The organism is Streptomyces panaciradicis, assembly GCF_023516615.1.
In the GTDB taxonomy this organism is placed as follows: domain Bacteria; phylum Actinomycetota; class Actinomycetes; order Streptomycetales; family Streptomycetaceae; genus Streptomyces; species Streptomyces panaciradicis.
Window position 1 is genome coordinate 1 of record NZ_JAMGBF010000053.1, and the last position, 43,871, is coordinate 43,871.

The 43,871-nt window shown below is 73.0% G+C and carries 40 protein-coding genes; 19 read left to right on the forward strand and 21 right to left on the reverse strand.

Going from position 1 to position 43,871, the window contains the following annotated elements; all coding sequences use genetic code 11:
• The first annotated feature begins 408 nt into the window (after positions 1-408).
• The 3 genes from M8J74_RS19790 to M8J74_RS19800 all read left to right on the forward strand — a co-directional run bounded on the left by M8J74_RS19790 (position 409) and on the right by M8J74_RS19800 (position 3,299).
• Entirely contained in the window at positions 409-1,287 is an 879-nt protein-coding gene (locus M8J74_RS19790; protein ID WP_249837696.1) for a lytic transglycosylase domain-containing protein, read from the forward strand.
• Positions 1,288-1,298: 11 nt separating this feature from the next.
• The gene (locus M8J74_RS19795; RefSeq protein WP_249837697.1) at positions 1,299-2,558 is read left to right on the forward strand and encodes a hypothetical protein; all 1,260 of its coding nucleotides are present in this window, start codon (positions 1,299-1,301) and stop codon (positions 2,556-2,558) included.
• A 195-nt stretch (positions 2,559-2,753) separates the two neighbouring features.
• The gene (locus M8J74_RS19800; RefSeq protein WP_058925644.1) at positions 2,754-3,299 is read left to right on the forward strand and encodes a sigma-70 family RNA polymerase sigma factor; all 546 of its coding nucleotides are present in this window, start codon (positions 2,754-2,756) and stop codon (positions 3,297-3,299) included.
• A 10-nt stretch (positions 3,300-3,309) separates the two neighbouring features.
• Here the strand turns inward: M8J74_RS19800 and M8J74_RS19805 are convergent, their stop codons facing one another.
• The 6 genes from M8J74_RS19805 to M8J74_RS19830 all read right to left on the reverse strand — a co-directional run bounded on the left by M8J74_RS19805 (position 3,310) and on the right by M8J74_RS19830 (position 11,685).
• A complete protein-coding gene (locus M8J74_RS19805) occupies positions 3,310-6,366 on the reverse strand; it encodes an AfsR/SARP family transcriptional regulator (RefSeq protein ID WP_249837698.1) in 3,057 nt (1,018 codons plus the stop codon).
• A gap of 63 nt (positions 6,367-6,429) precedes the next feature.
• Positions 6,430-7,158: a DUF4232 domain-containing protein gene (locus tag M8J74_RS19810; protein ID WP_249837699.1), complete on the reverse strand. Its 729-nt coding sequence runs from the start codon at positions 7,156-7,158 to the stop codon at positions 6,430-6,432.
• 123 nt (positions 7,159-7,281) lie between these two features.
• On the reverse strand, positions 7,282-8,892 hold the full coding sequence (locus M8J74_RS19815) for an MFS transporter (RefSeq protein WP_249837700.1): 1,611 nt from the start codon (positions 8,890-8,892) through the stop codon (positions 7,282-7,284).
• Positions 8,893-9,063: 171 nt separating this feature from the next.
• Complete coding sequence (locus M8J74_RS19820; RefSeq protein ID WP_283948347.1) at positions 9,064-10,677, reverse strand: AMP-binding protein; 1,614 nt, start codon at positions 10,675-10,677, stop codon at positions 9,064-9,066.
• Between the two features lie 52 nt (positions 10,678-10,729).
• On the reverse strand, positions 10,730-11,083 hold the full coding sequence (locus M8J74_RS19825; protein ID WP_249837701.1) for a MazG-like family protein: 354 nt from the start codon (positions 11,081-11,083) through the stop codon (positions 10,730-10,732).
• A 35-nt stretch (positions 11,084-11,118) separates the two neighbouring features.
• Positions 11,119-11,685 (reverse strand): DoxX family protein, encoded by a 567-nt coding sequence (locus M8J74_RS19830; protein WP_249837702.1) that lies wholly within the window; start codon positions 11,683-11,685, stop codon positions 11,119-11,121.
• Positions 11,686-11,837: 152 nt separating this feature from the next.
• Between M8J74_RS19830 and M8J74_RS19835 the strand changes: the two genes are divergently transcribed.
• Positions 11,838-12,164: a sigma-70 family RNA polymerase sigma factor family protein gene (locus M8J74_RS19835; protein WP_249837703.1), complete on the forward strand. Its 327-nt coding sequence runs from the start codon at positions 11,838-11,840 to the stop codon at positions 12,162-12,164.
• 57 nt (positions 12,165-12,221) lie between these two features.
• The gene (locus tag M8J74_RS19840; protein ID WP_249837704.1) at positions 12,222-13,202 is read left to right on the forward strand and encodes an aldo/keto reductase; all 981 of its coding nucleotides are present in this window, start codon (positions 12,222-12,224) and stop codon (positions 13,200-13,202) included.
• Positions 13,203-13,230: 28 nt separating this feature from the next.
• On the opposite strand, the gene M8J74_RS19845 is transcribed toward M8J74_RS19840, so the two are convergent.
• Positions 13,231-13,947, reverse strand: a complete 717-nt coding sequence (locus tag M8J74_RS19845; RefSeq protein WP_249837705.1) for an ABC transporter ATP-binding protein — start codon at positions 13,945-13,947, stop codon at positions 13,231-13,233.
• Between the two features lie 86 nt (positions 13,948-14,033).
• Positions 14,034-15,506 carry an ABC transporter permease gene (locus M8J74_RS19850; RefSeq protein WP_249837706.1) on the reverse strand — a complete coding sequence of 491 codons (1,473 nt, stop codon included), beginning with the start codon at positions 15,504-15,506 and terminating at the stop codon, positions 14,034-14,036.
• Positions 15,507-15,738: 232 nt separating this feature from the next.
• Here M8J74_RS19850 and M8J74_RS19855 point away from each other — a divergent pair, with 232 nt between their 5' ends.
• Positions 15,739-16,875 (forward strand): D-alanyl-D-alanine carboxypeptidase family protein, encoded by a 1,137-nt coding sequence (locus M8J74_RS19855; protein ID WP_372500216.1) that lies wholly within the window; start codon positions 15,739-15,741, stop codon positions 16,873-16,875.
• Between the two features lie 302 nt (positions 16,876-17,177).
• Here M8J74_RS19855 and M8J74_RS19860 read toward each other — a convergent pair whose 3' ends face one another.
• The gene (locus tag M8J74_RS19860) at positions 17,178-17,936 is read right to left on the reverse strand and encodes an SDR family oxidoreductase (RefSeq protein ID WP_249837708.1); all 759 of its coding nucleotides are present in this window, start codon (positions 17,934-17,936) and stop codon (positions 17,178-17,180) included.
• 131 nt (positions 17,937-18,067) lie between these two features.
• On the opposite strand from M8J74_RS19860, the gene M8J74_RS19865 reads away from it, so the two are divergent.
• Complete coding sequence (locus M8J74_RS19865; protein ID WP_249837709.1) at positions 18,068-19,711, forward strand: alkaline phosphatase D family protein; 1,644 nt, start codon at positions 18,068-18,070, stop codon at positions 19,709-19,711.
• Here M8J74_RS19865 and M8J74_RS19870 read toward each other — a convergent pair.
• Entirely contained in the window at positions 19,698-20,744 is a 1,047-nt protein-coding gene (locus tag M8J74_RS19870) for a Gfo/Idh/MocA family protein (RefSeq protein ID WP_249837710.1), read from the reverse strand. The genes M8J74_RS19865 and M8J74_RS19870 overlap by 14 nt on opposite strands.
• A gap of 81 nt (positions 20,745-20,825) precedes the next feature.
• On the opposite strand from M8J74_RS19870, the gene M8J74_RS19875 reads away from it, so the two are divergent.
• The 5 genes from M8J74_RS19875 to M8J74_RS19895 all read left to right on the forward strand — a co-directional run bounded on the left by M8J74_RS19875 (position 20,826) and on the right by M8J74_RS19895 (position 25,844).
• Positions 20,826-22,124: a multidrug effflux MFS transporter gene (locus tag M8J74_RS19875; RefSeq protein ID WP_249837711.1), complete on the forward strand. Its 1,299-nt coding sequence runs from the start codon at positions 20,826-20,828 to the stop codon at positions 22,122-22,124.
• Positions 22,076-23,275, forward strand: a complete 1,200-nt coding sequence (locus M8J74_RS19880; protein ID WP_249837712.1) for a serine hydrolase domain-containing protein — start codon at positions 22,076-22,078, stop codon at positions 23,273-23,275. The genes M8J74_RS19875 and M8J74_RS19880 overlap by 49 nt, the downstream gene beginning before the upstream one ends.
• A 77-nt stretch (positions 23,276-23,352) precedes the next feature.
• Entirely contained in the window at positions 23,353-24,348 is a 996-nt protein-coding gene (locus M8J74_RS19885; RefSeq protein WP_249837713.1) for a small ribosomal subunit Rsm22 family protein, read from the forward strand.
• Between the two features lie 24 nt (positions 24,349-24,372).
• Positions 24,373-24,987, forward strand: a complete 615-nt coding sequence (locus tag M8J74_RS19890) for a TetR/AcrR family transcriptional regulator (protein WP_249837714.1) — start codon at positions 24,373-24,375, stop codon at positions 24,985-24,987.
• 122 nt (positions 24,988-25,109) lie between these two features.
• Complete coding sequence (locus tag M8J74_RS19895; RefSeq protein ID WP_249837715.1) at positions 25,110-25,844, forward strand: bifunctional DNA primase/polymerase; 735 nt, start codon at positions 25,110-25,112, stop codon at positions 25,842-25,844.
• Between the two features lie 39 nt (positions 25,845-25,883).
• Here the strand turns inward: M8J74_RS19895 and M8J74_RS19900 are convergent, their stop codons facing one another.
• From M8J74_RS19900 to efeO, 4 genes are read right to left on the reverse strand one after another with little or no spacing between them, the layout of a single operon-like run.
• Complete coding sequence (locus M8J74_RS19900; RefSeq protein WP_249837716.1) at positions 25,884-26,876, reverse strand: SCO2278 family lipoprotein; 993 nt, start codon at positions 26,874-26,876, stop codon at positions 25,884-25,886.
• Complete coding sequence (efeU, locus tag M8J74_RS19905) at positions 26,836-27,708, reverse strand: iron uptake transporter permease EfeU (protein WP_249837717.1); 873 nt, start codon at positions 27,706-27,708, stop codon at positions 26,836-26,838. The genes M8J74_RS19900 and efeU overlap by 41 nt, the downstream gene beginning before the upstream one ends.
• Positions 27,709-27,711: 3 nt before the next feature.
• A complete protein-coding gene (efeB, locus tag M8J74_RS19910) occupies positions 27,712-29,004 on the reverse strand; it encodes an iron uptake transporter deferrochelatase/peroxidase subunit (RefSeq protein ID WP_249837718.1) in 1,293 nt (430 codons plus the stop codon).
• Between the two features lie 13 nt (positions 29,005-29,017).
• Positions 29,018-30,157 (reverse strand): iron uptake system protein EfeO, encoded by a 1,140-nt coding sequence (gene efeO / locus M8J74_RS19915; protein WP_249837719.1) that lies wholly within the window; start codon positions 30,155-30,157, stop codon positions 29,018-29,020.
• 221 nt (positions 30,158-30,378) lie between these two features.
• Here efeO and M8J74_RS19920 point away from each other — a divergent pair, with 221 nt between their 5' ends.
• Positions 30,379-31,245: a hypothetical protein gene (locus M8J74_RS19920; RefSeq protein ID WP_249837720.1), complete on the forward strand. Its 867-nt coding sequence runs from the start codon at positions 30,379-30,381 to the stop codon at positions 31,243-31,245.
• On the forward strand, positions 31,242-31,898 hold the full coding sequence (locus M8J74_RS19925; RefSeq protein WP_249837721.1) for a PhzF family phenazine biosynthesis protein: 657 nt from the start codon (positions 31,242-31,244) through the stop codon (positions 31,896-31,898). Before M8J74_RS19920 ends, M8J74_RS19925 begins: the two co-directional genes overlap by 4 nt.
• A gap of 12 nt (positions 31,899-31,910) precedes the next feature.
• Here M8J74_RS19925 and M8J74_RS19930 read toward each other — a convergent pair whose 3' ends face one another.
• Together M8J74_RS19930 and map are read right to left on the reverse strand one after the other, a co-directional pair.
• Positions 31,911-32,558 (reverse strand): biliverdin-producing heme oxygenase, encoded by a 648-nt coding sequence (locus M8J74_RS19930; protein ID WP_249837722.1) that lies wholly within the window; start codon positions 32,556-32,558, stop codon positions 31,911-31,913.
• Positions 32,559-32,565: 7 nt separating this feature from the next.
• Positions 32,566-33,423, reverse strand: a complete 858-nt coding sequence (gene map, locus M8J74_RS19935; RefSeq protein ID WP_249837723.1) for a type I methionyl aminopeptidase — start codon at positions 33,421-33,423, stop codon at positions 32,566-32,568.
• Between the two features lie 58 nt (positions 33,424-33,481).
• Between map and M8J74_RS19940 the strand changes: the two genes are divergently transcribed.
• A complete protein-coding gene (locus M8J74_RS19940) occupies positions 33,482-33,712 on the forward strand; it encodes a hypothetical protein (RefSeq protein WP_142151561.1) in 231 nt (76 codons plus the stop codon).
• Here M8J74_RS19940 and M8J74_RS19945 read toward each other — a convergent pair whose 3' ends face one another.
• On the reverse strand, positions 33,713-35,026 hold the full coding sequence (locus M8J74_RS19945; RefSeq protein ID WP_058925671.1) for an MFS transporter: 1,314 nt from the start codon (positions 35,024-35,026) through the stop codon (positions 33,713-33,715).
• Between the two features lie 107 nt (positions 35,027-35,133).
• On the reverse strand, positions 35,134-35,757 hold the full coding sequence (locus M8J74_RS19950) for a hypothetical protein (protein ID WP_249837724.1): 624 nt from the start codon (positions 35,755-35,757) through the stop codon (positions 35,134-35,136).
• Between the two features lie 79 nt (positions 35,758-35,836).
• On the opposite strand from M8J74_RS19950, the gene M8J74_RS19955 reads away from it, so the two are divergent.
• Genes M8J74_RS19955 through M8J74_RS19965 form a run of 3 tightly spaced genes read left to right on the forward strand, consistent with a single transcriptional unit; the run spans position 35,837 to position 37,898 of the window.
• Complete coding sequence (locus M8J74_RS19955) at positions 35,837-36,910, forward strand: sialidase family protein (protein ID WP_249837725.1); 1,074 nt, start codon at positions 35,837-35,839, stop codon at positions 36,908-36,910.
• Positions 36,911-36,947: 37 nt separating this feature from the next.
• Positions 36,948-37,664 (forward strand): NADPH-dependent F420 reductase, encoded by a 717-nt coding sequence (npdG, locus tag M8J74_RS19960; RefSeq protein WP_058925674.1) that lies wholly within the window; start codon positions 36,948-36,950, stop codon positions 37,662-37,664.
• Positions 37,665-37,718: 54 nt separating this feature from the next.
• A complete protein-coding gene (locus tag M8J74_RS19965) occupies positions 37,719-37,898 on the forward strand; it encodes a hypothetical protein (RefSeq protein WP_249837726.1) in 180 nt (59 codons plus the stop codon).
• Here M8J74_RS19965 and M8J74_RS19970 read toward each other — a convergent pair.
• Positions 37,880-38,650: a site-2 protease family protein gene (locus M8J74_RS19970; RefSeq protein ID WP_249837727.1), complete on the reverse strand. Its 771-nt coding sequence runs from the start codon at positions 38,648-38,650 to the stop codon at positions 37,880-37,882. The two genes, M8J74_RS19965 and M8J74_RS19970, sit on opposite strands and share 19 nt — an antisense overlap.
• A gap of 200 nt (positions 38,651-38,850) precedes the next feature.
• Here M8J74_RS19970 and M8J74_RS19975 point away from each other — a divergent pair, with 200 nt between their 5' ends.
• Positions 38,851-42,381 (forward strand): AfsR/SARP family transcriptional regulator, encoded by a 3,531-nt coding sequence (locus M8J74_RS19975; protein WP_249837728.1) that lies wholly within the window; start codon positions 38,851-38,853, stop codon positions 42,379-42,381.
• A gap of 11 nt (positions 42,382-42,392) precedes the next feature.
• Here M8J74_RS19975 and M8J74_RS19980 read toward each other — a convergent pair whose 3' ends face one another.
• Both M8J74_RS19980 and M8J74_RS19985 read right to left on the reverse strand, forming a co-directional pair.
• A complete protein-coding gene (locus tag M8J74_RS19980; RefSeq protein WP_249837729.1) occupies positions 42,393-43,220 on the reverse strand; it encodes an ABC transporter permease in 828 nt (275 codons plus the stop codon).
• Positions 43,217-43,871, reverse strand: a 655-nt coding sequence (locus M8J74_RS19985; protein ID WP_249837730.1) for an ATP-binding cassette domain-containing protein, incomplete at its 5' end; no start/stop codon positions are given. The genes M8J74_RS19985 and M8J74_RS19980, both read right to left, overlap by 4 nt.

Here is a 43,871-nt window from a genome sequence, read left to right on the forward strand (position 1 = left end):
GGCCGCGGTGTGGACGGGGGCCGCGGACACGGCGGCCGGTGCGGGAGCGGGCACCGGTGCGGAGGCGGGCACCGGTGCGGGAGCGGGCGCGGGTGCGCCGCTGGCTCCGTGGCCGGCGGGGGCCGGTCCCGTCGGCGTACCGGCGCCCTCGCTCCCGGGGGCGGGGTGCGGGGAAGCGGGTTTCGGCCCTCGCACCCAACCTCCCCGGCCCGACGGCGTCGCCGAAGGTGTGCCCATGTGTGCCCCGCCCCCCTCTTGCCTCGTACGTCCGCTGCTCTGACTCATTTGGTTTCCACCGTTTTGAACTTATTTGTTCTGAGGCCCGTTTCGATCTGCCGAGCCCGACGGACAGCACAACGGGCCGTTGCGGCACAGCGGTTCAAGGCGAGGGGAAGAAGGCGGACACCCATGGGCGTGGACACGGACGAGCAGGGCGGCGCTCCGGCGCAGGCACCGGCTCAGCCGGACGGGGAGGGCGGGTCGAACGCCGTCAGGAACACGGCGATCGCCGCCGGCGGCGCGGGCTGCCTGCTGTTCCCGGTCGGCCTGGCCGGCGGGACGGTCATCGTCATCGTGTTCTGCGGTTTCGGTGTCCTGCTGGCCCCGCTGATCGCCATCTACCTGCTCTTCCACAGCATCTTCGGCGGCGGTGGCGGGGGCGGTGACCTGCCCGGCCCGAGCGACGCGAGCTCCGTGCTGGCCGTCTTCCAGGGGGACGGCCACGGCGACCTGGACACCTCCACGGTCCCCGAGGACCTGGTCGACCCCATTCAGAAGGCCGGCCAACTGTGCGGCGCCATCGGGCCGATCGTGATCGCCTCCCAGATCGAGAGGGCGTCCGGCTTCAACGCCTCCCTGGTCGGCCCGGACGGCAGGCAGGGCATCTCGCAGCTGCCGCCCGACATCTTCACCAAGTACGGCAAGGACGACGACGACAACGGCAAGACCTCCGCGCTGGACGCGAAGGACTCGATCATGGCGCAGGGCCGCTACATCTGCGCCATGGCCGACGAGGCCCAGAAGATGATCGACGCCAACGAGGCCACCGGCAGCGTCCTGGACCTCGCCCTCGCCGGCTACGACGTCGGCATGGACGCCGTCCGCGCGGCGAAGGGCGTGCCCAGGACCGCGGAGGCCCAGGGCTATGTAGCCGCCGTACGCGCCCAGTTCGCCAAGTACGCGGGGGTCGCCGCCATCCCGTCCGGCACGTCCACCCCCACCGGCATCCAGACCTCGCTGCCCACCCCCGTCCCCACCGAGTCCCTCACCCCCACCCCCACTCCCTGAGGAGGAACGCCATGGACCGCTACGAGGTGTACATCTCCGACGAGGGGCTCGCCGCGATCGACGGTGAACCCCTCCTCCCCGCGCCGGGCCAGTCCCTGCACGAGGCCGTCCTGGACCGGCTGCAGCGGTACGCCGCCGAACGCGGCGAGGCCGTCGAGGCGACGGTGAACGACAGCCCCGACACCGGCCACTTCGTCCTGGAGGTCGCCCCGGACGGCTCCAGCCGCGTCCTGGACCCCACGGGAGCGGAGGATCTCGAAGGGGAGGGCGGGCCCGAGGCCGGCCCGGCGGCCGAGGCGGAATCCCCGGCCGCGGCCGCGTACGGATCGCTTGCCGAGCCGGAACCCGAAGTCGCGCCTCAGGCCGGCCTCGAGCCCGAGCCGGAGGCGGATGCCGAGGCCGAGGCGGAGACCAGCCTCCCCGTGTCGGAGCCGGGCCTCTCCACGCCGGAGCCGGGCCTCCCCGTGCCGGAGACGGGCCTTCCCGTGTCGGAGATGGGCCTTCCCGTGTCGGAGCTGGGCCTTCCCGTTTCGGAGACGGGCCTCCCTGTGTCGGAGACGGGCCTCTCCATGCCGGAGGCCGGCCTTCCCGTGTCGGAGACGGGGGTCGGCGCCGAGGCCGTAGCCGTTCCCGGGCTGATGCCCGAGGGCGCACCCCGGGATGGGGCCGCAGCCCCCGGCCCCGGCCGCCCGGCCACGCCCCCCACCGCCCTGGGCTCGGCGGTCGCCACCGCCGTCGCCCGTGCCACCGCCGTCGCCCGGGCCGCCGCCGAGCGCCAGGTGGTCGCCCCGAGCCGCGCCACCGGTTCCGTCCCCGTCGTCGCGCCGCCCGCCGAACTCGCCGGGCCCGTCGGCCGGATCAACGCCCTCGTGACCGTCGGACGGCTGGAGGAGGCCCACCTCCTCGCGAGCCGGCTGCGCGAGAACCTCACCGAGGAGGCGGGGGCCGAGGATCCGCGCGCGGTGGAGGCGCGGGCGGTGGAGGCCTACATCGCCCACCTGCGCGGCGACCACCGGGAGGCCACCGTGCTGGCCCTGGCCGTGGCGAGGATCCGGTGCCGGGCCGGGGACCTGCGGGCGTCCGAGGAGGTGGCCCGGGCGGCGGCCGCCTGGCAGGGCATCGACGACGACCGCGCGGCCGTGGCCCACGGCCGCGAACTGCTGCACATGTGGGACCGGTTGCACCGGCGCGGCCTGCTGGCGTCGGCCGACGCGGAGCTCGCCGACCGGGTCCGCAGACGCGTCGACGCTCTGGAGGCCGCCTACGTCTGACCGCGGCCCCGCTCTCCTTTGACGCCGCGACCTGCGCGTATATCGATCCGTCCACCGCGTGGACCGATCGTCAACCGGCTCGTGGCCCGCTCGTCGAACGAATGTGCATCGCCCGTCGCAACACTCCGAGCTCCAGGCGGCCCCGCCCCCGTCCGCGGACCGGGGCAGGCCGCCCCGAAGGAGCAGGAGCACACCATGAACGTGACGGTCATCGGATCCGCGAGCGCGGTCTCGCCCGAGGAACGGGCGCTGCGGGACCTCTACCTGGAACACGGTCCGGCGCTCTACTCGTACGTCCTGCGCATGCTGGGCGGAGACACCCACCGCACGGAGGACATCCTCCAGGAGACCCTGCTGCGCTGCTGGAACAAGCAGACCCTCGCCGACGGCGAGGGCATGGCGGTACGGCCGTGGATGTTCCGGGTCGCCCGCAACCTCGTCATCGACGCGCACCGGACCCGGACGGCGCGGCCGACGGAGATCAGCGGCAACTCCTGGCTGAGCGACATGTGCGCCGAGGCCGACGACATCGAGCGGATGCTGTCGTCGATCGTGGTGCAGGACGCCCTGCGGTCGCTGACGCCGGCCCACCGCGAGGCCCTGCGCGCCACGATCTTCGCCGACCGCACCACGCAGCAGGCGGCCGAGGTGCTGGGCGTCCCGCAGGGCACGGTGAAGTCGCGGGTCTACTACGCCCTGCGCAGCCTGAAGGCGGCCCTGGAGGACAGCGGGGTCAGGTGAGCGCCGTGCCTCAGGCCGCCGGTTGCCCCGGGGGCCGTTCGGCCGGCTCGCTCAGCTCGCGCAGTTCCCGCCGTGCCTCGTCCGCCTGCGCGTGGCCGAGTTCCTCCAGCAGGGCCAGCGCGGCCCGCCGTGCCGCGCGGGCGGCGTCGCGGTCGCCGGTGGCGAGATGGGCGTCGCCGAGGTGCCGCAGCACCTCGGACTCGAGATAGCGGTCGCCGATCCCGTGGAACAGCCGCGCCGAGCGCTCGAAGTGCCCGATGGCCTCCGCGTGGAGCGCGAGATGATGCAGGGCGTAGCCGAGTGTGTCCTGCGTCGACGCCTCGCCGTAGGGGTCGCCGAGCTCCTGGTAGGACAGGACGGCCTCCTCGCAGTGTTCGAGGGCCTTCTCGTGCTCTCCCAGCAGGATGTACGTCCACGCGACCTGGTTGAGCACACCGGCCTCGCCACTGCGGTCGTCCTCGCACCGGTACAGCTCGATCGCCCGCGCGTAGTGGTCGAGCGCGGCGTGGCGGCGGTCCGTGCGGTTGCACAGATAAGCGAGACCGCGATGCACCCGGGCCTGCCCGCCGGCGTGGTCCGCCGACCGGAACAGCTCCAGCGCCTCCTCCAGAAACCGCTGCGCCTGCGCCGCGTGGTCGAGCTGGGAGTGCGCGACGCCGAGCCCGCACAGCGAGTACGCCTCACCCGTCACGGAGCCGGCCGCCCGGGCGGAGCGCAGCGCCGCGCCGTTGATCTCGAGGAGATCGTGCCAGTAGCCGAGCCGGTTGAAGTAGACGTCCAGGGCCGCCGCCGTACGCCACGCGTGCGTGTCGAAGCCGTGCGCGGCGGCGTGCGTGACGATCTCGCGCAGCACGTACCGCTCCGTGCGCAGCCAGGCGGTCGCCTCCGCCCGGTCGTTGAACCGCAGGGGCGCGGACTCCGTTGTGCTCGCCGGGAGGGGGATGGCCTCCCGGAACGGGTCGAGGACCATGGAGGCGCCGTGGGCGGTGAACAGGAAGTGATCGTGCATCCGCAGCAGCGCCGCCCCGCACACCGCCTCGTCGTCCTCGGCCTCGGTGAGCTCCGCCGCGTAGGCGCGCAGCAGATCGTGGAAGACGTACCGGCCCGGAGCGCGTTCGATGAGCAGGCTCGACCCGGTCAGCTCGGTCAGCAGGGCGCGGACCGTGCGACGGGGCACGCCGGCCAGTGCGGCGGCCGCGGCGACGGTGATGTCCGGACCGGGGTGCAGGGCGAGCCGCCGGAAGAGGGCGGCCGCCTCCGGCGACAGGGCGTGGTACGACCAGGAGAAGACGGCGCGGGCGTCGGTGCCGGCGTCGCCGCCGGCGAAGGCGTCCAGGCTGCCGTGGTCCTGACGGAGTTCGGCGGCGATGCCGGCGAGCTGGAAGCCGGGGTGGAGGGCGGCCCGCGCCGCCACGATCGACAGGGCCAGCGGCAGCCCGGCGCACAGGCCGACGATGGCCCGGGCGGCCTCCGGCTCGGCGTCGACCCGGGCGTCGCCCAGCCGCCGGGCGAGCAGTTCGAGGGACTCCTCGGCGGACAGCGGGGCGAGGGCGAGGGGATGCGCGCCGTGCCGGGCGACCAGGCCGCTGAGCCGGCTGCGGCTGGTGACGATGACGAGGCAGCCGGGGGCGGCGGGCAGGAGCGGTGTCACCTGCTCGCTGTCGGCGGCGTTGTCGAGCACGATCAGCACGCGCCGGCCGGCGAGGACACCGCGGTAGAGGGCGGCCCGCGCCTCCAGTTCCTCGGGGACCGCCTGCTGGGCGACGCCGAGCGCGACGAGAAACGACTCGATCGCCTCGCCGGGGGCCATCCGCGAGCCGGACGGGTCGTAGCCGCGCAGGTTGACGTAGAGGCTGCCGTCCGGAAAGCGGTGGGCGATCCGGTGCGCCCAGTGCACCGCGAGGGTCGTCTTGCCCGAGCCGGCCATTCCGCTGATCAGCCCGATCACGCTGGTCCGCGGCTGCCCCCGGTCGGGCAGCAGCGCGACGGCATTGTCCAGTTGGGCCCTGCGCCCGGTGAACGTCGCCAGGTCGGTGGGCAGTTGGGACGGCCGTACGACACTCCCACCCGAACCGGCCCCGCCCGGACCGGGACCGTCCGAACCGGGACCGTCCGAACCGGGACCGCCCGAACCGTCGCCGGTCCCGTCCGCGCCTCCCGCGTCCGTGAGCCCGCCCCCACCGTCACCGAGGGGCACTTCCTCCGGCCCGCCCGCTTCGGCCACCGCGCCGAAGGGTGCGCCGGTCCCGGTGGTCGGGCCGGATACGTCGTCGTCGCCCGTTGCCGAACCGGAACCCCCCTCGGTGAGAAGCCCGGCACGCAGAGCCCGCAGCGACGGGCCCGGTTCGATGCCGAGTCCGTCGACGAGGGCGCGCCGGGTGCGGTCGTACACCGCGAGGGCCTCCGCCCGGCGTCCGCCGCGATACAGGGCGTGGACGAGGAGTTCGCACAGCGCCTCCCGCAGGGGGTGCGCCTCGTGCAGGGCGGTCAGTTCGGGCAGCACCCGGGCGTGCCGGCCGAGGTCCAGCTCGATGCGCAGCCGCGTCTCCAGGGCGGTCAGCCGCCGTTCCTCCAGCCGGCGCCGCTCGGTCTCGGCACCCGGTCCGGGCACCCCGGCCAGCGGGGTGCCCTGCCACAGGTCGAGCGCGGTGCGCAGCAGTTCCACGGCGGCCAGGTCGTCGCCCTCGGCCTGCCGCGCCCCGGCCCGGGCGACGAGGTCCTCGAACCGTTCGAGGTCGCTGACGACGGCGTCGGTGCGCAGGGCGTACCCGTCGCCCAGGGTCAGCAGGAGCCGCGGTGACCCGTCCGCGGGCCGGTCGGGTTCGAGGAGTCCGCGCAGCCGGGAGACGTAGGTGCGCAGCACGGAGACGGCGGCCGTCGGCGGGTCGGCGCCCCACAGCGCGTCCACGAGTTCGCCGACGCCGACCGTCCGTCCCCGGCGCAGCAGCAACAGTGCGAGTACGGCACGCTGTTGAGGGGGGCCGAGCGCCAGCTCCGCGTCCTGCCGCCAGGCGCGCAGCGGACCCAACAGAGAGAACCGGAACGACACCATTGCACTTGTGTCCACGCCGGGGACAGTAGCCGCAGAAACCGTGGCTCGTACCTTCGAACAGCTATTCCCGGACAGGGGTCAGGACAGCGCCGCCCCCGACACCGCGGTGGCCGTCACCGTGTTGTCGCACTCGGCGAACACCCCGTCGTCCAGGGCGACCTGGTGGGCACCGGCGCCCGGCAGGCCGATCACCATCGTCGGGTACGTCGTCGGTGTGGCGCCGGACTTGCAGTAGCCGTCGGCCTCGCCCTGGACCTGGACGAACGTCAGCTTGAGCCACGCCTTGCCGCCGGGAGCCAGCTTGACCGGGGTGGCGGTGCCGGTGGGTGTCACCTTCAGCGGGGCGTTGTGCTGCGGGGAGCCGTTGCCGGCACCGGCCACCGTGGGGTGGCCCTGCAGGACGCAGGTCTGCTTGGAGGTGTTGGTGAACTCGAAGACCGCGGCACCCGTCCCGGTGCCGACCGGCCGGTTGGCGGCCTGGTGGGCGGTGACGTTCAGGGCGGTCGCCGCACAGGTCTTCACCGCCGTACCCGAGGAGCCGGAGCCCGAACCGGTGCCGGTGCCGGTGCCCGTACCCGTGCCGGAGCCCGTACCCGTGCCGGAGCTGGAGTGGGAGGCGGGGGATGCGGTCGCGGGCGGCGCCGAGGAGCCCGGCGTGGAGGAGGCGGGCGCCGAGGCGCTGGGCGTCGGCGAGGAGCCTCCGGCGCCGGACGTGGAGTCGCCCGGCTGGCAGGCGGTCATCGCCAGCGTCGCGGAGAGCGCGGCCACCGCCAGCGCGGCCTTGCGGACAGTGTCGACGTGGTGCATGAGGTCCCCCGAGGTCGGTTCGCACGAGCCGGTCTCCGCCGGCTTTCGCCGAGGGAGACCGATCTCGGGTGCGACGGGTTTCCCCTGTGGGTCACCTGTGACGCAGCGGTGACACAACGCAGGTCAGGCCGTCACCACCGCCGCTTCCTCCTCCTTGGCGATGCCCACCGTCGCGTCCTCGTCGCCCTTGCCGCCCAGCGCGATCACGCTGAGCAGGCAGCAGGCCAGGGCGGCGACACCGCAGACGACGTACCCGATCGCGTAGCCGTTGCCGAGGGCCTCCAGCGCGATCGGCACCCCGCCGCCCGGCGGGGACGCCGGCGGGACCGAGTTGGAGGCGAGCGGGCCGCCCTCTGCCGCGACCTGCGCCGCCGCGGCCTTGGCCTGGGCGGACAGGTCGGAGGCGGCGAGCTTTCGGGTGAACTCGTCGGCGGCGCGGCTGAGCGCGATCGCGCCGATGACCGCCGGGCCGAGCGTGAAGCCGAAGTCGCGCAGCAGGCTGGTGGAGGCGCTGGCCATGCCCGCGTAGCGGACCTCGACCGTGTTGACGGCGGTCGCCGTGATCGAGGAGACGGTCAGCGCGAAGCCGATGCCGACCAGGCCGATGGGCAGGATCAGCGAGGTCAGGGCGCGGTCGTGGACGGAGAGGGTGGCGGCCACGAAGTCGCCCGCGGCCATCAGGCCCAGGCCGGCGCCGAGCACCCAGCGCGCGCTGACCCGCTCCAGCAGCCGGGAGATCAGCGGCATCAGCAGCAGCGTCCAGGCGTTGAGGAGGATGAACGCGAACGAGCCGCGCAGCGGGCTCTGGTGCTGGATCGGGCCGAGCCTGATGCTGGTGGCGTACGCGGTGCCGAGGTAGCTGAACATGCCGACCACCGCGACGAACGACGCCACCGCGAACGCCCTGTTGCGGAACAGGTCGAGGCGCAACAGCGGTGCCTCGGCGCGCAGTTCGGCCACCACGAACAGGCCGATGAACAGCACGGCGACGACGTACGCGATCACCACCGGTGTCGCGGTCCAGCCGTCGGCCGGGCCCTGGATCACCGCGTAGAGCAGGGCGAACATGCCGACGCCGATGGTGATCTGACCGGCGAGGTCGAGCGAACGGCCTTCCGGGGCGCTGGAGTTTTGGGCGAAGAGTTGGCTGAGCAGCGTGCTGACCACGGCGAGACCGGTGACGACGATGAAAGCCCAGCGCCAGGAACCGTAGTTGCCGGTGATGCCGCCCAGGACGGGGGCGACGAAACCGCCGCTGGACAGGGCGGCGGCCCACAGGGTGATGGTGCGGGCCCGGTCCCGGGCCGAGTGCGTGCCGGCGGCGATCATCGCGAGCGACGTCGGGAACAGCGCGGCCGCGCCCAGGCCGGCGATGGCCTGGCCCAGCCACAGGACGTGGATGCCGGTGCTGGCGGCGGCCAGCGCCTCACCGAGTACGAGCAGCGCGCCGCCGCCGACCAGCAGCCGCTTGCGGCCGAACAGGTCGCCGAGGACGCCGAACGTCAGCTCCAGCACCGAGACCGGCAGCAGGAACGCGTCCGAGATCCAGGTCAGCTGCGAGCCGACGGGGTGCAGGTCCTCCTGGAAGAGACCGTTGAGCGTGGCCGGCATGGCGAGGGCGATCTGGGCCAGGCAGACCGCGAAACAGCCGGCCACCAGCGTGCCGACGGGCAGTTTGCCGGATGCCGGTTCGGTGGCGGTGCCGTCGGCTTGGGTGCGGGTTTCGGTGGACACGTGGGGCTCCCCTTCGAGCGGAGGACGGGGACGGGGCGGCGCCGGGAAACGCTGCGAATGTAGGCAGTATTTCTGCACCGGTCAATGAGTTGCCCAATATCCGCGCACACGGCTGCCCACGGAGAACGTCCAGTACGTCCTTCAGCTGCGGAAACCCGCGTCAGAGCCCCGTCACTCGCCCCCGGCCGATTCCGGCAGGCGCCCCGCGACGTACTCCTCCCGCAGCGCGGTCTTGCGGATCTTGCCCGAGCCCGTCAGCGGGAAGGCGTCGACGAACACCCAGGTGCGGGGCGTCTTGTGCGGGGCCAGCTGCGCGCGGACGTGGTCGAAGAGCTCCTTCTCGCCGACTCGGCCGCCCGGTGTGCGGCGGACGAAGGCGGCGACCCGCTCGCCCCAGACCGGGTCCGGCAGCCCGACGACGGCGGCCTCGGCGACCGCGGGATGGGCGGCGAGGACCTGTTCGATCTCGCGCGGGTAGATGTTCTCGCCACCCCGGATGATCATGTCCTTCAGCCGGCCCTCGATGCGGCAGTACCCGCGGTCGTCCATCGAGGCCAGGTCGCCGGTGTGCAGCCAGCCGTCGGCGTCCACGGCGGCGGCCGTGTGGTCCGGGGCGTCCAGGTAGCCGGTCATGACGTGGTAGCCGCGGGTGCACAGCTCGCCGGTGACGCCGGCCGGCACGATCGCGCCCGACGCGTCCACGATCTTCACCTCGGTCCGCGGCAGGGGCCTGCCGACCGTGTGGGCGCGGTCGTACGGGGTGTCGTCGAGGCGGGTGATGGTGATGCCCGGGGAGGCCTCGGTCTGGGCGTAGACGACCGCCATCGGCACGCCGAAGGCCTGCTCGACCCGGCGGACCAGCTCGGGCGGCACGGTGGCGCCGCCCGACAGCACGAAGCGCAGCGAGGAGAGGTCGGTCTCGGGGAACGCCGGGTGCTCCAGCATGGCCAGGAGCATGGTCGGCACACCACCGGTCATGACGGGCCGTTCGGATGCGGTGAGTTCCAGCATCAGCCCCGGGTCGAAGTACGGCGGCAGCACCTGCGTGCCGAGACCGGCGATCGCCGACAGGGTGGCCAGCACGCAGCCCGCGGTGTGGAACAGCGGCATCGGGTTGAGCGCGGCCTCGCCGGGTTGCAGGCCGAAGGTGCGGACGTAGGCCAGGCGCGCGTTGTCGGTGATGCCCCGGTGGTGCAGCACCACGCCCTTGGGTACGCCGGTCGTGCCCGAGGTGTACTGGATCTGGGCCGGCGACGAGGACGCGACCTCCGGCAGCGCCAGGCCGGGGGAGCCCTCGGCGCAGAACTCCGCCCAGTCCTCGAACAGCACGCTCGTGCGCAGGCGGGGCAGGTCGGCGCGGATCTCGTCCAGCGTCGCCGCCATCGGGTTCCCGCGGTACTCCCGGCGCAGGAAGACCCCGCTCGCACGCGAGTGGCCCAGCACGTGCCGCAACTCCGCAGCCCGCAGCGCCGGGTTGACCGTGACCAGCGTGATGTCCGCGAGCGCGGCGGCGAGTTCGAGGATCACCCACTCCGGGATGTTGTTCGCCCACACCGCCACCCGCTCGCCGGGCGAGAACCGGCCGAGCAGGGCCCGGGCCGCGCGCTCGGCCTCGTCGAGGAGGGCCGCGTACGTCCATCTGCGCCGTGCGGCGGGCTCCGGTACGCCCTCGACCAGGGCGACCGTGTCCGGCGCCAGCCCCGCCGCCCGGCGCAGCAGCGCCCCCACGGTCTCGCCGAGCAGTTCCTCGTCGGATGCGCCCTGCTGGTACGACGTCGCCATCATGGCGTCAGTATCCGGCGCAAGTGGCGTGCGGCACAGACTGTTTGACGCCCCGTCACCGGGGCGCCGACGGTCCGGGGGAGCGTTCCGTGACCTTCTCCAGATGCCGGTTGAACACCTCGCGGGCGTCCGGGGTGAGCGTGCGCAGGGCCACCAGGGCCGTGATCACCACGTCGCACAGCTCGCCCTGGACGTCCTCCCAGGTGTGGGTCACGCCCTTGCGGGGGTTCTGGCCGGTCACGCCGATCACCGCCTGGGCGACCTCGCCGACCTCCTCGGAGAGCTTGAGGACGCGCAGCAGGAGACCCTCCCGGCCGCCGTGCGGTTGTTCGCCGTCCAGCCAGGTCCACAGGGCGTCGACCGAGGACCAGACGTCGGGGGAGGAGGGGCGGGAGTGCTGATCGGTCATGGGGCCCAGCCTGCCACCCGTCCGACGAAGGAGGGTCACTCCCCGGACAGCGGCTCCTGGGCGTCGAACCGCCCCGCCGCGTCGTCCTGCTCCGGCTTCCTCAGCCTGCGGTTCCGCGCGCCCACGACCATCGCCGTGACGGCCGCCGTCGCACCGAGCGCCGCCGGGACCATCCAGCCGCGGTCCAGGGCGTGGCCGAGGGCGTGGTCGAGGGAGAGCCGGCCGGGGCCGGTGACCGCGAGGCCGGTGGCGGCCAGGCCCAGGGTGGCCGCGTACTCGTAGCCGCCCTCCTGGTTGAAGAAGCCGTTCGGGGCGTGCACGGCGGCCGCTCCCGCCATCGCACCGGCCGCCGCCGCACCGGCCGCGGGCGTCGCCAGGCCCAGCGCCAGCAGCATGCCGCCACCGGCTTCCGCCAGGCCCGCCGCCGTGGCGCTCGCCCGGCCCGGCGCGTAGCCGACGGACTCCATGAACTTGCCGGTCCCCTCGATGCCGTGGCCGCCGAACCAGCCCAGCAGTTTCTGCGCGCCGTGCGCCGCCAGGACCCCTCCGGCCCCCAGCCGGAGCAGCAGCAGGCCCACATCACGTCGGTCGAAAGCGGTCACGATGACTCCCGGGAAGAACAGGAACGGACAATGGCGGCAGACGCGGGACAGTCCCCTCCGCATACTCACCGTCGCACCGCCGGCCCCCGGCGGACCGTTCCGCGCCGCCGTTCGGGTGGCGGCGGCAGGGGAGCGGTGTGAGCCTGACCGGTATGACGATTCAACCGGCCAAACTCAGCGACCCGGTCGTGCGCGCCTTCGTCACCGCCGTCAACGCCCACGACCGCGACGCGTTCATGGCCCTGCTCACCGACGACGCCACCATGTCGGACGACGGCTCAGAGCGCGACCTCGGCGACTGGATCGACCGGGAGATCTTCTCCTCCCACGGCCACCTGGACGTGGACAACGAGTCCCGGGGCGGCCGGGCGTTCGTCGCCCACTACCGCAACGACACCTGGGGCGAGATGCGCACCCGCTGGAGCTTCGACGTCACCGACGACGGCAGGATCGCCCGGTTCGAGACCGGGCAGGCGTGACACGTCCGGTGAAAGGGCTTGCCCTGGAGTGCGCTTCAACTCCTAGCGTCTGTGCCCATGGAGACCAACAGGACTTTGGGACGCAGCGGCATCGAGGTCAGCGCCCTCGGCTTCGGCTGCTGGGCGATCGGCGGTGAGTGGTCCGACCTGAGCGGGCAGCCTCTGGGCTGGGGAAAAGTCGACGACGAGGAGTCCGTACGGGCGATCCACCGCGCCCTCGACCTCGGGGTGACCTTCTTCGACACGGCCGACACCTACGGCGCCGGGCACAGCGAGCGTGTCCTCGGCCGCGCCCTCGGCAAGCGGCGCGACGAGGTCGTGATCGCCACCAAGTGGGGCAACGTCTTCGACGAGACCACCCGCACCCTGAAGGGCGCGGACGTGTCGGCCGAGTACGTCCGTGAGGCGCTCACCGCCTCGCTCGCCCGCCTCGGCACCGACCATGTGGACCTGTACCAGCTCCACATCTCCGACGCCCACCCCGAACAGGCCGCCCGACTGCGCGACGCCTGCGAGGAGTTGGTGCTGGAGGGCCTGATCCGCGCCTACGCCTGGAGCACCGACGACCCCGACCGCGCCGCCGTCTTCGCCGAAGGCGCCCACTGCGCCGCCGTCCAGCACGCGCTGAACGTCTTCCAGGACGCCCCCGCCATGCTCGCGCTGTGCGAGGAGGCGGACCTGGCGAGCATCAACCGCAGCCCCCTGGCGATGGGGCTGCTGGCGGGCCGGCGGCAGGGCGAGCTGGAGGCGGGCGACATCCGCAGCAGGCCGCCGGCCTGGCTGCCGGGCTTCGAGGAGGGCTCGGGAGCCGCCTCCGACTGGCTCTCCCGCGTCGACGCGATCAGGGAGATCCTCGGCAGCGACGGCCGCACCCTCGCCCAGGGCGCCCTCGGCTGGATCTGGGCCCGCAGCCCGCGCACGGTCCCCATCCCCGGCTTCCGGTCGGTCGCCCAGGCCGAGCAGAACGCCGGCGCCCTCGCCAAGGGGCCGCTCACCGCGGGCCAGTTGGCCGAGATCGACCGGATCCTGGGGAGGTGAGCGGCCCCGGCGGGCCCGCCGGACGGGGTCAGTGGGCGATCTGACCGTCGTACGCCCCCACGCCGTACGGCTGTTGCTCCGTCAGCGTCAGTCGCCCCGCCGCGATGGTGGCCAGACGCGGGGCGCGGCGGGCGATGGAGGAGTCGTGGGTGACCATGACGAACGTCAGCCCGTGCTCGCGCCACAGCCCCTCCAGCAGGGCCATGATGTCGTCGCGGGTGCCCTCGTCGAGGTTGCCGGTGGGCTCGTCCGCCAGCAGCACCTTCGGCTTCTTCACCAGCGCCCGCGCGATGGCGACGCGCTGCTGCTGGCCGCCGGACATCTCCGAGGGGGCGTGGCCGAGGCGCTCGCCGAGCCCGACCGAGCGCAGCGCCTCGGCGGCGCGCTCCCGGCGCTCGGCGGGCTTCACGCCCAGCGGCACCAGGGCCGTCTCGACGTTCTCCTGCGCGGTCAGGGTCGGGATGAGGTTGAACGACTGGAAGATGATGCCGATGTTCTCGGCGCGCACCCGGGTCAGCCTGGTCTCGCCGATGCGGGCCAGGTCGACGCCGTCCAGCTCGACACTGCCCTCGGTCGGCCGGTCCAGGCCGCCGATCATCTGCAGCAGGGTGGACTTGCCGCCGCCGGTGGGGCCCTGGATGACCAGCTGGTCGCCGTCGGCGATGGTGAGGTCGACGCCGCGCAGCGCCTCCACGGTCTCCTTGCCCCGCGTGTAGCGCTTGGTGACGCCGGTGAGTCGGTACATGGGCTTCTCCACAGGAAGGTAGGGGTGGGGCGCCGCCTCCCGGGGGATGTACGGAGGCGGCGCCCCGGTTCGGGGGGGCGGGGGTGCTACGAGACGCTGCGCAGGGCGTCCGCCGGGCGCATGCGGGAGGCCCGCCAGCCGCCCATCGCGCCGGCGATCAGGCCGCCGGTGACCGCCAGGCCCACCGCGAGCGCGATGGTGGTCAGGGAGACCGGGGCGGACAGGGCGATCTCCATGGAGCTGGAGGCCGACTGCTGACCGGGGCCGCCGCCGGGACCGCCGCCCGCCCCGCCCATGCCGCCACCGCTGCCGCTGCCGAGCTGCGCGGTCAGCTTCGGGCTGATCGCGGTGACCGTGTAGGCGGCCGCGAGGCCCAGCGCGATGCCGAGACCGCCGCCGATCAGGCCGTTCACCATGGACTCGCCGACGACCTGCCGGGTCACCTTGCGGCTCGGCCAGCCCAGCGCCTTCAGGGTGCCGAACTCACGCACCCTGCGGGAGACGGCGGCGGAGGTCAGCAGCGCCGCCACCAGGAACGCAGCGGCCAGCACGGCGACCGACAGCCACTTGCCGACGCTGGTCGCCAGGTCGGAGGCGGTGGACAGGGAGCCGGAGACGGTGGACGCCAGGTCGGCGGAGGTGGTGACCGTCGTCCCGGAGATGTGGGACTGGATCGCCTTCTTCACGGCCGCGATCTGCTGGGAGTCGGTCGCCTTGACGTAGATCGTGGTGACCTTGTTCTTCGCGTCGCCCAGCGTCTGCGCCTGCTTGAGCGGGACGAACACGTCGGTCGTGGAGTCGCCGCTGTCGGGCGTGGCGATGCCGATGACCGTGAACTTGGTGCCGGAGATCGTGAAGGTCGAACCGACCTTGTACTTCTTGGTCTTGGCGAAGGACTTGCCGACCACCGCGACCTTCGCGTTCGTCTGCGCGGAGGTGAAGGTCGTACCCGAGGTGATCTTGGAGGTGGCCAGCGGGCCCAGGTCCTGGTTCGTGACGTCGATGCCGGCCACGGAGTAGGAGTTGACGCTGAAGTCCGCGCCGCCGCCCTGGACCTGCGGCTGACCGCCGCCGCTGCTCGTGCCGCCGCCCGGGCCGCCCTGCTGCTGGGAGCCCGAGGAGGAGGACGTGGAGGACTTGGCCTTGCCCTGGGTGAAGGAGCCGTCGACCTTGGTGACGTTCAGCGTGAGCGCTCCGACCGCGCTCGCCACGCCCTTCTGCGCGCCCACCTTGCCGACCAGCGAGGACGACAGGGCCTGACCGCCCTGCGTCATGACGCGGTCCGAACTCTGCTTGTTGCTGCCGCTCGACTTCGCGTCGAACTTGAAGTTCGGGCCCTGCGAGCTGCCTGCCTTGGGGGCCGACCGCGCCTTGGTCACGGTCATGTCCGTGCCGAGGCCGTAGAGCGACTTGAGGACCTTGTCCTGTGCCTGCGTCATGCCGGCCGACACCGAGTCGACGGTGATGACCAGCGCGATTCCGAGCGCCAGACCCAGTGCGATGACCAGGGCCGCCTTCTTTCTGCGGCCCAGTTCGCGCTTGAGATAGATGCCAAACATCCCGTTCCTCGAAGGTTCTTGGCGCCCGCTGTGGGCGCTGCCACAAGCTAGGGAGGAACCTTTGCGCGGGACTGAGTAAAGGATGTGTCACAGCTGAGAAAGCGGGGGGCGCCCTCAGAATTTCGTCAGACAGGCGATTCCTGGGCCGCAGAGGGGCTCCTGCCAGGAAACCCCGGTCGAGTGGCCGGGGGTCCGAGGGCCGTCCCTCAGAAAGATGCAGTACGGTCCCGGGGTGCATGGTTCTTCACCCCTGTCCCGGCGTGCCGTTCTGGGCCTGGCCGCCGCCGCGCTGCCGCTCGCCGCGGCGACTCCCGCGCACGCCGCGACCGTCGTCGGCGGGGCGCGTCTGGCCCGCCCCGGAGTCCAGGGCGAAGGGCTGCCGAAGAAGCTCAGCGCCGCCGCCTGGCTCGTGGCCGACGGCGACACCGGAGAGGTCCTCGCCTCCTGCGACGCGCACAGACGGCTCGCCCCCGCCTCCACGCTGAAGATGCTCTTCGCCGACACGGTCCTGAAGAAGTTCGACCGCGCCGAGCGCTACAAGGTGACCGACGCGGACCTCGCCGACGTCCCCTCCGGATCCAGCCTGGTCGGCATCAAGCCCGGGATCACCTACACCGTCGAGCAGTTGTGGCAGGGCGTCTTCCTGCGCTCCGGCAACGACGCCGTGCACGTGCTGGCCCACATGAACGGCGGCATCGCCAAGACGGTCGCCGAGATGCAGGCCAGGGCCGAGGACCTGCAGGCCCTCGACACCCATGTCGTCAGCCCCGACGGCTTCGACCACAAGGGGCAGCTCTCCTCCGCCTACGACCTGACCCTCTTCGCCCGGCACGGCCTGAAGAACGCCGACTTCCGCGCCTACTGCCACACCAGGACCGCGGACTTCCCGGCCGGCGGGAAGAAGACCTTCCAGATCCAGAACACCGACCGCCTGCTGACCGGCGCGTGGGGCGTGAAGACGTACGACGGGCTGATCGGCGTCAAGAACGGCTACACCAGCCACGCCGGCAACACCTTCACCGGTGCCGCGACCCGCGGCGGCCGCACCCTGCTGGTGACGGTGATGCACCCCACCAGCGGCTACAACGCGGTCTACGAGGAGACGGCCGCGCTCCTCGACTGGGGATTCGGGCGCGGGAGTTCGGTGGAGGCGGTGGGCCGGCTGGTCGAGCCGCTGAGCGAGGGCGGGGCCCGGGCCACGCCGAGCCGCACGGCGGTGCAGGCGGCGGCCGGCGCTCCCGGCGCGGGCTCCGGCGCGCCCTCGGGCTGGCGGCTGCTGGAGGGCGCGGGCGGCACGGTCGCGCTGCTGGCGGGCGGGGCGTGGGCGCTGCGCCGGCGGCGCAAGGACACGGGCGAGCACGCCGGTTGATGCGGGCGGGGCCGCCGGTGGGATGCGTGCGGCAGCCGTTCCGCGCACCGGTGCGTATCCCGCGGTTTCCCGCGGAATCCACCCCCACCCGATGCGGCGGAACGACTGCCGCCTCCCCCCTCGGTTTGGCCTTGCGAGACGTGCGAGCAGCCTGGGCCTACGGAACCTCACTGCTCCAACTGTGAAGCTCTTGTGTAGGAGATTTGAGCATAGATCCACGACCGGCCGCAATGGTCCGGACGCTTCAATTCCGTTTGTGCAAGTTGAGGAGTTGACGGTTCTTCGGCGCTTCAGGAAGCCGCTCAGCCGCGACCGATGTACGGCATCGCGGTCGCCAACACCGTCGCGAACTGCACGTTCGCCTCCAGCGGCAGCTCCGCCATGTGCCGCACGGTGCGTGCCACATCGGCGACGTCCATCACCGGCTCGGGCGCAATGGAACCGTTCGCCTGCATCACGCCCGCCTGCATCCGCTGCGTCATGTCGGTGGCCGCGTTGCCGATGTCGATCTGCCCGACGGCGATCCGGTACGGCCTCCCGTCCAGGGACAGCGACTTGGTCAGGCCGGTCAGGGCGTGCTTGGTCGCCGTGTAGGCCACCGACGACGGCCGGGGCGTGTGCGCGGAGATCGACCCGTTGTTGATGATCCGCCCGCCCTGCGGCCGCTGCTCCTTCATCTGCCGGAACGCCGCCTGCGCGCACAGGAACGCCCCGTTGAGGTTGGTGTCCACCACATGCCGCCAGGCGTCGTACGACAGCTCCTCCACCGGCACCCCGCCCGGCCCGAACGTCCCCGCGTTGTTGAACAGCAGGTCCACCCGCCCGAACCGCTCCACGGCGGCGGCGAACAGCGCGGTGACGTCCTCCGGCCGCGAGACGTCGGTGCGTACGGCGACGCAGGCACTCTCGGGCACCAGCTCCGCCGTCGCCGCCAGCGTCTCGGGCCGCCGCCCCGCCAGCGCCACGGACCAGCCCGCCCGCAGCAGTTCCACGGCGACCGCCCGCCCGATCCCCGATCCGGCGCCGGTCACCACCGCGGTCCTCGATCCCGTCTCAGTCATGCCCGGCAGCGTAGGCGAGTGTCCGGCATCCGGGACCGGCACGTCCGCCATCCGGGTGTTGTGCACCCGACAAGGTGTGTCGGCCGTGGCCGGTGACATCCCCGCTCCCTCAACTGTGAGGGGAGGACTGGATGACCATCACCACACGCCGTTCGCGGTGGCACACCCCCGAGGTCCGTGCCGCCGCCCGGCAGCTCGGCCGCCGCCGCTTTCTGACCCTGACCGCGGCCGCCGCCGCGCTCGCCTTCGCCGTCGACCTGCCGGCCACCGGCACCGCGACCGCCGCCACCCTGGACGCGGCCCGCATCGACAGCGACCCCTTCACCCTGGGCGTCGCCTCCGGAGACCCGCTGCCCACCTCGGTGGTGCTGTGGACCCGGCTCGCGCCCGCCCCCTACCAGGCCGACGGCGGACTGCCCGCCCAACCCGTCGACGTCGACTGGGAGATGGCCCAGGACGAGAACTTCGTCCTGACCGCGGCCAAGGGCACCGTCATCGCGCACCCCGAGTTCAACCACAGCGTCCACGTGGAGGTCGAAGGCCTCGACCCCGACCGCGCCTACTACTACCGCTTCCGCACCGGCACCTGGCTCAGCGAGACCGGCCGCACCCGCACCGCCCCCGCGCTCGGCGCCGCCGCCTCCTCGCTCTCCTTCGCCGCCGTCTCCTGCCAGCAGTACCAGGACGGCTACTTCACCGCCCACAAGCACCTCGCCCAGGACGACGTCGCCCTCGTCTTCCACCTCGGCGACTACATGTACGAGTACCCGGTCGACGCCGCCGGCGGCGCCCGCAAGTACACCGACCGCGTGCTGCCCGACCTCTACAACCACGAGACCGTGACGCTGGAGGACTACCGGCTGCGCTACGCCCTCTACCGCTCCGACGCCGACCTGCGCGCCGCGCACGCCATGCACCCCTTCGTCGTCACCTGGGACGACCACGAGACCGACAACAACTACGCGGGCGCGATCCCCGAGGACGGCACCCCGCAGGCGGAGTTCCTGCTGCGCCGGGCCGCCGCCTACCGCGCGTACTGGGAGAACCAGCCCCTGCGCGTCCCGCAGCTCCCGGTCGGCCCCGACGCCCGGCTCTACCGGCGCCTGCGGTGGGGCGGGCTCGCCCAGTTCGACGTCCTGGACACCCGCCAGTACCGCTCCGACCAGGCCTACGGCGACGGCAAGCACGTCCCCGGCCCGGAGTCCGAGGACCCGGCGCGCACCATGACCGGCACCGCCCAGGAGCAGTGGCTGATCAGCGGCTGGCAGGCCTCGACGGCCGTGTGGAACGTCGTCCCGCAGCAGGTCTGCTTCTCCCAGCGCAAGCTGGACCTCAACGCCGTCGCCAAGGTCTCCATGGACGCCTGGGACGGCTACCCGGCCTCCCGGCGCCGCATCCTCGACGGCGCCAAGGCGGCAGGCGTCGCCAACCTGATGGTGCTCAGCGGCGACGTGCACGTCGGATACGCCTTCGACATCAAGGACGACTTCGACGACCCGTCCTCGCGCACGCTGGGCACCGAGATCGTGGCCACCTCGATCGCCAGCGGCCAGGACGGCACCGAGAAGCCGTCGAACTGGTCGACGTACATGACCGCCAACCCGCACCTGAAGTTCTACGACGGCCGGCGCGGCTACGTGAAGGTCACGCTCGACCAGGCGCAGGCGCGCGCCGACTTCAAGACCGTTCCGTACGTGACCACGACCGGCGCGCCGATCTCCACGGCCGCCTCCTTCGTGACGGAGGTCGGCGACCAGGGGCTCAAGCCGGCGTGACGGCCTCCACCGGCCGCAGCGGGCCTTCTCCTTCCGGGCCCTCGCCGGGGTAGCGGACGCCGACGCGCTCCCGGATCGCGTCCAGCGTCCGCATCACCGCGAGCGTGCCGTCGAGCGGGACGAGCGGGGACTCGGTCTCGCCGGCGCGCAGGGCCCGCATGACCTCCCTGGCCTCGTGCCGGAGGCTGTTGCGCGGGCCGTCGGCCGGGTCGGCGGTGAACTCCTCGGGGTCGCGGCCGTCCCGGTGCAGCACGAAGCGGTCCGGGAAGAAGAAGCCGTTCGGGATGTCGATGCGGCCCTGCGAGCCAGTCACCGACGCCGAGGTCGCCGTACCGCCGACTATGGAGCAGTGCACCGAGGCGAGAGCACCGCTCTCCCATGAGAGCAGTGCTCCGGTCTGCAGATCGACGCCCTCGTCGGAGAGCACCGCTCTCGCCGTGACGTCCGACGGCTCCCCCAGCAGCAGCTGCGCGAACGACACCGGATACACGCCGAGATCCAGCAGCGCCCCGCCGCCCTGCAGCGGGTCGCGCAGCCGGTGCGAAGGAGGGAACGGCCCGGCCAGCCCGAAGTCCGCCTGCACATGCCGCACCTCGCCGACCGCGCCGTCGTCGACCAGCGCCTTCAGCCGCCGCACCAGCGGATTGCAGTACATCCACATCGCTTCCATCAGGAAGCTCCCGCGCCCCCGCGCCAGCGCGACCAGTTCCTCCGCCTCGCGCGCGTTCAGGGTGAACGCCTTCTCGCACAGCACGTTCCGCCCGGCCTCCAGGCACAGGCCGGCCGCCGCCCGGTGCGCCGCGTGCGGGGTGGCGACGTACACGACATCGATGTCCGCGTCCTCGGCCAGCGCGCCCCACTCGCCGTAGGCCCGCTCGATCCCGAACCGTTCCGCGAACGCCTCCGCCGACGCCCGGGACCGCGAGGCCACCGCGACGACCTCCGCGTCCGGCAGATCCACCAGGTCCGCCGTGAACGCGGCGGCGATCCCGCCGGTCGCCAGAATCCCCCACCGCACGCTTTCCGCCGTCATGCCACCCTCGCTCAACTGACGCCCGGCACCCTGTACGAGCTGAGAGCATAGGTGCCGGACCACTCGGAAAGGGAGGGGCGCATGCCCGAGCAGGGCGCACCGACACCCCCCATACAGCGGGCGGCCGGTCCGGGCACGGAACCGGCCGCCGGTGCCGCCGCGCGCCGCACCGGGCTTCTGGTCACCCTCGTCCTGGGCGGCCTCACCGCCACGCCCCCGCTGGCGATGGACATGTACCTGCCCTCCCTGCCCGAGGTCACCCGCTCCCTGCACGCCCCCGCCGCCACCGTCCAGCTCACCCTCACCGCCTGCCTGCTCGGCATGGCCCTCGGGCAGCTGGTGGTCGGCCCGATGAGCGACAAGTGGGGGCGCAGACGGCCCCTGCTGACCGGCCTCGCCGTGTACGTCGTCGCCACCGCCCTGTGCGCCCTCGCGCCGACCGTCGAGGCCCTGGTCGCCTTCCGGCTGGCGCAGGGTCTGGCCGGCGCGGCCGGGATCGTCATCGCCCGGGCCGTCGTACGCGACCTGTACGACGGGGTGGCGATGGCCCGCTTCTTCTCCACCCTGATGCTGGTCTCGGGCGTCGCGCCGATCGTCGCGCCGCTGATCGGCGGGCAGATCCTGCGGGTGACGGACTGGCGGGGCGTGTTCCTGGTCCTCACCGTCGTCGGGCTGCTGCTGGGCGGCCTGGTGTGGGCGCGGCTGCCCGAGACGCTGCCGGCCGGCGAGCGGCACGGCGGGGGAGTGGCCGACGCGCTGCACTCCATGCGGCGGCTGCTGGCCGACCTGCCGTTCAGCGGGTTCATGCTGGCCGGCGGGTTCGCCTTCGCGGCGCTGTTCGCCTACATCGCCGCCTCGCCGTTCGTGATCCAGGAGATCTACGGCGCCTCCCCGCAGACCTTCAGCCTGCTGTTCGGCCTGAACTCCGTCGGGCTGGTCGCGGTCGGCCAGATCAACGGCAAGGTCCTGGTGGGACGGGTCAGCCTGGAGAAGGTCCTCGGGATCGGCCTCGCGGTCGTCATCGCGGCCGCCACCGCCCTGCTGCTGATGGCGACGGGCGTCTTCGGCGAAACCGGGCTCGTGCCGGTCGCCGCCGCGCTGTTCGTGCTGATGTCGGCCATGGGCGTCACCCTCCCCAACGCCCAGGCCCTCGCCCTGATGCGCACCCGGCACGCCGCCGGGTCCGCGTCCGCGCTGCTCGGCACGACCTCCTTCCTCATCGGCGCCGTCGCCTCCCCGCTGGTCGGCATCGCCGGCGAGCACTCCGCCGTCCCGATGGCCGTCGTCCAACTGGTGGGCGCACTGGTGGCGCTGGCCTGCTTCGTGGGAATGTGCCGTCCCTGGAACAGCTGTGCGACGGCGGAGGGAGCGGAGAGCTGAGCGCGCCGAGACTGCGGGTCGACACCCCGGAACGGGCCGGCCTGGACCCCGGGGAGCTGCGCCTCCTCGCCCGGGAGGCCCACGCCCTCACCGCCGGGGAGCGCCCCTGGGCCGCCGGGGTCGTGGTGGTCGCCGGGCGCGGACCGGTGATCGCCGTCGAGGAGGCGGCGGGCTTCGCCGTGCGCTACTCCGCCTACGACCCCGACACCGACACCGGCGTGGAGCTGCCCGCGCGGGACCGGGTGCCGATGACCGTCGACACCCCCTTCGACCTGGCCTCCCTCACCAAACTGTTCACCTCCGTCGCCGCCGTGCAGCAGATCGAGCGCGGCACCCTCGGCATCGACGCGCGGGTCGGCGCCTACCTGCCGGAGTTCCGCGCGGCGGCCCGGCACGGCATCACCGTGCGGGAACTGCTCACGCACACCTCGGGGCTGCGGCCCGAACTCCCCCTGTACGACTGCGCCGACGACGCCGAACGGATGGCGATGCTGCGCGCCGAGGCCCCCATCGGGGTGCCCGGCACCTACACCTACTCCGACCTCAACATGCTGCTCCTGCAGCACCTCCTGGAGCGCATCACCGGCCGGACCCTGGACGTCCTGATCCACGAGGGCATCACCCGCCCCCTCGGCATGACCGCCACCGACTTCGGGCCCTGCCCCGGCGCGGCGGCGACCGAGGACCAGCGGCGGCCCTGGGCCAAGGCGGACCGGGGGATGCTGCGGGGGATCGTCCACGACGAGAACGCCTGGGCGCTGGGCGGGGTCGCCGGACACGCCGGACTGTTCTCCACGGGACGGGACCTGGCGGTCTTCTGCCGGACCCTGCTCGCCGGGGGGTCGTACGGGCCCGCGCGCATCCTCGGCCCCGACTTCGTGGAGCTCCTGCTGAACCCTCCCGGGCTGGGGTTCGCGGTGGACCAGGCGTGGTTCATGGGGGAGTTGGCCGGGCGGGGGGCCGCGGGGCACACCGGGTTCACGGGGACGTCGCTGGTGCTGGACCCGGCCACGGACACGTTCGTGGTGCTGCTGGGGAACACGGTGCATCCGAGGAGGCGGCGGGCCGACAGCGGGCCGCGGGCGGCCGCGGCGACGCGGGTGGCGCGGGCCGTCCTGGGGGCGCTGCCCCCAGACCCCCGTCGGCCCTGAACGGGCCTTGTCCTCGAACGCCGGACGGGCTGAGGACGCCTGACCGGGGTCACCGCGGGACGCCTTAGAATCGCCCAGTGAACGCCCCCGTATCCCCGGCCGAGACCCTGCGCGGCACCCTCGCCGACCTGCTCGACGGTCTGCCGCCCAGGCAGGCCGCGCAGGCCGTCGAGCGGCTGATCGCCACCTACCGGGGCGCCACCCCGACCGACGCCCCCATCCTGCGCGACCGGGCCGACGTCGCCGCCTACGCCGCGTACCGGATGCCGGCCACCTTCGAGGCCGTGCGGTCGGCCCTCGCCGCCTTCGCCGCGGCCGTGCCCGGCTGGGTGCCCGGCAGCCAGGTGGACGTCGGGGGCGGCACCGGCGCCGCCACCTGGGCCGTGACCGACGTCTGGCCCGGCGCGCGCGAGGTGACCGTGCTCGACTGGGCCGAACCCGCCCTCGCCCTCGGCAAGGAGCTCGCGGCCGCCCACCCCGACCTGCGCGACGCCCGTTGGCAGCGCTCTCGGATCGGAGCGGCGCTCACCGTCGAGAGCACTGATCTCGTCACGGTCTCCTACGTCCTCAACGAGCTGACGGAGACCGACCGCGCCGCCCTCGTCGACGCCGCCGCCTCCGCCGCCCAGGCCGTCGTGATCGTCGAGGCCGGCACACCCGCCGGCTACGCCCGCGTCATCGAGGCCCGCGACCGGCTGATCGGCGCCGGCTTCCGGATCGCCGCCCCCTGCCCGCACAGCGCCGCCTGCCCGATCGTCCCCGGCCAGGACTGGTGCCACTTCTCCGCCCGGGTCAGCCGCTCCTCGCTGCACCGCAGGGTCAAGGGCGGATCACTGCCCTACGAGGACGAGAAGTTCAGCTACGTCGCCGCCGCCCGCTTCCCCGTCGCCCCCGCCCCCTCCCGCGTCGTACGCCGACCCCAGATCCGCAAGGGGCAGGTCCTGCTCGACCTGTGCGAGACCGAGGAGCGCCTGAGCCGCACGACCGTCACCAAGCGGCACGGCGACCTGTACAAGGCCGCCCGGGACGCCGACTGGGGCGACTCCTGGCCGCCACGCGCGGCACGGCCGTAGCCGCCGAGCCGATACCGTCGACCCATGGTCAAGAAGCCGGCCCCGGACGCCACCCGCCGCAGCGAGAGCTCCCGTCGCGCGATCCACGACGCCGCCCTCGCGCTGGTCGGCGAGGTCGGCTACCCCAGGACGACCATCGAGGCCATCGCCGCCCGGGCCGGCGTCGGCAAGCAGACCATCTACCGCTGGTGGGGGTCGAAGGCGGACGTGCTCCTGGAGGCGTTCCTCGACCTCAGCGCGCAGGCCGCGCGGGAGGCCGGCGGGGAGCCCTACGTCATCCCGGACACCGGCGACCTAGCCGCCGACCTCAAGACCGTGCTGCGGGCCACCGTCGACCAGCTCACCGACCCCCGCTTCGAGGTGCCCTCCCGGGCCCTGGCCGCCGAGGGCCTGGTCAACGAGCAGGTCGGCCGGGTGTTCGTCGCCAGGCTCCTCGAGCCCAGCCTCCAGCTGTACGTCGACCGGCTGCGCGCCGCCCAGGAGGCGGGCCAGGTGCGCCCGGAGATCGACCCGCGCATCGCCCTCGAACTGTTCGTCTCCCCGCTCGCCCAGCGCTGGCTGCAGCACACGGGCCCGATCTCCCACGACTACACCGACACCCTCGTCGACTACGCCCTGAACGGCCTCGCACCCCGCTGACCCGGTGGTCGCCTCGTACCGCTCGTCCCCCCTGCCCCGATTCATGGCTCCCGGCCCCCGATGCGCCGGATGGTGGGACCATGAGGCATGCTGGAGCGCACGACGGCGAGGCGAGGGGATAGATGAGCGGGGACGCAGGCGGCCGGACGGGCCGGCAGGGCAAACTCTCCCAGTGGCTGCGCGGACGCCGCCCGAAGGAGGCCGCCGCGCAGGACCGCGGCCGCGAGGCCCTGCTGCTCGCCGCCGCCGAAGCGGGCCTGCCGCTCGCACCCGCCGCCCACCCGGGACCCGACTACCGCTGCTCCTGCGACCGCGTGGGCTGCCCCACCCCGGCCCGGCACCCGGTGTCCTTCGCCTGGCAGACGCAGTCCACCACCGACCGCGCGCAGATCGAGCGCTGGGCCCGGCACCAGCCGCAGGCCAACTTCATCACCGCGACCGGCATGGTCCACGACGTCCTCGACGTACCCCTGGAGGCGGGCCGGGAGGCGCTGGAGCGGCTGCTCTCCGCCGGGATCGAGGTCGGTCCGGTCGCCGAGAGCGACGACGGCCGCATGCTGTTCTTCACCCTCACCCGCGGCACCCCCGAGGACGAGGACGAGTGGTGGCCCTGCGAACTGGACTGCCACCCCGAGACCATGGACGAGCACCCCGGCCTGCGCTGGCACTGCCGCGGCTCCTACGTCCTGGTGCCGCCCGCCCGGCTCCCCGGCGACCAGAGCGTGCACTGGGTGCGCGGCCCGGAGCACCCGCTGCCCGACCCGCTCACCCTGCTCGAGGTCCTCACCGACGCCGGCGCCCGCCACGTCGGCGAGGAGGCCGACCACACGGGCGCGGCCTGGCCCCTGCGCCGCTGACGGAACCGACGGGCCCGGGGCCCGTCGGTCGGACAGGCCCTAGCTGCCCTCGGCCGAGGTCATGCCCTCCAGCCGGGACAGGACGGTGACCTGGCCGTCGCCCGCCGGGACCTGGGCCACCTCGTTCGACATGAACTGCATGGTGAGCGACTGCTTGACCTCACCCGTCGTCAGCGCCCGCACGGCCGGGTTCTGCGGGGGGATCGAGGAGTTCGGGGCCGCGGTCATCTTCGCGAAGCGGCGGTGGGCGAAGAACACCAGCGCGCCGCCGTCCTGCGTGCGCAGCGCCAGCGGGGCGTAGGCGCCGCCGCTCAGCGGCTGGTCGAGGAACTGCGTGGCCAGGCCCGGCTTCTTCTCGTTCTTGGCGCGGGCCGCCCGCCACTCGCTGGTGTGCGGGCCGTCGGCGAAGGTCTTGCCGCCGTTCTCGAGGTAGGCGGTGTAGTCCTTGCTCAGGTCCTCGGGCGCGACGGCGAGATCGGTGGAGTCGGCGGGCACGGCCTCGGCCCTGCCGTCCGCGTCCGTCTTGATCTGCGGCAGCGCACCCGGCTTGACGAGCGTCAGGTACGCCACCTGCCAGGGCCGGCCCAGCCCGTCCCGGGTGAACACCAGCAGCCAGCGCAGACTGCCGCCCTTGTTGCCCCGCGCCTCGGCCACGAACCAGCGCGGCCAGCCGGCCTTCTTCGGGATCGTGAACCGCGCGTCGGTCAGCTTCAGCGGCGAGTACGCCGGATTGCCGGCCGGGTTCGTCGTGTGCCCGGCCTTCAGCCTGGCCGCGTCGATGTCACCGAGGGCGCCGGTGACATGGTCGGCGTCGAGCGAACTGTCGTACGCCTTGTCCGCCTTGTTGTACGCGGTGGTGAACGCCGTCAGCGCCTTGGCGGCCTCGGCACGGGTTGCGGAGGGGAGCACCTCGCGCTCCCCGTGCACCACCACGCAACCGCTCGCCGTCAACGACAAAGCGGTCAGCGAGGCCGCTATCAGTACGCGCCGGTCAAGCCTTGGACGCCTCGGACGGCTGCGATCCCTGCTCATCGCGATCCTTCACCTTCCCCTTCCCGGAGGCGAACCCTACCGGGGCGAGGAACAGCGCGAGCGTCGGGACCAAGTACAGCAGCCACACCGTGACCTGAAGGACCGTCGGGTCGGGCTGGAAGTTGAACACGCCCTTCAGCAGCGTGCCGTACCAGCTGTCCGGCGGGATCGTGCCGGAGATGTCGAAGGCCAGATGCGTCAGACCGGGGACGATGTCGGCCTCCTGCAGGTCGTGGAAGCCGTACGCCAGCACGCCCGCCGCGACCACCACCAGCATCCCGCCGGTCCAGGTGAAGAACTTGGCCAGGTTGATCTTCAGGGCGCCGCGGTAGAACAGCCAGCCCAGCAGCACGGCCGTCGCCAGGCCCAGGGCCACGCCGATCAGGGGGCGCGGGGTGCCGTCGCTGGCCGCGTGGACGGACGCCCACACGAACAGGGCGGTCTCCAGGCCCTCGCGGCCCACGGCGAGGAACGCGGTGGCGACCAGTGCGCCGGTGCCCATCGCGAGGGCCGCGTCCAGCTTGCCGTGCAGTTCGGACTTCAGATGCCGGGCCGTGCGCCGCATCCAGAAGACCATCCACGTCACGAGGCCCACCGCGACGATCGACAGGGAGCCGCCGAGGCCCTCCTGGGCCTGGAAGGTCAGCTCCTGGGAGCCGAACTCCAGGACGCAGCCGAAGCCCATGGCGATCAGGACGGCGATGGCGATGCCGATCCAGATGGGCCGGATGGCGTCCCGGCGCCCGGTCTTGACCAGGTAGGCGATCAGGATGCAGACGACGAGGCTGGCTTCCAGGCCCTCGCGCAGGCCGATCAGGTAGTTGGAGAACACGGGCTACGCCTCCTTGGAGAACAGCGTGCTGCCCCACCAGTCGTCCTTGCCGCGGACGCCCGGCGGGACGGCGAAGACCGCCGAACCCACGTGCTGGATGTACTCGTTGAGCGCGTCCTGCGCCGACAGCCTGCGCTGCAGCGGGATGAACCCCTTGCGCACGTCGCGCTGGTAGGCCAGGAAGAACAGGCCCGCGTCGAGACGGCCGAGGCCGTCGGTGCCGTCGGTGAAGGAGTAGCCCCGGCGCAGGATCGTGATCCCGCCGTTGGAGTCGGGGTGCGCGAGGCGCACGTGCGCGGTGGGCTTCATCGCCTTCAGGAACGGCTCGTCGTGCTCCTTGGCCTTGCCGACCGGGGCGCCCTCGCCCTTGTCGCGGCCGAAGACGTCCTCCTGCTCCTGCAGGGAGGTGCGGTCCCAGGTCTCGATGTGCATCCGGATGCGGCGGGCGACCAGGTAGGAGCCGCCGGTCATCCAGTCCGGGCCGTCCTTCTCGCCGACCCACACGAACTTCTTCAGCCGGTCCGTCTCGGTGCCCGCGATGTTGCGGGTGCCGTCCTTGAAGCCCATCAGGTTGCGCGGGGTCTGCGCGTCGGGCGTTGTGGAGGAGGTCTTGCCGAAGCCGAGCTGGGACCAGCGGATGTTGACCGTGCCCATGCCGATGCGGGCCAGGTTGCGGATCGCGTGCACCGCGACCTGCGGGTCGTCCGCGCAGGCCTGGATGCACAGATCGCCGCCGGTGCGGGTCTTGTCGAGGTTGTCGCCCGCGAACTGCGGGAGGTCGACCAGGGCCTCGGGCCGCTTGTCCTTGATCCCGAACGCGTCGCCGAACTTCTCGAACAGCGACGGGCCGAAGCCGATGGTGAGCGTCAGCCGGGAGGGCTTGAGGCCCAGTGCCTCGCCGGTGTCGTCCGGCGGGGCCTCGGCCAGACCGCCGTACGCGCCCTCGCCGACCGCCTTGCCCGCCGTCATCCGGCGCGCGGCCTCGGTCCAGTCCTTGAGCATCCGCACGAACTCGGCGCGGTCGTCGGTCTGCACGTCGAACGCGGCGAAGTGCAGCCTGTCCTGCACCGGGGTGGCGATGCCTGCCTGGTTCGCGCCGTGGAAGGCGACGGCGGCGCCCGTCTCGGCGGCGGCCGGGTCCACGTCGTTGCCGACGCGGGTCATCGCGACCGCGCCGCCGGCCGCGGCGGCCCCGAGCGCGAGCCCGGCCCCGCCCCAGCCGATCAGCGAGCGCCGGCTGGGCGCGGCCTTCCGGTCGTCCGCGTCGGCGGCGGTGGCTTCCTGCGTGTCCGTCATGGTCAGTCGTCCCCTACTTCACGACGGCGGCGGCGAGCTTGGACAGCGGCTCCGCGAGCGCGTTCACCGCGTCCGAGAGCTCCTTGCGCTGGGCCTCGGTCACGGTGTCGTACGAGACGAAACCGTCCGAGGTCTTGGTGGAGCGGTACTTGTCGAGCGTGGTGTCGAGCGCGGCGAACCGCTTGTCCAGTTCGGCGGTCAGCGCCTTGTCGTTCTTCTGGGCGACCGGCTTGAGCAGCTCGTACGCCTGCTGCGCGCCCTCGACGTTGGCCTTGAAGTCGCTGAGGTCGGTGTGCGAGTAGCGGTCCTCCTCGCCGGTGACCTTGCCGGTGGCGACCTCGTCCAGCAGCTCCTTGGCGCCGTTGGCCATGGAGGTCGGGGTGATCTCGGCCTTGCCGATCCGCTCCTGCCAGTCCTTGAGGTCGGTGACCAGCTGGTCGGCGAGGGCCTTCTGGTCGGCGCCGATCTTCTTGTCCTGCCACAGCGCCTTCTCCAGCGCGTGCCAGCCGGTCCACTTCTGGCCCTTCTCCAGGCCGTCGGCGCGGGTGTCGGTCTTGGGGTCGATGTCGCCGAAGGACTCGGCGATCGGCTCGGTGCGCTCCCAGCCGACGCGGGAGGGGGCGTAGGCGTTCTGGGCGGCCTTCAGGTCGCCGGCCTTGATCGCCTTGGCGAAGACCTCGACCTTCGGGATGGTCGCGTCGGCCTGCTCCTGCGCGTACTCGCGGTAGGAGGCGACGGCCTTGTCCAGCCGCGGGTCGCGCTGGGCGGCGGCGCCGGAGCCGGTCACGGTGAGCTTCTGCCGGACGCCGTGGCCCTTCATGCCCGGACGGCACGCGATCTCGTAGTCGCCCGCCTTCACCTCGGCGGTCAGCGTGTACTTGGTGCCCGGACCGATGTTCTCCTTCTCCGACACGATCCGGTCGTCGGGGAAGAGGATCTCGACCTCGGTCGCCTGGGAGCCGGTGTTGTGGATGCTGAGCGTGACCTGGCCGGCCGGTATGGACTTCGCGGAGGTGTCGCACGTGGAGTCGGCGGCGGTCACCTTGATCGCACCGTCGCCCTCGGCCTTGCTCTTCTGCGTGCAGCCGGTGACGGCGGTCAGCGCCGCGACCGTGGCTACGGCGGTGACGACGGAGAGTCTGGCGGCTCGCATGCAGGCTCCAAGTGCTGGCGAAAAATCGCGTGTCCGGACCCACCAAGGGATGGTGAGGCTCGCCTAACTTATCTAAGCCTTGCCTGCGTGATACCCACCCATGCGGTGATTCAGCTCTCATGGACGCTGTATGAGCACGACCCGATCACGGTGACCAAAAGCAGCCCCCAAGGAATGGTCAAGAAATATTCAAGCGCGCTGGTGTCGCCGAGACTGGGGAGGTGAAGAGAACGATCAGGGAGCCGCTGCCCGGAGGCGGGCTCGTGCTGGCCGTGTCGGACCGGCCGGGTCCGCCTCCGCTGCGCTTCGAGGCCGACGGCAGACGCAGACTCCTACGCCAGGGCGGACGGCCGCTGCTGCTGGGCCGGCTGGAGGGTGAGGGCTGCTGCTATCAGCTGCGGGTGCGCCGCCTCGACGGCCATCGCTCCCCGCTGCCGCCGGTGCGGGCGGAGACGATGCGGGCGCCGGGCGCCTGGCCGCACCGGTACGCGCGGTGGCTGGAGGACGCCGACGAGGGCCCGCTGCACGACGGACGGTGGCTGCTGGGGGAGCGGAACTCGTTCGCGCCCGGTATCTGGACCGAGGACTTCATCGCCGGGTGGCCGGACGGCCGCCTCGACCTGTTCTGCGGCGGCGGCTGGCACGGTGTCCTGCCGCTGCGGCGGCTGTCGTCGCCCGATGCCCCCCGGGTGAAGGCGTACCGCAAGCACGCCCGCGAGGGCACGCTCGCCCCCGTCCTGCTGTGGTGGGTGTCGTTCCTGGACGGATGGCTGCTCCTCGACGGCCACGACCGGGCCGTGGCCGCACTGGAGGAAGGCGGCGTCCCGCCCTGCGTCGTCCTCACGCGCGTGGAGGACGACGAGCGGTGGCGGCGCACCGCGGCCGAGATGACCGAGCAGTGGCGGCGGGAGACGGCCGAGCCGGCCCCGGCCGGCGGAGAGCGCCTGCGTGCGGCCCGGGAGGAGGGCCACGCGCTCGCCCTCGCCTCGCTGCCCTACGACGAGGCGCCGACCGAGGTCTGGCCCTTCGCCGGCACCCTCGCCGACTGGGACGACCTCCCCGCGGACGGTGCTTCAATTTGGGCGTGACTGACTACGACGTGCTGCGCGTCTTCTGTGCGGCCAACGGTGGCTACGGCAACGAGCTCGGTGTCGTGCGGGAGGGCTCGGTGATGGCCGAGCGGGCGGAGCGGCAGGTGTTCGCCGGGAAGCTGGGGTTCAGCGAGACCGTCTTCGTCGACGACCCCGAGCGCGGTGCGATCGACATCTACACACCGACCCTGCGGCTGCCCTTCGCCGGTCACCCCTGTGTCGGCGTGGCCTGGCTGCTCGACGTGGAGGAGCTCGTGACGCCGGCCGGGGTGGTCGGGGCCCGCCAGGACGGGGAGTTCAGCTGGATCGAGGCGCGGGCGGAGTGGGCACCGCCGCGCACGCTGCGCCAGTACGCCACGGCCGCCGAGGTCGACGCGCTGCCCGTGCCGCCCAAGGGCGAGTGGGTCTACGCCTGGGCCTGGGAGGACGAGGCCGCCGGACGGGTGCGGGCCCGGGCCTTCCCCGGCCGGGACGACGGCATCGACGAGGACGAGGCGACCGGCGCGGCGGCGCTGCTGCTGACCGACCGGCTGGGGCGGGCGCTCAACATCACCCAGGGCGCCGGGTCGCAGATCCTCACCGCCCCGCAGCCGTACGGATGGGTGGAGATCGGCGGGCGCGTGGTCCTGGAGCGCCAGCCGGAGCGCTGAGGGCCGCCCTGGTCAGGCGCTGAGCGGGAACTCCTCGCCCAGCGCCCCGAGGACGGCCGTGTTGAGTGCGAACGCCCGCCTGCACTCCGCCACGATCCGCTGCCGCTCCAGCTCGTCCGCCCGGACGCCGTCGAGCAGTCGCCGGTAACTGCGTTTGAAGGCCGACGGGTTGGCGATCCGCTCGAACACGTAGAAGCGGACCCCGTCGCCCTTCCTCGCGAACCCCCACGTCCGCTCGGCCCGGTCCCGGATGATCTGACCGCCGGAGAGGTCGCCCAGGTAGCGCGTGTAGTGGTGGGCGACGTAGCCGGCCGGCCAGTCCTCGGCGCACTCCCGCACCCGTGCCGCGTACGCCCGCGTCGCCGGCAGCGCGGACAGCCCCGCCCGCCAGCCGGGGCCCCGCAGATGCGCCAGGTCCCGCTCCAGGGCGGGCAGGCGGAACAGCTCGGGGCGGATGAAGGGACCGGCCACCGGGTCCGCCGCCAGCCGCCCGGCCCCGGACTCCAACGCCTCGTAGACGAACCACAGTTGCTCGGTGTAGCGCGCGTACGCCGCCACGCCGAGCCGTCCGCCCAGCAGGTCGCTCAGGAACGTCGAGGTCTCCGCCTCCGTGTGCTGCGCGTGGGAGGCGGTGCGGATGACGGCGGAGAAGGAGTCCATGGGGTCGTCAGGGCAGGGTGAGGATCTCCGCGCCCGTCTCCGTCACCACCAGCGTGTGCTCGAACTGGGCCGTGCGCTTGCGGTCCTTGGTGACGACCGTCCAGCCGTCGTCCCACATGTCGTACTCGTGCGTGCCGAGCGTCAGCATCGGCTCGATGGTGAAGGTCATCCCGGGCTGCATGACCGTCGTCGCGTGCGGGCTGTCGTAGTGCGGGATGATCAGGCCGCTGTGGAACGAGGAGTTGATGCCGTGGCCGGTGAAGTCGCGGACCACGCCGTAGCCGAAGCGCTTGGCGTACGACTCGATGACCCGGCCGATGATGTTGATCTGGCGGCCCGGCTTGACCGCCTTGATCGCGCGGTTCAGGGACTCGCGGGTGCGCTCCACGAGCAGACGGCTCTCCTCGCCGACGTCCCCGACCAGGTACGTGGCGTTGTTGTCGCCGTGTACCCCACCGATGTACGCCGTCACGTCGAGGTTGACGATGTCGCCGTCGCGCAGCACCGTCGAGTCCGGGATGCCGTGGCAGATCACCTCGTTGACGCTGGTGCACAGGGACTTGGGGAAGCCGCGGTAGCCGAGCGTCGAGGGGTAGGCGCCGTGGTCGCACATGTACGCGTGCGCCACCTTGTCCAGTTCGTCGGTGGTCACCCCCGGCGCGATCAGCTTCGCGGCCTCCTCCATCGCCCGCGCGGCGATCCGGCCGGCGATCCGCATCGCCTCGATCGTCTCGGGCGTCTGCACCTCCGGCCCGGTGTACGGCGACGGCGCGGGCTTGCCGACGTACTCGGGGCGGCGGATGTTTCCGGGGACGGAACGGGTGGGGGAGAGCTCCCCTGGTACGAGCAGCGACTGGCCAGACATGCCAGCGAGTCTAACGAGCCGGGACGGGGGAACATGTGGGAGGCGAGAGGAGCAGGTCATGGCGTTGTTCAAGAAGCGTACGGTGGGCAAGCCGGGCGAGTGGTTCTACTGCCTGGAGCACAAGAAGGTCGAGGAGGGACCCGAATGCCCCGCCAAGGACCGGTTCGGGCCGTACGCCTCCCGGCAGGAGGCCCAGCACGCGATGGAGACCGCCCGCGAACGCAATCTCCAGTGGGAGAACGACCCCAAGTGGCACGACGCCCCGGCGGGGAGCGCGGAGGAGGACTGATCAGGCCTGCGCCTGAGCCGGTGCGGCTGCCGTGCGGTGGTCACGCAGCCGCACCGCGTGCTCGTTCGTACGGACGTCGTACGTCATCAGCTTCGGCAGGCACAGGGCGAGCAGCCCCACGGCGCCCGCGCACAGCAGGCCGCCCGACCACACCGACGCCCGTACGCCCCACCAGGCGGCGAAGGAGCCTGAGCGGACCTGTCCGACGGTCGGGCCGACCGAGTACGACAGCAGCTCGATCCCGGCGAGCCGGCCGCGCAGCTCGTCCGGGATCGTCTGGTTCCACATGGCGCCCCGGAAGATCCCGCTGACCATGTCGCAGCCGCCGGCCACGGTCAGGAACAGCAGGACGAGCCACACGTTGCCGACGACGCCCGCGCCCGCGATCGCCAGGCCCCACAGCGCCGCCGCCAGCACGACCATCCGGCCGTGCCGGTGCACGCGCGAGGTCCAGCCGCTGGTCAGGCTGACCAGCATGGACCCGAGGGGGAGGGTGGCGTACATCAGGCCGAGCGACCAGTTCGCGTGCAGTTCGTCCGCGAGGAACGGCAGGACGGCCAGCGGCATCGCCAGGAACATCGCCGCGAGGTCCACGGCGTAGGTGCCCAGCAGCTCCTTGCGGCTCCAGGCGTACCGGGCGCCCTCCGCTATCGCCCGCAGCGACGGCTTCGCGGCCTCGTGCGAGGCGGGCGAGGCGGCGATGGGGACCATCAGCGCCACCGACACGACGAACGTCATCAGGTCCGCGCCGTACGCCCAGCCCAGGCCCGCGTAGGCGACCACCACGCCCGCCAGTGCCGGGCCCGCCACCCCGCCGACCGTCCAGCGCAGCGAGTTCAGCGCGGTCGCGGCGGGCATGTGCTCGTGGGCCACGATCCGGGGCCACAGCGAGTCGGTCGCCGGGCGCTGGACCGATACCAGCGCCGAGGACAGGGCGGCCACGACGTACAGCGGCCAGACGGCGGGCGACGGCAGCAGGGCGTTGAGCAGCAGCACGGCCGACAGCAGGCCCTGACCGACCTCCGTGCGGATGATCAGTTTCCGCTTGTCCAGGGCGTCGGCCAGCGCGCCGCCGTACAGCCCGAACACCAGCAGCGGCAGCAGTTCCACCGCCCCGATCGCGCCCACCGCCGCCGCGGAACCGGTCAGCTCCTTGAGCTGCACCGGCAGCGCGACGAACGTCAGGAAGCTCCCGAAGTTCGAGATCAGGCCCGACACCCACAGCCGCCGGAAGTCGGCGGAGGCCCGCCAGGGGGCGAGGTCGGGGAGGATCGCGCGCAGGCGGGAGGGGGGCGCGGAGGCGTCGTCGGTCACGTCGGCTCATGGTGGGCGCGCGAACGGCGCCGGGCAAACGGTTTTCGCACCGGGCCATCGGCGCCCCGGCTTACCGGTGCACCGGGCCTACCACCGCTGCACCGGGCCTACCAGCGTGCCGGGGGCTCGGTCAGTGTCTCCGCCAGTCTCGACAGGCGGTCCCGGAAGCGGCGGCCGCTCCGGGGGACCGGTACCGCGTTCTCCCCGGCCGCCGCGCTGACCAGGTGCTGCACGGTGTCCAGGTCGAGCTCGGAGCCGTCCGGCACGGCCAGCGACTCGTGCGCCATCGACGTCAGGTCCCCCTCGCCGGGGCCCAGCGCCAGCACCGTCGCCCCGGCCCGCCGCGCGTCGTGCACGCGCTCCAGCAGGGGCGCGGCCGGCTCTGCCGGACACCCGGTCCCCGCCGGCCAGGGCGACACCACCAGCAGCGTCTCGCCCCGCCGCGCCGCCGCCAACCTGCCCAGTCCGACGGCCAGATGCGCCGGGTCCGAGGCGCGCGCGTCGTGCCGGACGAGGGTCGGCGCCAGCTCCGGGGTCCCCGACCACGCGGCCTCGTCGACGAGGTGGGCCGCCAGATGCCACGGCTCGTAGGCGGGCGTGCCCACCAGCAGCAGCCCGCCCCCGTGCGACACCACCGACCCGCGCAGCGCCCCCGCGAACCGGCGCGTGGCCCCCAACCACTCGGTCCCGGCGAGCACTTCGCGCAACAAGGCGACCCGTACGGCGTCCATGTGTCCGCATCCTGCACCAACCGGCCACTCGTGACCCGCCGTTCACCGTGAATTCGCCCGCTCTGGGGACAGTGCCCGGATGACCGAAGCCTCCGTCCCGTTCCGCGCCGGCCGCGAGGGATACGCCAGTTACCGCATCCCCGCGGTGGTCGCCACCCCCGCCGGCACCCTGCTCGCCTTCTGCGAGGGCCGGGTGACCTCCGCGAGCGACCACGGCCGCATCGACATCGTGCTCAAGAGCTCGGCGGACGGCGGCCGCACCTGGAGCCCGCTCAGAGTGTCCGCGGCCAACGGCACCGGCCTCGCCGGCAACCCCGCCCCGGTGGTCCTCGACACCGGCCGCGTCCTCCTCGTCCACGTCCGCGCCGCCGCCACGGCCACCGAGGAACTCATCCGGCTGGGCAAGGTGAAGGACGCCGACGGCCGCCGCGTGTGGGTGCAGCACAGCGACGACGACGGCGACACCTGGTCGGAGCCGGCCGAGATCACCGCGTCGGTGAAGCGGCCGGACTGGCGCTGGTACGCCACCACCCCCGGCCACGCCCTCCAACTGAGCACCGGCCGCGTCGTCGTCCCCGCCAACCACAGCCTCCCGCCCACCGGCACCGACCTCGGCACCGAGGCGAAGTACAACGGCGGCCACTGCCTGCTCAGCGACGACCGCGGGGAGACCTGGTCGATCGGCTACGTCGACGACAACACCGACGGCTACATCAACGTCAACGAGACCACCGCCGCCGAACTCCCCGACGGCAGCGTCTACTTCAACACCCGCAACGACTCCCCGTCCCCCGGCAACCGCGCCGACGCCCGCTCCGAGGACGGCGGTGAGACCCTGCGGACCCCCTTCCGCCCGCAGGCCGGCCTGACCGGCCCGGTGTGCGAGGGCAGCCTGCTCCAGCTCCGCGACCCGGACGTGCTGCTCTTCTCCGGCCCCGCCCACCCCGACGCGCGCGCCCTGATGACCGTCCGCGCCTCCGTGAACGACGGCACCACCTGGCGGCCGGTGTACACCATGGACGGCCTGCCCGCCGCCTACTCCGACCTCGTCCGGATCGACGACTCGACCGTCGGGATCCTCTACGAGACGGGGGACTTCGGCGCCTACGAGCGGATCGTCCTGCGGCGGCTGCCGGTGACGCGGCTCACCTGACCCGCGGGGCCGCCCGGGACGGACGTAAGGTCGGCCCATGACCTCTAGCGACAGTGCTGCACAGACCCCGGCCAAGGCCCCCGCGAAGGACCCCTGGGACCTCCCCGACGTCTCCGGGCTCGTCGTCGGCGTCCTCGGCGGGACCGGGCCGCAGGGCAAGGGCCTGGCCTACCGGCTGGCCAGGGCCGGCCAGAAGGTGATCATCGGTTCGCGCGCCGCCGAGCGTGCGCAGGCCGCCGCCGAGGAGATCGGGCACGGCGTCGAGGGCGCGGACAACGCTGAGTGCGCGCGGCGCAGCGACCTCGTGATCGTCGCCGTGCCGTGGGAGGGACACGGCAAGACCCTGGAGTCCCTGCGCGCGGAACTGGCCGGCAAGCTGGTCGTCGACTGCGTGAACCCGCTCGGCTTCGACAAGAAGGGCGCCTACGCCATCAAGCCGGAGGAGGGCAGCGCCGCCGAGCAGGCCGCCGCCCTGCTGCCGGACTCCCGCGTCACCGCCGCCTTCCACCACCTGTCGGCCGTCCTGCTGCAGGACCCCGCGATCGAGGAGATCGACACCGACGTGATGGTGCTGGGGGAGGAGCGGGCGGACGTGGAGGCCGTCCAGGCGCTCGCCGGCCGCATCCCGGGCATGCGCGGCATCTTCGCGGGCCGGCTGCGCAACGCCCACCAGGTGGAGTCGCTGGTGGCGAACCTGATCTCGGTGAACCGCCGCTACAAGGCGCACGCCGGGCTCCGCGTCACGGACGTCTAGGCCGATGGGGGACACTGGTCGCCGTAGCAGTGTCCCCCGAAGGAGCCGACCGAAATGCCCCGCCTTGGTGTCTACGCCCTGATCGTCTTCGTGCTCGCCGTGGCCGCGGCCGTCGTCTCCTTCGCACAGGGCAGCTGGCTGGGGGTCGTGTGGGTGCTGCTGGCGGGCCTGTCCAGCAACATGTGCTGGTACTACCTCAAGCGGGGCCGGGCGGCTCAGTCCCAGAAGCGGTAGAGGGAGTACCCGTACGAGGTGTCGTTGTCGGGGACCCCGAGGCCCCGCAGGATCGCGTCGATCACGTCGAAGAACTCCCGGTTGACCGCCGGCACCCACAGCAGCGCGAACACGAACAGCAGACCGAACGGCGCGAACGGCTCCACCTGCCGCTTCACCTGGTACGACAGCCAGGGCTCGATCACCCCGTAGCCGTCCAGGCCCGGCACCGGCAGGAAGTTCAGCAGCGCCGCCGTCACCTGGAGCAGGGCCAGGAAGGCCAGCGCGTACCGGAACTGCGCCGGCACGCCGTCCAGGGCGTGCAGCCAGAACGGGGCGGTGCACACGGCGGCGAACACGACGTTGGTCAGCGGGCCCGCGGCCGAGATCAGACTGTGCCGCCAGCGGCCCCGGATGCGCTGGCGCTCGATGAACACCGCACCGCCGGGCAGCCCGATCCCGCCCATGATCACGAACACCACCGGCAGCACGATGCTGAGCAGGGCGTGCGTGTACTTCATGGGGTTGAGCGTCAGATAGCCCTTGCTGCCGACCGTGATGTCGCCGCTGTGCAGGGCGGTGCGCGCGTGCGCGTACTCGTGCAGGCACAGCGACACCACCCACGCCGCCGTCACGAACAGGAACACCGCCACGCCCGGCTGCTCGGCGAACCCCGACCAGGTGGCCCAGCCGGTCACCGCCGTCACGGCCAGGATGCCGACGAAGACAGGACTGACCCGCCGGTCGCTGTGGCGGGTGGTCGCGGTGGTCATGAGGCTCCCTGGACTGGACGATCACGGGGTGGGACTGCCCGACGGTACCGGGCACACCGGGAAAACGTCTCGCGGTGCGCCTTCGGTTCCGGGAAGGCTGGGGCACGCGGCCCCGGCTCGTGTCCGGCGGGTCCGGCGGCCGCGTCCCACGCCACCCCTCGCCCCGAACCCCGTGACCCCCGCCGATCCGACCGGAGACAATGGACCCCGTGCGCTATCGCATCCTCGGCACAGCTCAGGCTCTCCGCCCCGACGGCAGTCCCGTCCCCGTCGGCGGGGCGCGGCTGCGCGCCCTGCTGACCGTGCTCGCGCTGCGGCCGGGCCGGACCGTGCCGGTGCGGCTGCTCGTCGACGAGGTGTGGGACGGCGACCCGCCCGCCGACGCGCCGGGCGCGCTGCAGGCGCTGGTCGGCCGGCTGCGCCGGGCCCTCGGCGCGGACACCGTCGCCTCCGGGGACGGCGGATACCGTCTCGCCGCCGCGCCCGACGACGTCGACCTGCACCGTTTCGAGCGGCTGACCGGCGAGGGCACGCGCGCGCTCGCCGACGGCGACCCCGCCAAGGCGGCCGTCGTCCTCGACGACGCCCTCGCCCTGTGGCACGGCCCCGCCCTCGCCGACCTCCCCGACCGCACCGCCGAGGCGGCCCGCTGGGAGGCCCGCCGCCTGGACGCCCTGCGCGCCCGCCACACCGCCGCGCTCGCCCTGGGCCACGCCGAGCAGGCGCTGCCCGAACTGACCGGCCTGTGCGACGCCCACCCCCTCGACGAACCCCTCCAGGCCCTGCGGCTGCGCGCGTTGCGCGACGCGGGCCGCACGGCGCAGGCGCTGGCCGCCTTCGAGGACGTACGACAGCTCCTCGCCGACCGCCTGGGCGCGGACCCCGGACCCGAACTGAGGTCCCTGCACGCGGAGTTGCTCCAGCCGGGGGAGGGATTCAGGCGAGGGGGCACGCAGGGGGCCGAGGCCTGGGGAGGGCCGCACCGCTCGCGTCCGCCCGGGGGCCGCCTGCCCGGCCCGACCGGTGCCGCCGCAGATGCGGAGGCGCGCGCCTTCACGCCGCCCGTGTCCGGCCCGGACGACCGGCCAACGGCCTCTGCCACCCCGGCCGTCTCGGACGAGCACCCCGCGGCCCCTGCCTCTCAGGCCCTCTCCGGCGACCGCCCGGCAACCTCCGGACCGGCCTCTGCCGGTGCCGACGGCCGGCCCGCAGGCCCCGCCGCCCCGCCCCGGGGCAACCTCCGCGCCCGTCTGACCTCCTTCGTCGGCCGGGAGGCCGACATCGAGACCATTCGCGGGGACCTGGGCGCGGCGCGGCTCGTCACCCTGCTCGGCCCCGGCGGGGCGGGCAAGACACGGCTGTCGCAGGAGGCCGCCGAGACCGTGCGGGACGTCCGTGACGGCGTGTGGCTGGCCGAACTCGCGCCGGTCGACGACCCGGAGGCCGTACCGGAAGCCGTACTGACCGCGCTGGGGGCCCGTGAGACCGTGCTGTACGGCGCGGGCGCGGAGGCGATGCGGGCCGCCGCGAACGAGCGGCACGGCGACCCCGTGGAACGCCTGGCCGAGCACTGCGGACGGCGCCGGATGCTGATCGTCCTCGACAACTGCGAGCATGTCGTCGACGCCGCCGCCCGGCTGGTGGAGGAACTGCTCGAGCGCTGCCCCGGGCTGACGGTCCTCGCCACCAGCCGCGAACCCCTCGGCGTGCCGGGGGAGTTGGTGCGGCCCGTGGAGCCGCTGCCGGAACCCGTCGCGCTGCGGCTGCTCGCCGACCGGGGGGCCGCCGCGCGCCCCGGGTTCCGGGTGCAGGACGACCCGGAGGCCTGCGCCGAGATCTGCCGGCGCCTGGACGGCCTGCCGCTCGCCATCGAACTCGCCGCCGCCCGGCTGCGGATGCTCACGCCACGGCAGATCGCCGACCGCCTCGACGACCGCTTTCGCCTCCTCACCTCCGGCAGCCGCACCGTCCTGCCCCGCCAGCAGACCCTGCGCGCGGTCGTCGACTGGTCCTGGGACCTGCTCGACGACGAGGAGCGGGACGTGCTGCGGCGGCTGTCCGTCTTCGCCGGCGGCTGCGACCTGGCCGCCGCCGAGGCCGTCTGCGGCCCCTGGGCCCTCGACGTGCTCGGCTCCCTCGTCGACAAGTCCCTGGTGGTGGCGGCCCCTTCGGGCGAGGGCGGCATGCGCTACCGGCTCCTGGAGACCGTCGCCGAGTACGCGGGCGAACGGCTCGACGAAGCGGGCCGGCGCCGGGAGACCGAGCGCGCGCATCTGACGTACTACCGTGAACTCGCCCGCACCACCGACCCGTTGCTGCGCGGCCCCGGCCAGCTCGACGCGATCGCCCTGCTGGAGCGCGAGTACGAGAACCTGCGCACGGCCCTGCGGCACGCCGTCAACGAAGGCGACGAGCAGGAGGGCCTCTGCCTGATCCTCTCCCTGGCCTGGTACTGGCAGATGCGCGACGTGCGGATCGAGACCCGCAACTGGTGCGTCGAGGTCATGGCCCTGGGCCCCGACCCCTTCACCACCCCCGTCCGGCGCGCCGAACCGGTGTGGCGGCGCTGCACCGAGACCCCGCCGCCCTGGACCGGCGAAGTGCTCACCGAGGCCCGGCGCGGCGTCCACCTCGCCCATCTGGCCTGCATGGACACCGAGTTGGAGGCCTGGGACTCCCCGGCCGCCAAGGAGAAGCTCCGCGTCATCACCGAGGTGTACCGGCCGGGCCTGCCGCAGACCTGCCGGGCACCGGGCATGATCTGGTTCTACGCCGTGATGCTCAGCGGCGACGTGGACCGGCTGCCGGAGATCATGGACGCCTGCGTCGAGACCTGCCGTGCCACTGACGGCATGGAGTGGGACCTAGCGGCCACCTTGCAGATGCGGGCCAACCTCCTCGCCAACCGCAGCGACTGGGCGGGCGACGCGGCCCGCGACGCCGACGAGTCGCTGGAGATCTACCGGCGCCTCGGCGACCTGTGGGGCACCGCCGAGGCGCTGTCCGCGCGCGGCGAGTCCCTGGAACGCACCGGCCATTACCGCCGGGCCGCCGACGACTACGAGGCCGCGATCGAGCACGCCAAGCGCCTCGGCGTCCGCTCGCACCGGGCCGCGCTGGCCGCCCGGCTGGGCAGCGCCCTGCTGGAGGCGGGTGAGCCCGAACGGGGCGAGCGGATCCTGCGCGAGGTGATCGACAGCCGGGACGGCGCCGGCAACGAGGCGATGCCGGCGGCCCGGATGTTCCTCGCCGGACGCCTCGCCATGACCGGCAGGGTCGCCGAGGCGCGCGAGCAACTGCGGCTGCTGCGCGAGGAGTTCAAGGTCGCCCACTTCGTCGTCTTCGACGCCTTCATCCTCGGCTCGGAGGCCTGGGTCGAGGCGGTCGACGGCAACTACGACCTCTCCCTGGCCAAGACCCGGCAGACCCTTCAGCGGGCCGCCGACCCGCTGAGCAAGGCCATCGCCCCGCACATGCACCCGCTCTACCTGGCCCTCGGCGCGCTCGGCCTCGCCGAGACCGACGGCGGCCGCCGTGCCCGCGACGGCGCCCGCGTCCTCGGCGCCGCGGAGGCTGCGCTGCCGCCGGGGCATGTGGCGACGTCCCTGGAACGGGAGGTGTACGAGCGGGCCCGGCGGCACACCCGGGCCGTGCTCGGCGACGCGGCCTACGAGGAGGCACACGCCGAGGGCGGTGGCCTCTCCCTCGCGGAGGCCACCGTCCTCGTCTGAACCACCGAGGCTCAGCTCTTCGTACGGAACTTGTGGATGGCGTACGGCGCCGCGATCGCGGTGATCGCCACCGACCAGCCCAGCGTCACATACAGGTCGTGCGCGACCGGGCCGCCGACCATCAGCCCGCGCGCCGCGTCGGCGAGCGTGGACAGCGGGTTGTAGTCGGTGAAGGCCTGCAGCCAGCCCGGCATCGACTGCGTCGGCGCGAAGATCGACGAGCCGAACTGCAGCGGGAACAGCACCAGGAAGCCCATCGCCTGCACGGACTGCGCGTTCTTCAGCACCACGCCCAGGGTGAGGAACACCCACATGATCGAGGAGGCGAACACGGCGGACAGGCCGACGGCGGCGAACAGACCGGCCCAGTGGTGGATGTCGAACCCGACCAGCACGGCGACGATCATCAGCACGGTGGTGGCGAACAGCATCCGCACCAGTTCCACCGAGATCTTCGCGAAGAGCACCGAGCCGCGGCCGATGGGCAGGGACCGGAAGCGGTCCATGACACCGGAGTTGAAGTCCTGGCTGAAGCCGGTGCCGACGCCCTGGGACAGCGTCATACTCATCATCGCGATCATGCCGGGGATGACGTACTGGACGTATCCGTCCTGACCGCCGCCGAGGGCCTGCCCGATGGAGCCGCCGAAGACGTACACGAACAGCAGGGTGAAGACGACGGGCATCAGCAGCGCGTCGAACATCGACTCGGGGTCCTGCTTGATCCACAGCAGGTTGCGGCGGATCAGGGCGCCGGTGTGGCGCAGGTGGCCGCGCAGCGTGATGCGGGCGTCGGCCACGGCGGCCGGAGCGGGTGCGGTGACGGTGGCGGCGCTCATACGGCGACCTCCTCGCGGGTCTCGGCGGGCACGGTGTCCTGCGGGGCACTGGCGCGGTGGCCGGTGAGGGACAGGAACACCTCGTCCAGGCTGGGCAGTTCGGTGGTGATGGCGGACAGGGTGATGCCCCGGGCGGTCACCGCCGTGACGACGGCGGTCAGCTGCTCGTCGCTGAGGATCGGCACGAGCACCGCGCCGTTGTCGGTGTCGACCGTGGTGGCGGCGAGCCCGGTGATGCCGAGTTCGTCGAGGGCGGCGGCGAGCGGGCGCAGCTGCAGCGGATCGGCGGGCCGCACGCGCAGGGTGCGCCCCCCGACCTTCGCCTTCAGCTCGTCGATGGCGCCGCCGGCGATGACCTTGCCCCGGTCCACCACCGTCAGCTCGGAGGCGAGCTGCTCGGCCTCCTCCATGTACTGGGTGGTCAGCAGGACGGTCACCCCGTCGCCGACCATGGCCTTGACCTCGGCCCACACCTCGTTGCGGGTGCGCGGGTCGAGACCGGTGGTCGGCTCGTCCAGGAACAGCACCTGGGGGCGCCCGATCATCGAGGCGGCGAGGTCGAGCCGCCGCCGCATGCCGCCGGAGTAGGTGCTCGCGGGCCGCTTGGCGGCGTCCGTCAGCGAGAACCGCTCCAGCAGTTCGTCGGCGCGG

Excerpts from the sequence above, each read along its gene's own strand:
- M8J74_RS19790 (WP_249837696.1), top strand. The coding sequence starts at position 409 with ATGGGCGTGGACACGGACGAGCAGGGCGGCGCTCCGGCGCAGGCACCG.
- M8J74_RS19795 (WP_249837697.1), top strand. The coding sequence starts at position 1,299 with ATGGACCGCTACGAGGTGTACATCTCCGACGAGGGGCTCGCCGCGATC.
- M8J74_RS19800 (WP_058925644.1), top strand. The coding sequence starts at position 2,754 with ATGAACGTGACGGTCATCGGATCCGCGAGCGCGGTCTCGCCCGAGGAA.
- M8J74_RS19810 (WP_249837699.1), bottom strand. The coding sequence starts at position 7,158 with ATGCACCACGTCGACACTGTCCGCAAGGCCGCGCTGGCGGTGGCCGCG.
- M8J74_RS19820 (WP_283948347.1), bottom strand. The coding sequence starts at position 10,677 with ATGATGGCGACGTCGTACCAGCAGGGCGCATCCGACGAGGAACTGCTC.
- M8J74_RS19825 (WP_249837701.1), bottom strand. The coding sequence starts at position 11,083 with ATGACCGATCAGCACTCCCGCCCCTCCTCCCCCGACGTCTGGTCCTCG.
- M8J74_RS19835 (WP_249837703.1), top strand. The coding sequence starts at position 11,838 with ATGACGATTCAACCGGCCAAACTCAGCGACCCGGTCGTGCGCGCCTTC.
- M8J74_RS19840 (WP_249837704.1), top strand. The coding sequence starts at position 12,222 with ATGGAGACCAACAGGACTTTGGGACGCAGCGGCATCGAGGTCAGCGCC.
- M8J74_RS19845 (WP_249837705.1), bottom strand. The coding sequence starts at position 13,947 with ATGTACCGACTCACCGGCGTCACCAAGCGCTACACGCGGGGCAAGGAG.
- M8J74_RS19850 (WP_249837706.1), bottom strand. The coding sequence starts at position 15,506 with ATGTTTGGCATCTATCTCAAGCGCGAACTGGGCCGCAGAAAGAAGGCG.
- M8J74_RS19860 (WP_249837708.1), bottom strand. The coding sequence starts at position 17,936 with ATGACTGAGACGGGATCGAGGACCGCGGTGGTGACCGGCGCCGGATCG.
- M8J74_RS19865 (WP_249837709.1), top strand. The coding sequence starts at position 18,068 with ATGACCATCACCACACGCCGTTCGCGGTGGCACACCCCCGAGGTCCGT.
- M8J74_RS19870 (WP_249837710.1), bottom strand. The coding sequence starts at position 20,744 with ATGACGGCGGAAAGCGTGCGGTGGGGGATTCTGGCGACCGGCGGGATC.
- M8J74_RS19875 (WP_249837711.1), top strand. The coding sequence starts at position 20,826 with ATGCCCGAGCAGGGCGCACCGACACCCCCCATACAGCGGGCGGCCGGT.
- M8J74_RS19890 (WP_249837714.1), top strand. The coding sequence starts at position 24,373 with ATGGTCAAGAAGCCGGCCCCGGACGCCACCCGCCGCAGCGAGAGCTCC.
- M8J74_RS19895 (WP_249837715.1), top strand. The coding sequence starts at position 25,110 with ATGAGCGGGGACGCAGGCGGCCGGACGGGCCGGCAGGGCAAACTCTCC.
- M8J74_RS19900 (WP_249837716.1), bottom strand. The coding sequence starts at position 26,876 with ATGAGCAGGGATCGCAGCCGTCCGAGGCGTCCAAGGCTTGACCGGCGC.
- efeB (WP_249837718.1), bottom strand. The coding sequence starts at position 29,004 with ATGACGGACACGCAGGAAGCCACCGCCGCCGACGCGGACGACCGGAAG.
- efeO (WP_249837719.1), bottom strand. The coding sequence starts at position 30,157 with ATGCGAGCCGCCAGACTCTCCGTCGTCACCGCCGTAGCCACGGTCGCG.
- M8J74_RS19930 (WP_249837722.1), bottom strand. The coding sequence starts at position 32,558 with ATGGACTCCTTCTCCGCCGTCATCCGCACCGCCTCCCACGCGCAGCAC.
- map (WP_249837723.1), bottom strand. The coding sequence starts at position 33,423 with ATGTCTGGCCAGTCGCTGCTCGTACCAGGGGAGCTCTCCCCCACCCGT.
- M8J74_RS19940 (WP_142151561.1), top strand. The coding sequence starts at position 33,482 with ATGGCGTTGTTCAAGAAGCGTACGGTGGGCAAGCCGGGCGAGTGGTTC.
- M8J74_RS19950 (WP_249837724.1), bottom strand. The coding sequence starts at position 35,757 with ATGGACGCCGTACGGGTCGCCTTGTTGCGCGAAGTGCTCGCCGGGACC.
- M8J74_RS19955 (WP_249837725.1), top strand. The coding sequence starts at position 35,837 with ATGACCGAAGCCTCCGTCCCGTTCCGCGCCGGCCGCGAGGGATACGCC.
- npdG (WP_058925674.1), top strand. The coding sequence starts at position 36,948 with ATGACCTCTAGCGACAGTGCTGCACAGACCCCGGCCAAGGCCCCCGCG.
- M8J74_RS19965 (WP_249837726.1), top strand. The coding sequence starts at position 37,719 with ATGCCCCGCCTTGGTGTCTACGCCCTGATCGTCTTCGTGCTCGCCGTG.
- M8J74_RS19970 (WP_249837727.1), bottom strand. The coding sequence starts at position 38,650 with ATGACCACCGCGACCACCCGCCACAGCGACCGGCGGGTCAGTCCTGTC.
- M8J74_RS19975 (WP_249837728.1), top strand. The coding sequence starts at position 38,851 with ATGGACCCCGTGCGCTATCGCATCCTCGGCACAGCTCAGGCTCTCCGC.
- M8J74_RS19980 (WP_249837729.1), bottom strand. The coding sequence starts at position 43,220 with ATGAGCGCCGCCACCGTCACCGCACCCGCTCCGGCCGCCGTGGCCGAC.